Source organism: Pseudidiomarina halophila, from assembly GCF_003987215.1.
Lineage (GTDB): Bacteria > Pseudomonadota > Gammaproteobacteria > Enterobacterales > Alteromonadaceae > Pseudidiomarina > Pseudidiomarina halophila.
Map to the genome: position 1 here is coordinate 1 of NZ_PIPW01000003.1, position 57084 is coordinate 57084.

53 protein-coding genes, 1 rRNA gene and 1 riboswitch are annotated in these 57084 nt (G+C 52.7%); of the genes, 34 read left to right on the forward strand and 20 right to left on the reverse strand.

Going from position 1 to position 57084, the window contains the following annotated elements:
• The 3 genes from rrf to CWI69_RS09130 form a co-directional block, all read left to right on the forward strand.
• Nucleotides 1–75, forward strand: a 5S ribosomal RNA gene (rrf, locus tag CWI69_RS12410); the annotation flags it as partial.
• Nucleotides 76–421: 346 nt separating this feature from the next.
• On the forward strand, nucleotides 422–3112 hold the full coding sequence (locus CWI69_RS09125) for an Ig-like domain-containing protein (protein WP_198678934.1): 2691 nt from the start codon (nucleotides 422–424) through the stop codon (nucleotides 3110–3112).
• 35 nt (nucleotides 3113–3147) lie between these two features.
• Complete coding sequence (locus tag CWI69_RS09130; protein WP_126763911.1) at nucleotides 3148–4602, forward strand: OmpA family protein; 1455 nt, start codon at nucleotides 3148–3150, stop codon at nucleotides 4600–4602.
• A 51-nt stretch (nucleotides 4603–4653) separates the two neighbouring features.
• Here the strand turns inward: CWI69_RS09130 and CWI69_RS09135 are convergent, their stop codons facing one another.
• Complete coding sequence (locus CWI69_RS09135; RefSeq protein WP_126763912.1) at nucleotides 4654–5322, reverse strand: Crp/Fnr family transcriptional regulator; 669 nt, start codon at nucleotides 5320–5322, stop codon at nucleotides 4654–4656.
• A gap of 325 nt (nucleotides 5323–5647) precedes the next feature.
• Between CWI69_RS09135 and CWI69_RS09140 the strand changes: the two genes are divergently transcribed.
• Nucleotides 5648–6190 carry a cytochrome b gene (locus tag CWI69_RS09140; protein ID WP_126763913.1) on the forward strand — a complete coding sequence of 181 codons (543 nt, stop codon included), beginning with the start codon at nucleotides 5648–5650 and terminating at the stop codon, nucleotides 6188–6190.
• 19 nt (nucleotides 6191–6209) lie between these two features.
• Nucleotides 6210–6788 carry a YceI family protein gene (locus tag CWI69_RS09145; RefSeq protein ID WP_126763914.1) on the forward strand — a complete coding sequence of 193 codons (579 nt, stop codon included), beginning with the start codon at nucleotides 6210–6212 and terminating at the stop codon, nucleotides 6786–6788.
• Between the two features lie 28 nt (nucleotides 6789–6816).
• On the opposite strand, the gene CWI69_RS09150 is transcribed toward CWI69_RS09145, so the two are convergent.
• From CWI69_RS09150 to cyaY, 5 genes are read right to left on the reverse strand one after another with little or no spacing between them, the layout of a single operon-like run.
• The gene (locus CWI69_RS09150) at nucleotides 6817–7971 is read right to left on the reverse strand and encodes a heme biosynthesis HemY N-terminal domain-containing protein (RefSeq protein ID WP_126763915.1); all 1155 of its coding nucleotides are present in this window, start codon (nucleotides 7969–7971) and stop codon (nucleotides 6817–6819) included.
• The gene (locus CWI69_RS09155) at nucleotides 7968–9110 is read right to left on the reverse strand and encodes a uroporphyrinogen-III C-methyltransferase (RefSeq protein ID WP_126763916.1); all 1143 of its coding nucleotides are present in this window, start codon (nucleotides 9108–9110) and stop codon (nucleotides 7968–7970) included. The genes CWI69_RS09150 and CWI69_RS09155 overlap by 4 nt, the downstream gene beginning before the upstream one ends.
• Before the next feature lie 3 nt (nucleotides 9111–9113).
• Entirely contained in the window at nucleotides 9114–9893 is a 780-nt protein-coding gene (locus tag CWI69_RS09160; RefSeq protein WP_126763917.1) for a uroporphyrinogen-III synthase, read from the reverse strand.
• Nucleotides 9890–10831 (reverse strand): hydroxymethylbilane synthase, encoded by a 942-nt coding sequence (gene hemC / locus CWI69_RS09165; RefSeq protein ID WP_126763918.1) that lies wholly within the window; start codon nucleotides 10829–10831, stop codon nucleotides 9890–9892. Before hemC ends, CWI69_RS09160 begins: the two co-directional genes overlap by 4 nt.
• 2 nt (nucleotides 10832–10833) lie before the next feature.
• Nucleotides 10834–11154 (reverse strand): iron donor protein CyaY, encoded by a 321-nt coding sequence (gene cyaY / locus CWI69_RS09170; protein ID WP_126763919.1) that lies wholly within the window; start codon nucleotides 11152–11154, stop codon nucleotides 10834–10836.
• Nucleotides 11155–11258: 104 nt separating this feature from the next.
• On the opposite strand from cyaY, the gene lptM reads away from it, so the two are divergent.
• The 7 genes from lptM (at nucleotide 11259) to uvrD (ending at nucleotide 18099) form a co-directional block, all read left to right on the forward strand.
• Entirely contained in the window at nucleotides 11259–11396 is a 138-nt protein-coding gene (gene lptM / locus CWI69_RS09175) for an LPS translocon maturation chaperone LptM (protein WP_198678935.1), read from the forward strand.
• 5 nt (nucleotides 11397–11401) lie between these two features.
• Nucleotides 11402–12655, forward strand: coding sequence for a diaminopimelate decarboxylase (gene lysA, locus CWI69_RS09180; RefSeq protein WP_377094615.1), 1254 nt, complete (start codon nucleotides 11402–11404; stop codon nucleotides 12653–12655).
• Between the two features lie 11 nt (nucleotides 12656–12666).
• The gene (gene dapF / locus CWI69_RS09185) at nucleotides 12667–13473 is read left to right on the forward strand and encodes a diaminopimelate epimerase (RefSeq protein ID WP_126764234.1); all 807 of its coding nucleotides are present in this window, start codon (nucleotides 12667–12669) and stop codon (nucleotides 13471–13473) included.
• The gene (locus CWI69_RS09190; RefSeq protein ID WP_126763922.1) at nucleotides 13470–14168 is read left to right on the forward strand and encodes a DUF484 family protein; all 699 of its coding nucleotides are present in this window, start codon (nucleotides 13470–13472) and stop codon (nucleotides 14166–14168) included. The genes dapF and CWI69_RS09190 overlap by 4 nt, the downstream gene beginning before the upstream one ends.
• Complete coding sequence (locus CWI69_RS09195; RefSeq protein ID WP_126763923.1) at nucleotides 14155–15054, forward strand: tyrosine recombinase XerC; 900 nt, start codon at nucleotides 14155–14157, stop codon at nucleotides 15052–15054. The genes CWI69_RS09190 and CWI69_RS09195 overlap by 14 nt, the downstream gene beginning before the upstream one ends.
• 32 nt (nucleotides 15055–15086) lie before the next feature.
• Nucleotides 15087–15803: an HAD-IA family hydrolase gene (locus CWI69_RS09200; RefSeq protein ID WP_126763924.1), complete on the forward strand. Its 717-nt coding sequence runs from the start codon at nucleotides 15087–15089 to the stop codon at nucleotides 15801–15803.
• A gap of 88 nt (nucleotides 15804–15891) precedes the next feature.
• On the forward strand, nucleotides 15892–18099 hold the full coding sequence (gene uvrD, locus CWI69_RS09205; protein WP_126763925.1) for a DNA helicase II: 2208 nt from the start codon (nucleotides 15892–15894) through the stop codon (nucleotides 18097–18099).
• On the opposite strand, the gene rarD is transcribed toward uvrD, so the two are convergent.
• Nucleotides 18075–18974 (reverse strand): EamA family transporter RarD, encoded by a 900-nt coding sequence (rarD, locus tag CWI69_RS09210; RefSeq protein WP_126763926.1) that lies wholly within the window; start codon nucleotides 18972–18974, stop codon nucleotides 18075–18077. The two genes, uvrD and rarD, sit on opposite strands and share 25 nt — an antisense overlap.
• Nucleotides 18975–19142: 168 nt before the next feature.
• Between rarD and recQ the strand changes: the two genes are divergently transcribed.
• Nucleotides 19143–20960, forward strand: coding sequence for a DNA helicase RecQ (gene recQ / locus CWI69_RS09215; RefSeq protein WP_126763927.1), 1818 nt, complete (start codon nucleotides 19143–19145; stop codon nucleotides 20958–20960).
• Here the strand turns inward: recQ and CWI69_RS09220 are convergent.
• Nucleotides 20957–21580: a LysE family translocator gene (locus CWI69_RS09220; protein ID WP_126763928.1), complete on the reverse strand. Its 624-nt coding sequence runs from the start codon at nucleotides 21578–21580 to the stop codon at nucleotides 20957–20959. The genes recQ and CWI69_RS09220 overlap by 4 nt on opposite strands.
• A 77-nt stretch (nucleotides 21581–21657) precedes the next feature.
• Between CWI69_RS09220 and CWI69_RS09225 the strand changes: the two genes are divergently transcribed.
• Nucleotides 21658–22746 (forward strand): transporter substrate-binding domain-containing protein, encoded by a 1089-nt coding sequence (locus tag CWI69_RS09225; protein ID WP_126763929.1) that lies wholly within the window; start codon nucleotides 21658–21660, stop codon nucleotides 22744–22746.
• Nucleotides 22747–22775: 29 nt separating this feature from the next.
• Complete coding sequence (locus CWI69_RS09230) at nucleotides 22776–23750, forward strand: Vgb family protein (protein WP_126763930.1); 975 nt, start codon at nucleotides 22776–22778, stop codon at nucleotides 23748–23750.
• On the opposite strand, the gene CWI69_RS09235 is transcribed toward CWI69_RS09230, so the two are convergent.
• Entirely contained in the window at nucleotides 23747–24106 is a 360-nt protein-coding gene (locus CWI69_RS09235) for a diacylglycerol kinase (RefSeq protein ID WP_126763931.1), read from the reverse strand. The genes CWI69_RS09230 and CWI69_RS09235 overlap by 4 nt on opposite strands.
• Nucleotides 24107–24178: 72 nt before the next feature.
• Here CWI69_RS09235 and CWI69_RS09240 point away from each other — a divergent pair, with 72 nt between their 5' ends.
• Both CWI69_RS09240 and CWI69_RS09245 read left to right on the forward strand, forming a co-directional pair.
• Nucleotides 24179–25159, forward strand: a complete 981-nt coding sequence (locus CWI69_RS09240; RefSeq protein WP_126763932.1) for a hypothetical protein — start codon at nucleotides 24179–24181, stop codon at nucleotides 25157–25159.
• A 12-nt stretch (nucleotides 25160–25171) separates the two neighbouring features.
• Nucleotides 25172–25990, forward strand: a complete 819-nt coding sequence (locus CWI69_RS09245) for a mechanosensitive ion channel family protein (RefSeq protein WP_126763933.1) — start codon at nucleotides 25172–25174, stop codon at nucleotides 25988–25990.
• On the opposite strand, the gene CWI69_RS09250 is transcribed toward CWI69_RS09245, so the two are convergent.
• Genes CWI69_RS09250 through CWI69_RS09260 form a run of 3 tightly spaced genes read right to left on the reverse strand, consistent with a single transcriptional unit; the run spans nucleotide 25938 to nucleotide 30409 of the window.
• Nucleotides 25938–26996: a malonyl CoA-ACP transacylase gene (locus tag CWI69_RS09250; RefSeq protein WP_126763934.1), complete on the reverse strand. Its 1059-nt coding sequence runs from the start codon at nucleotides 26994–26996 to the stop codon at nucleotides 25938–25940. The genes CWI69_RS09245 and CWI69_RS09250 overlap by 53 nt on opposite strands.
• Nucleotides 26993–29197, reverse strand: coding sequence for a thiamine pyrophosphate-dependent enzyme (locus CWI69_RS09255; RefSeq protein ID WP_126763935.1), 2205 nt, complete (start codon nucleotides 29195–29197; stop codon nucleotides 26993–26995). The genes CWI69_RS09250 and CWI69_RS09255 overlap by 4 nt, the downstream gene beginning before the upstream one ends.
• Before the next feature lie 33 nt (nucleotides 29198–29230).
• The gene (locus CWI69_RS09260; RefSeq protein ID WP_126763936.1) at nucleotides 29231–30409 is read right to left on the reverse strand and encodes an acyl-CoA dehydrogenase; all 1179 of its coding nucleotides are present in this window, start codon (nucleotides 30407–30409) and stop codon (nucleotides 29231–29233) included.
• A gap of 193 nt (nucleotides 30410–30602) precedes the next feature.
• Here CWI69_RS09260 and CWI69_RS09265 point away from each other — a divergent pair, with 193 nt between their 5' ends.
• Complete coding sequence (locus tag CWI69_RS09265) at nucleotides 30603–31454, forward strand: LysR family transcriptional regulator (protein ID WP_126763937.1); 852 nt, start codon at nucleotides 30603–30605, stop codon at nucleotides 31452–31454.
• Here the strand turns inward: CWI69_RS09265 and CWI69_RS09270 are convergent.
• Together CWI69_RS09270 and trhP are read right to left on the reverse strand one after the other, a co-directional pair.
• Complete coding sequence (locus tag CWI69_RS09270; protein ID WP_126763938.1) at nucleotides 31451–31654, reverse strand: 4Fe-4S binding protein; 204 nt, start codon at nucleotides 31652–31654, stop codon at nucleotides 31451–31453. The genes CWI69_RS09265 and CWI69_RS09270 overlap by 4 nt on opposite strands.
• A complete protein-coding gene (gene trhP, locus CWI69_RS09275; protein WP_126763939.1) occupies nucleotides 31638–32978 on the reverse strand; it encodes a prephenate-dependent tRNA uridine(34) hydroxylase TrhP in 1341 nt (446 codons plus the stop codon). The genes CWI69_RS09270 and trhP overlap by 17 nt, the downstream gene beginning before the upstream one ends.
• A gap of 181 nt (nucleotides 32979–33159) precedes the next feature.
• A riboswitch (molybdenum cofactor riboswitch) is annotated at nucleotides 33160–33298 on the forward strand.
• On the opposite strand from trhP, the gene moaA reads away from it, so the two are divergent.
• From moaA to modC, 9 genes are all read left to right on the forward strand, one after another.
• Complete coding sequence (moaA, locus tag CWI69_RS09280; RefSeq protein ID WP_126763940.1) at nucleotides 33288–34259, forward strand: GTP 3',8-cyclase MoaA; 972 nt, start codon at nucleotides 33288–33290, stop codon at nucleotides 34257–34259. It overlaps the preceding riboswitch by 11 nt.
• A gap of 4 nt (nucleotides 34260–34263) precedes the next feature.
• On the forward strand, nucleotides 34264–34803 hold the full coding sequence (gene mobA, locus CWI69_RS09285) for a molybdenum cofactor guanylyltransferase (RefSeq protein WP_126763941.1): 540 nt from the start codon (nucleotides 34264–34266) through the stop codon (nucleotides 34801–34803).
• A complete protein-coding gene (locus CWI69_RS09290; RefSeq protein WP_241971082.1) occupies nucleotides 34800–35315 on the forward strand; it encodes a molybdenum cofactor synthesis domain-containing protein in 516 nt (171 codons plus the stop codon). The genes mobA and CWI69_RS09290 overlap by 4 nt, the downstream gene beginning before the upstream one ends.
• A 14-nt stretch (nucleotides 35316–35329) precedes the next feature.
• Nucleotides 35330–35827, forward strand: a complete 498-nt coding sequence (gene moaC / locus CWI69_RS09295; RefSeq protein ID WP_126763942.1) for a cyclic pyranopterin monophosphate synthase MoaC — start codon at nucleotides 35330–35332, stop codon at nucleotides 35825–35827.
• Nucleotides 35820–36068 carry a MoaD/ThiS family protein gene (locus tag CWI69_RS09300; RefSeq protein ID WP_126763943.1) on the forward strand — a complete coding sequence of 83 codons (249 nt, stop codon included), beginning with the start codon at nucleotides 35820–35822 and terminating at the stop codon, nucleotides 36066–36068. The genes moaC and CWI69_RS09300 overlap by 8 nt, the downstream gene beginning before the upstream one ends.
• Nucleotide 36069: 1 nt before the next feature.
• Entirely contained in the window at nucleotides 36070–36528 is a 459-nt protein-coding gene (moaE, locus tag CWI69_RS09305; RefSeq protein WP_126763944.1) for a molybdopterin synthase catalytic subunit MoaE, read from the forward strand.
• Entirely contained in the window at nucleotides 36525–37271 is a 747-nt protein-coding gene (gene modA / locus CWI69_RS09310; protein ID WP_126763945.1) for a molybdate ABC transporter substrate-binding protein, read from the forward strand. Before moaE ends, modA begins: the two co-directional genes overlap by 4 nt.
• Complete coding sequence (gene modB / locus CWI69_RS09315) at nucleotides 37240–37902, forward strand: molybdate ABC transporter permease subunit (protein WP_241971083.1); 663 nt, start codon at nucleotides 37240–37242, stop codon at nucleotides 37900–37902. Before modA ends, modB begins: the two co-directional genes overlap by 32 nt.
• Entirely contained in the window at nucleotides 37899–38984 is a 1086-nt protein-coding gene (modC, locus tag CWI69_RS09320; protein WP_126763946.1) for a molybdenum ABC transporter ATP-binding protein, read from the forward strand. Before modB ends, modC begins: the two co-directional genes overlap by 4 nt.
• Here modC and CWI69_RS09325 read toward each other — a convergent pair.
• The 3 genes from CWI69_RS09325 to narL form a co-directional block, all read right to left on the reverse strand.
• Nucleotides 38904–40580 carry a thiamine pyrophosphate-binding protein gene (locus tag CWI69_RS09325; RefSeq protein WP_126763947.1) on the reverse strand — a complete coding sequence of 559 codons (1677 nt, stop codon included), beginning with the start codon at nucleotides 40578–40580 and terminating at the stop codon, nucleotides 38904–38906. The two genes, modC and CWI69_RS09325, sit on opposite strands and share 81 nt — an antisense overlap.
• Before the next feature lie 68 nt (nucleotides 40581–40648).
• Nucleotides 40649–41869, reverse strand: coding sequence for a molybdopterin molybdotransferase MoeA (gene moeA / locus CWI69_RS09330; RefSeq protein WP_126763948.1), 1221 nt, complete (start codon nucleotides 41867–41869; stop codon nucleotides 40649–40651).
• On the reverse strand, nucleotides 41862–42518 hold the full coding sequence (gene narL, locus CWI69_RS09335) for a two-component system response regulator NarL (RefSeq protein ID WP_126763949.1): 657 nt from the start codon (nucleotides 42516–42518) through the stop codon (nucleotides 41862–41864). Before narL ends, moeA begins: the two co-directional genes overlap by 8 nt.
• A 272-nt stretch (nucleotides 42519–42790) precedes the next feature.
• Between narL and CWI69_RS09340 the strand changes: the two genes are divergently transcribed.
• Complete coding sequence (locus tag CWI69_RS09340) at nucleotides 42791–44140, forward strand: MFS transporter (RefSeq protein ID WP_126763950.1); 1350 nt, start codon at nucleotides 42791–42793, stop codon at nucleotides 44138–44140.
• Here the strand turns inward: CWI69_RS09340 and CWI69_RS09345 are convergent.
• Entirely contained in the window at nucleotides 44137–45951 is a 1815-nt protein-coding gene (locus tag CWI69_RS09345) for an ATP-binding protein (protein ID WP_126763951.1), read from the reverse strand. The genes CWI69_RS09340 and CWI69_RS09345 overlap by 4 nt on opposite strands.
• Before the next feature lie 263 nt (nucleotides 45952–46214).
• On the opposite strand from CWI69_RS09345, the gene CWI69_RS09350 reads away from it, so the two are divergent.
• Genes CWI69_RS09350 through CWI69_RS09375 form a run of 6 tightly spaced genes read left to right on the forward strand, consistent with a single transcriptional unit; the run spans nucleotide 46215 to nucleotide 54387 of the window.
• The gene (locus CWI69_RS09350; RefSeq protein WP_126763952.1) at nucleotides 46215–49934 is read left to right on the forward strand and encodes a nitrate reductase subunit alpha; all 3720 of its coding nucleotides are present in this window, start codon (nucleotides 46215–46217) and stop codon (nucleotides 49932–49934) included.
• Nucleotides 49935–49955: 21 nt separating this feature from the next.
• Nucleotides 49956–51491, forward strand: coding sequence for a nitrate reductase subunit beta (gene narH, locus CWI69_RS09355; protein ID WP_126763953.1), 1536 nt, complete (start codon nucleotides 49956–49958; stop codon nucleotides 51489–51491).
• A gap of 4 nt (nucleotides 51492–51495) precedes the next feature.
• Complete coding sequence (narJ, locus tag CWI69_RS09360) at nucleotides 51496–52224, forward strand: nitrate reductase molybdenum cofactor assembly chaperone (protein WP_126763954.1); 729 nt, start codon at nucleotides 51496–51498, stop codon at nucleotides 52222–52224.
• A gap of 11 nt (nucleotides 52225–52235) precedes the next feature.
• Complete coding sequence (gene narI, locus CWI69_RS09365) at nucleotides 52236–52925, forward strand: respiratory nitrate reductase subunit gamma (protein ID WP_126763955.1); 690 nt, start codon at nucleotides 52236–52238, stop codon at nucleotides 52923–52925.
• A 10-nt stretch (nucleotides 52926–52935) separates the two neighbouring features.
• Entirely contained in the window at nucleotides 52936–53703 is a 768-nt protein-coding gene (locus CWI69_RS09370; protein WP_126763956.1) for a peptidylprolyl isomerase, read from the forward strand.
• A gap of 45 nt (nucleotides 53704–53748) precedes the next feature.
• Nucleotides 53749–54387, forward strand: coding sequence for a thiopurine S-methyltransferase (locus CWI69_RS09375; protein WP_126763957.1), 639 nt, complete (start codon nucleotides 53749–53751; stop codon nucleotides 54385–54387).
• On the opposite strand, the gene CWI69_RS09380 is transcribed toward CWI69_RS09375, so the two are convergent.
• Both CWI69_RS09380 and CWI69_RS09385 read right to left on the reverse strand, forming a co-directional pair.
• The gene (locus CWI69_RS09380; RefSeq protein ID WP_126763958.1) at nucleotides 54384–54683 is read right to left on the reverse strand and encodes a hypothetical protein; all 300 of its coding nucleotides are present in this window, start codon (nucleotides 54681–54683) and stop codon (nucleotides 54384–54386) included. The two genes, CWI69_RS09375 and CWI69_RS09380, sit on opposite strands and share 4 nt — an antisense overlap.
• A 60-nt stretch (nucleotides 54684–54743) precedes the next feature.
• Complete coding sequence (locus CWI69_RS09385; RefSeq protein WP_126763959.1) at nucleotides 54744–57014, reverse strand: nitric-oxide reductase large subunit; 2271 nt, start codon at nucleotides 57012–57014, stop codon at nucleotides 54744–54746.
• Nucleotides 57015–57084: the final 70 nt, after the last annotated feature.

Sequence of the window (57084 nt, forward strand, 5' to 3'; positions counted from 1 at the left end):
GAACTCAGTAGTGAAACGCTTCAGCGCCGATGGTAGTGTGGGGTTTCCCCATGTGAGAGTAGGACACCGCCAGGCTTTAATTAAGAAGAGACCCCGAGCTAACGCTCGGGGTTTTTTTATGTCTGCAAAACAAACAGCAAAAGCGTTGTTCGTTGCTCGTACGTTCGGCGTTGCCTCACTGCTCGTACGCTACGCTGCTCGTTTGTAATTCGAACAGCGTAGCGCACGAACAACGAACAGCGCAGCGCACGAGCAACGCTCTCGCTCTTAGCTCTATAAGTGCGGTAACGCACAGACGGAACTCCCGAAGAAGTTGATACTTACGGTCGAACCGAATCCCAGGTCACAAAGATCTGATCGGATACGCCTGTAAACTTCACCGAGGGACTTATCCATGTCTTCCAACTCATCTAGATTCTCAATGATCAGAAATTGGCTCGCGCTGATTTTGGTCAGCACTTTTTTGGCTGCCTGTGGCGATGGCGGTCGTGACCCGATCCTCGGAAACGAAGGTAATGTAGCGTTGTCACCAACTGTTACGGCAGTCACTCCTCTAAACAATGCAACTGACGTCATGGTCAGCGGAGCTTCAATTACGGCCCAATTCAGCGTACCAGTTGATCCGTTAACTACCAGCGACTTTACGCTGACGTGTGCGGGCGCGTGTACCAGTCCTATTGGCACCGTCTCCATGAATGATGCGGGCACCGTTGCGACATTTACGCCAACGAACCCGGCCGTGTTGAATCCATCGACCCTTTACACGGCGACTATTCATGATGCACAAAGTCAGGAACATGGCCTTGCACTTAAAAGCCCTTACACCTGGTCGTTCACTACCGGACTATCTCCAGATACAACGCGACCACAGGTTGTCGCGACGGACCCGGTAACAACAACGCCTGGACCGACAACTGGTGTCGCTATAGCGACTGAGGTTTCAGCTGAGTTTAGCGAAGCCATGCAAGCCTCAACGATTTCCTCATCAAGCTTTACCCTGTCTTGCGAATCGCCTTGCGTTGCGCCAAGTGGCACGGTCTCGTACGACGCAGAAAGCATGACAGCGACTTTCTTGCCAGCGCAAGATCTGGAGTGGGAAACCACTTATACTGCAACTGTAAATGATACTGTCACCGACCTGGCCGGCAACCGACTTGCAGGGAACCAGGGCGCAGCGACAGTGGCAAGCGATTATATCTGGCAGTTCACTACTGTAATGGAACCAGATACCACGCGACCACAGGTCACCCTGACTCAGCCGGATACAAGCTCTCCCCGTCCGACTGAAGATGTGCCGGTAAATACTTCGATTCTGGCAGTCTTCAGTGAAGATATGGCAGCGGCCACCTTCTCAGAAACCACGTTCACGTTAACCTGTGAAACCCCTTGTATAGCACCAGTAGGTACTATTTCGTACGACGCTGATTCTAAAACAGCAGTCTTTATGCCGGCACAGGACTTAGAGTGGGAAACCCTCTATACCGCAACGATCAGTCAAACAGTAACGGATCTTGCCGGCAACGAACTGGCCGGGAATCAGGGGCCAGCCACCGAAGCTAGTGACTACGTCTGGCAGTTCGTAACGGGCTTAACTCCGGATACCACACGTCCTCGTGTGACCTTGACCGAGCCAGTAACGACTAATCCGGGACCCACACCTAATGTTCCCGTCAATACCAGCATCAGTGCGATCTTCAGTGAAGTCATGCTGCCAACAACTATTGATGGCGCGAGCTTTACCCTGACCTGTGAAACACCCTGTGTCTCTCCTGTGGGTGAAGTGTCTTACGTCGTTGCCTCACGGAGTGCGGTATTTACACCGGACCAGAATCTTGAAGAAGGCACCACCTACACCGCAACCTTACTGAGTAGCATCACCGATGTTGCTGGTAATGAACTGGCCGGTAATCAAGGCCCGGTTGCTGATGCAAGCGATTATGTCTGGACCTTTACCACAGTCGCGCCAGTGGCGATGAATAACATTTCGGTGACAAGCACTGATCCGATGAATGCCGGAATGCTTGAGGTATGCCCGAACGCCAGCGTTAACGCCAGCTTCGAGATCCCCTCAGGTTCACGTCTTGACCCCACCACAGTTAACAATATGACATTTCTGTTGGTCGAAGATGCGAACCCGATGAACAGTGTGTTAGCAGAGTCCATCGAAGTGGATGTCGATACCGGCACCGTGGTGACCTTAATTCCAAAAGACCAGTTACCAGAAGATGTTACCTATCGTGCCACCTTAGTAGCCGGTGCGGATGGGGTGAAAGACTTAATGGTCCCTGGTAATGAAATGCTCGAAGACTACGTCTGGACGTTCACTACTGTCCCGGCTGTGGAAAGCTGTTTAGAGCCAGTTAACCTGCAATCTGCTGCACCTTTTGGTACCTTTGGCGGCACTGCCGGTGTCACCAATGAAGGCCTGCTCACTATTATTAACGGTGATCTGGGTACTACCGGCGCCTCGACCTTAGTGACAGGATTTGTCTCAGAGCCCGGTTGTGAGTACACCATCACTACCCTTAATGAAGGTCAGGTCAACGGTAAAATCTATACCGCACCACCACCTCCAACCGTTGCTTGTCCGCAGGATGGCACGGCCGTGACCGAAGCCATTGCAATTCAGGCCCGACTTGATGCCGAAGAAGCTTATATCGCGCTCACCCCTGCAAACATGCCGGGTGGACAGAATCCTGGTAATGAAAATCTTGGTGGCCTCACTCTGGCCCCTGGTATTTACCAGGCACAAAGCGGTGCATTTCGCATTCAAGGTGGCGATCTGACTCTAGACGCACAAGGCAATCAGAATGCAGTGTGGGTCTTCCAGATGGCGACGACCCTGACCGTGGGTGGACCCGGTGCAGACTTCCCGCAAAGCGTGATCCTCACCAATGGTGCACAAGCGAAGAATATCTTCTGGCAAGTAGGTAGCGCCGCAACCATTAACGCTGCCGGCGGTGGCACCATGAAAGGTACCATCATCGCGCAGGACGGGGTCAGCATCTCTACCGCAGGAAACGTCAACATCGTCACCTTGGACGGTCGGGCGTTGTCTCTGGGCGCATCCGTTACGGTTGTTAATACCGTAATCAATGTACCGGCAGAGTAATCGACAACACCTACAAGGTTTCAGTGGAGAACACCATGAAAACGAATAAAATTACACAAGCAATGACGGTACTGTTTCTGGCGGGTGTGGCACTACCAGCAGTCGCACAGGAGCAGGATGGTTGGTATCTCGGAGTGGGTGGCGGTGCGACCCGCGCCACTATCGCTGAAGATGAAATTACCGCAGATCTGATGAATTCAGGTTATCAGGTGACGGAATTTGACGCTGCCGAAAACGACTCTGGTTATAAGATCTTTGCCGGCTATCAATTTAACCAGAACTTCGCCCTTGAAGCGGGTTACTTTGATTTAGGAAACTTTTCCTACGACGCGACCACCAGTCCTGCGGGCATGAAGTCCGGACAGCTGGATTTAAACGGCTGGAACATGGATTTTATTGGCTTGCTACCTGTATCTGAAAGCGGCTCACTGTTCGCCTTGGTTGGCGCCCATAAAAGCGAAGCTGAGGTTCATTTTGCCGGCACCGGAGCGGTCAATGTGCTCACCCCAAATTACGCGAAAACGACCACCGATTATAAGTTCGGTGTTGGCTACCAATACCAGCTGGGCGAACATTTCGGTCTTCGCTTAGCGGCTGAGCGTTATCGGATGGATGATGCCGTAGGAAATGACGGCGACATCGACCTGTATTCGGTAAGTCTGGTGTTTCGTTTGGGTGGTGGCGGTCATGCACCAGGTCCGGCAACACAAGCGGCGGCGCCGGCAGCTCAGGCGCCGGTTGTGGCTCCGGCACCAGTGGCGGCGACAGAACAGTACTGCAGTAGCTTGGAAATTGAGTTTGAAATCGCAAATAATGATATTCAACGCGTCAATCAGGAACGTATGCGCGTACTGGCGACGTTCTTAGAGAGCTATCCGGAGACCAACGCGGTGATCGAAGGCCATACGGACAATGTGGGTACGGAAGCGGATAACCTGAAGCTGTCGCAACAACGCGCACAGGCTGCGGTTGATTATCTGGTCCGTGAACACGCTATCGACCGCGATCGACTCACTGCAGTAGGATTTGGTGAGACTCAGCCGGTGGCGGATAACAGCACCACCGCCGGCAAGCAGAAGAACCGCCGTATTCATGCGGTGATTGGTTGTGCGACAGGTATTGAAGGTCTTGAGCCGCTGCCAGCACGGGTAACTCTGGCCATGGAACTCGAGTTTGATACCAACGACGCAACTATTGCGCCTAAGTATTATGATGAGCTCGACTCCATCGGTGAATACCTGCAAACCAACCCGGAACTCAGCGCAACCCTGGAAGGACATACGGATAATGCCAGCCCGGAAGTTGCCCAGCAAATCTCACGGGCCCGTGCACAAAGTGTTGCCGATTATCTGGTCAGCCACTTTGCTATCGACCGTTCACGTCTGAACGTTCAGGGGTATGGCTCGACACGCCGTGACACCTACAACGCAACCGCTTCAGAGCGGCAGGACAATCGTCGGGTAAATATTATTATTAGTTATCCGAAGTAAGGATGTGTCATCCCTGGAGTGTGCCTGGCGTAATCGCCCGGCACACTTTTTTTATTTAGCGTCGTAGGTGTCCGGAAGGTAATGAAGCAAACGCTCGCATTCTTTTCTGACCACTTCGTAGCACTCGCAACTTAACGTCTCCAGTTTTGGCCGATCGATTACAGTCACAACTCCACGATGGTATTCAATAACATGCAGCTTCTGCAGTTTTCCGGCAGCGGCGGAAACCCCTTCGCGGCGCACGCCAAGCATGTCAGCGATAAGCTCCTGCGTCATAGTTAGAACATTGGACGGGATGCGATCCAACGAAAGAAGTATCCAGCGGCATAACTGTTGCTCGATGCTGTGATGACGATTGCATACCGCAGTTTGAGCCATCTGCGTCATTAACGACTGGGTGTAGCGCAGCAACAAGTCATGCAACTTCTCGTGACGCTTGAATTCTTCGCGCAACAGTCGGGCCGAGAGCCGATACGCATTTCCTGCACTTTGCACGACAGCACGGTTTGGCGTACTGCCGCCGCCCATAAATAATGGAATACCAAGTAATCCCTCGTTACCGACCACGGATATCTCCGCAGAATCACCGTTTTCCATTACAGAAACCAATGAAATAATTGAGTTTGTTGGAAAATAGACATGCTTCAGCTCGTCGCCGGACTCATATAAAGATTTACCGAGTGGCAGGACGACAAGCTGCAGGTGGGGCTTGAGCCGCATTCTTACCTCGTCGGGTAAGGCGTGCAGTAAGTAGTTTTGTTCCAATGACGGCGCGGGGTAGAGGCCGCTAGCTTGTCGCTTTATGGTATCCAAATAGAATCAGTCCTTATTTCTTTGGAGGCAACTAAACAGCATAGCCGATCTGTACAAAAATGTATTGGCAGCAGCACTTTTATCGCTGCTTTTCCCAATAACTAATATCCACTATCTCATAACGCTTTCGCCCTTATGTTTCTATTTTTTCGAATGAAACCACCTAATTATCGCACTATTCATTTCATTTGATTCATCTAAAATGGCCCATGTTACGTACAAGGAAAGGCTTATGCTGAAAAATTCACAGCACAGTTACGGTTGGATCGCCATCGCCATTCATTGGCTTTCAGCAATCGCGGTTATTGGTCTCTTTGCTTTAGGTTATTGGATGCTGACCCTTAGCTATTATGACCCCTGGTACCGCTTAGGCCCATGGTGGCACAAGTCGATTGGCCTGAGCTTGTTAGCGCTGACCATCATCCGACTGGTGTGGCGTTGGGTGACGGTGCGGCCCGAATTGATAGGCAGCCGTTACGAGAAGTTTGGGGCAAGAGTGGGACACGCCCTGCTCTATGCACTGTTGCTGGTGACTATGGTGAGCGGTTACCTGATTTCGACCGCGGATGGCAGCAGTATTTCGGTGTTCGATTGGTTTGAAATACCGGCGCTGATCACCACGATTCCCGAACAAGAGGAACTCGCCGGCGACATCCATTGGTATACAGCACTGAGCCTGATTATTTTAGCTGGCGTTCATGCGCTGGCGGCATTACGACATCATTTCTGGGATAAGGATGCGACCTTAAAACGCATGCTTAAACCGCAAAAGTAAAACCTTAAAGGAGGTTAACATGAAAAAATTATTACTCGCAGCTGCCGTTGGCGCAGCATTAAGCGGTGGTCTTAGCCAGGCACAGGCAGCGGATTACGTGATTGACATGGAAGGGCAGCATGCTTTCATCCAGTTCAAGATCAGTCATCTGGGCTATAGCTGGTTGCTAGGTGAATTCACCGACTTCGAAGGTACCTTCAGCTACGATGAAGCCAACCCAGGTGCTGCGACAGTGAATGTCACCATCGATACCGCAAGTATCGACAGTAATCATGCCGAGCGCGATAAGCACTTACGTGGCGACGATTTCCTGGCCGTGGATGACTATCCGGAAGCGCGATTTGTTTCGACCAGCTACACCGAAAGCAGTGACGGCAAAGGTGTCTTAGCCGGAGATTTGACCCTGCATGGTGTGACTAAGCCGATTGAAATTGCAGTAAACGAGGTTGGCGCAGGTCCTGATCCATGGGGTGGCTTCCGCCGTGGTTTTGAAGGCAAAGTGACTTTGACCTTAGCGGACTTTGGTATTGATTATGACCTTGGTCCAGCCGCGAAAACCGTCGATATGTACTTATCGATTGAAGGTATTCGCCAGTAAGTTTCTTATGAAACGGTTGACGCTGCGGTTAATCCCGCAGCGCTTTTTCGTAGGCTTCAAGTGCCGCCTGAGAATTGCCTTGTGCCGCATAGACATGAGCTAAATCAAGCCAGACTCGCCGTGATGGCACTAATTCTGCGGAACGTCGCAATGCGCGTTCGGCTAATGACCATTCTTTCGTCATTAAAGCGATCTGACCCATAGCCTGCAACAATAAGCCGTCTTCAGGCTGCTTTTTCAGCTGACTCTGCAGGTAATCCCGCAATTCCGGTCCGGCAACTAATAATTGCTTCTCCAACAAATGCGCAAGCTTCAAGTCGCCACGTTTTAAGCCGCGGGCTGCAACTTTATCGGCCGCGTCCTGTTGTTGGTAAATCTTAAGTACCGCCAGGTAGGCGCGACGGATAGGTGCCTTGCGACGTGAGTCACGCGACAGGTTGCGCCATTTGGTCGCCAGACCCGCCTGACCCTCACGCCCTGCTGCGAGGAAGTGTTCGCGATACGCTTTTTCCGTAAGCTCGCTGATTTCCGTGTCATTCAGTAACTGCAGACGTTCTGCGTCAGCTAAACAGGCGATGACGTCATCCCAGCGATGTAAATTCTGGTAAGCGGTTAGTGCTAATCTAAGTAACTGCGGATGCCGCGGGTAGTCGCGGCGGAGTTGCTGAATTTCAGCGATACGGTTGGCCGCTTGTTCAGGGTCTTGTTGCAGAGTGAACAAGGTTTCCGCTAAGGCCAGTTCGCCCGGCTGTGGCGCATGCTGCAACCAGTCCCGTGCTTGACTGTAATCTTCGTTACGGGCCGCTGCGTAGCTGGCAAACAGCGCGACGGTACCGTCGTGACGCAACTGCCAGCTGCGGTTAAACGCGCTCGACGCCGCGTGAGAGTCGCCATTGACCAGTGCTTTAGCGCCTTCGGTCAGCGCGTTTTTGGCTTTGGTCGTACGTCGTTCACCAAACCATTTCAGGCCCCATGAGGTACCACGGATGATGCGCATAATGAAGCCAAGCACGACGCGCAGTACTATCACCGCCAGTACCAGGATAATGATCGCAGCGACTAAGCTGGTTTCGACGGTGTAGTTGCCGACGGCAATTAACATGTAACCCGTATTACCGTCCCATAACGGACCGATAAACAGGCCGGCAATTAGCAGTAAGACGATGATCCAGGCGTATTTCATGGGTTCGCTCCCGCCGTAATTGAACGTGCCAATCGATTTAATACAGGTGGGCTGCGAAGTTGTGCCGGTAAATCCGGTTGCAAGCGTTGTTCAGCCAGAGCGTCAAGTTCAGCATCGAGCGCATTAAGCTCAAGCTCGCTTTGCGCCTGAATTTCCGTCACTAACCGGCGAGCCTCGGTTAGGCTCGCCTGATAGAGTTCATCGGACTGACTTAAAGCAGCCAGCTGTGCCAGTTGCAGCTGCAGCAGCACCCGCTGTTTGGTCAACTCGACAAAGGCCATCGACAATTGTGGCTCAATTGGCTGTTCACGGTGCTGTACCCGCACCAGCTGATTAAATAAGGTTTTCGCACTCGCCTGCAAGCGAGTGTACCAGGCTGCATCGTCAGGCACTTGGGTGTCGGTCAGGGTGCGGCCTGGCGCAGTAATTGACCACTCTTGGTCGGTAAGCTGGGTGCGCAAACTGCTGAGCGCCATGGCCACGTCAATATGAGCATCTGTGGTCACCGACTGTAGAGCGACTTTGTCGTCGTTGATGGCCTGGCGCGCGGTCTGATAGGCCGGATTATTGAGCGCTGCCAAGTGCGAGTCAGCGAGATCCAGCAGTTGCAGCGCCAATTCTGGCTGTTGATCAAGGTAAAGTTTGTTACTGGCTTGTTCGGCGAGGTGGCGCGCTTCAAGCAGTCGCCATGCGGTGGCTTGTGAGACATCCAGCGAGGCAAATTCAGCTTGCACAGATTGCACACTGCGCTGTAAGTCACCCAGTTCCTGCGCTTGATCGCTCACATTCCGCCGCAGGTTTTGTGCTACCTCGTCAACCTGTTTTGCGACCTGTTGCGGCAGGCGCTGTTGCTGTTGTTCGATTTCTTCCAGATTCGTGCGAACGCGCTCAAGCTGCTGTTGTTGCTCAGTAGTTTGTTGCTGTAGCTGCTGATTTGTCGCCAAAAGTTCCTGGTACACGTAGCGATAACCTAACCAGCCGGCGACACCGATAAGTACCAACAAAATAAGTACCAGCAACCAGGGCAGCAGGCTTTTGCGCGGTTTACCCGCACCCGCCTCGTCCTTACCAGCTTCAACCTCTGCCGCATCCGCTTCTGCTTGGTCGGTCTCGGTTTCCTGCTTCAATTCGTTCGACATGGTTCACACTTCCTTCGTTAGTTGTAGCGCTCGCTGCCATGCATCTACCATAGCAAAACTTGCAGCACTATCGGCAACTGCGACGCGTTTACTTAACGCCACGGGTAATAATTGCTGGAGCCGGCTACTCGCCACAATCCAGGTACAGTCGGCCAGCCAGGCTTTTGTCTCGTTGGGTATCGCGGCCAGAAAAGCACCCAACTGCTCGGCGCTGCTGACCATGATGGTATCGATCTGATCACGCCACTCAGCCAGAGTCGCTGCTGCTGGGGGCTGCGGCTGGCGTTGATAAACCTCAAGGTAGGTCACTTCGGCACCGCGGGCGCGCAAGGTATCAGCAAAGAGTTCCCGGCCATTGTGACCGCGGATCAATAGCCATTGTTGTCCTTCAACCTGCTGCAGCTCAGGTAGAGCCAGTAAGGCGTCGCTGTTATGCTCGCGCCAGGGACAACTGACGGGACGCTGCACCACGTCAGAAATTGCCCGCGCACTGACCGGGCCGACCGCGTACCAGCGACACCTTGGCATTGCCGCGTCAGGTGCCCAGTCGCGGGCCTGCTGGGCAAAATAATGGGCGGCATTGACGCTGACCATCATTGCGGCATCCCATTTTCGATCCAGAATTTCCGCCAAACTATGGCAAGGGTCATCATAACCACTGATCTTCAACATACTGGCGCTTTGCACCCTGGCAGGCTCGTTAAGTTGCGCTGCGCGTTGGCTCAGCAGCTGCTTGAGTTCTGCTGCTTGCTCAGTGGGTCGAAGGATCAGAATAGTGCTCATGAATGCAGCTCGTTCTCCGCATAAACATCTTGAAGAATTTTGCCAGCACCACGGCTGAGTAGGTATTCAGCTAATTCGGTGCCTAGTGCTTCGGCGTGATCGCGATGACCTTTTATGTCGCCTTCAATGATTTCGCTGCCATCCGGGCGACCGACCAAACCGCGTAAATGCAGTTGCTCGCCGTCGAGCTCCGCGTAGGCACCGATAGGCACCTGACAGCCGCCCTGCAAGCGACGGTTCATGGCACGCTCAGCGAGTACACAACTACTGGTATCGGGACAAGTCAGGGGTGCGAGCAGCGCTTTGGTCGCGGTGTCATCGGTACGGCACTCAATGCCTAACACACCCTGGCCATTGGCAGGCAGACAAGTTTCTGCCGGCAGTCGCTGGCGAATGCGTTCGCCTAAATCTAAGCGAATTAAACCTGATGCCGCTAAAATAATGGCATCAAACTGGCCATCATCGAGTTTTCCTAAACGGGTTTGCACATTACCGCGCAAGTCGCGGATCTGCAGGTGCGGGTAATGCGCCAGAATCTGGCACTTACGGCGTAAACTGCAGGTGCCGACGATAGCACCTTCGGGTAACTCGTCCAGCGTATGATAATTATTGGAAACAAAGGCATCACGTGGGTCTTCGCGTTCACAGATACCGAACAGTTCGAGTCCCGGCGGAAACTCCACCGGCAAATCTTTCATCGAGTGCACCGCCAGATCAGCGCGTTCTTCAAGCATCGCGACTTCAAGCTCTTTAACGAATAAGCCCTTACCGCCAATTTTTGCCAGCGGCGTATCTAAAATGATATCGCCTCTGGTGCTCATCGGCACCAGTTCCACCGTTAATCCGTCGTGCAGCGCTTCGAGTCGGGCTTTGATGTGCTCGGCCTGCCACAGAGCCAGTAAACTTTTACGTGTTGCGATGCGTAATATCGTCGCCATGCTTACTCCGCTTTTAGCGTGATCGGTTGTTCAGCTTGTTTGCTTCCCGCTTCGGTGAGCAAGCTCCAGAGCTCGGCACCGGTGCGATTATCGATCCACTTACCGTCCCGGTACTCGAAATGATGCCCGTTGAATTTGGTTGCCACCCAAAGTTGCTGCAAAGGTGGTTGTTTATTGATGACCATCTTGGTGTCGTTCGGGAAGGTCATCTCCAGAATGTCGCCGCCAGACTCGCAATCGATGTCGATACCGGTCTTTTCAAACGCTTCTTCAATTGCCAAAATCGTCGCTTCGGCCAACTCATGATAATCGTGGTCTTGCATGTCAACTCCTGATAATGACATTTGCGCGCTGCAATGCGATGATAAGCGCACGGTTAATTTGCAATTCACAAGGGTACAGTTTACCGATGTTTAAGCTGAAAGTAATGCGTCCAATCATTGTAGCAGCAACCTTGGCCTTGGTCGCCTGTGGTCAGAAAGGACCATTGGAAATGCCGCCACCTGCGGAAAAGAACCAACCATCGGCAAACGTGGCCCCTGAGCCAGTACAGGAAACTAAATAAGTATTATGAGCTTCACCTATAAAGGAAACCAGTTTTTCGCGGAAGAATGTGCCGTTGCGGACCTTGCAAAGGCCCATGGGACGCCATTATTTGTCTATTCTAAGGCAGCTATCGAGGCGAACTGGCAACAGTTTGCTCAGCACTGGCCAGCTCCGCACAAGCTTTGCTACGCCGTGAAGGCCAACTCTAATCTGGCAGTGCTCAACCTGCTTGCGCGTCTGGGCGCCGGTTTTGACATTGTTTCCGGCGGCGAATTGGCCCGGGTTTTGGCTGCTGGCGGCAAAGCACAGGATGTGGTTTTTTCCGGCGTCGGCAAAAGTCATGACGAAATCGCCTACGCGCTGGATCAGAACATCGGTTGTTTTAACGTCGAATCAGCGGCAGAACTTGAGCGTATTCAGAACATCGCCAGTGAAAAAGGCGTGGTGGCACCGATCTCAATACGGGTTAATCCGGATGTCGACGCGCAAACCCACCCGTACATCGCTACTGGCTTAAAAGCCAATAAATTCGGTATCGCCATGACCGAAGCGCTGGACGTATTTCGGCGCGGCGCGACGCTGGCGAATCTCGACATGCGCGGTGTGGATTGTCATATCGGCTCACAGATCCTGTCGCCAAAACCGTTTTTGGATGCCGCTGAGCGGATGTTCGATTTGATTACCAAGCTGCGTGGCGAAGGTATTCAGATCACCCATTTAGATATGGGTGGTGGTTTTGGTATTCCTTATCAACAGGAAGAAAAACTCGAAGTAAGTGGTTACTTACAGACGCTACAGGAAAAGGCCGAAAAACTCGGTAACCTGAAGCTAATGCTGGAGCCTGGTCGGGCGATTGTCGGTAATGCCGGCATCATGGTGACCAAAGTTGAATATTATAAGCCGGGCAGCGAAAAGAACTTCCTGTTAGTTGACGCGGGTATGAATGATTTGCTGCGGCCTTCGCTGTACAACGCTTATCATGCCATTGTGCCAGTTGAGCGTCATGACGGTGTCGATGAGCAGTTGGTCGATGTGGTGGGTCCGGTTTGTGAAACCGGCGACTTCTTCGGGCACGCCCGCCATTTGGCCGCGCAAGAAGGCGATATGCTGGCGGTTATGAATGCTGGCGCCTATGGTTTTACCATGGCCTCGAATTACAATACGCGGCCGCGTGCCGCAGAAGTTATGGTGCACGGTAACACTGCGACGCTGGTGCGCGAACGTGAACCTTTGGCAAGCTTGTGGCAGGGTGAACACTTGCTCGGAGACGATGCGTGAACTTCAGTAAGATGCACGGTTTAGGTAACGATTTCATGGTGATCGATAACGTTACTCAAACGATTTTTGTGAACCCGGAACAGATCCGTCAATGGGCGGATCGGCATCGTGGCATTGGCTTCGATCAGCTGTTGCTGGTTGAACCCCCATATGACCCGGATCTTGATTTTCATTATCGCATTTTCAATGCCGATGGCACTGAAGTCGCCCAGTGTGGCAATGGCGCGCGCTGCTTTGCTTTATTTGTAAAACAGCGCGGACTGAGTAACAAAAATCACCTGCGGGTCAGCACCAAAGCTGGCAATATGGTCTTGCATCATGAACGTGATGGGCGTATCACAGTAGAGATGGGTGAACCCAGGTTTGCCCCCAGCGCGGTACCTTTTAAAGCAAATAAAGAAGAATTGACCTATGTTTTAAGGGTGCAGGAACAGACTGTACTTTGTGGTGTTATGGGCTTAGGCAATCCGCATTGTGTGACCGAGGTTGACGATGTCGCGCAGGCACCGGTAGCAACTTTAGGCAAAGCATTAGCGACCCATGAGCGTTTTCCGGAAGGGGTCAACGCTGGTTTTATGCAGATCATTGATCGCAATCATATCAAGCTACGCGTTTATGAGCGTGGTGCAGCGGAAACCCAGGCGTGCGGTAGTGGTGCTTGTGCGGCCGCCGTTATTGGTATGCGTTTAGGTAAATTAAATGACACCGTGTTGGTTGAGCTACCCGGCGGGCAGTTAACCATTCGCTGGCAACCCGGGCAAACGGTGCGGATGACCGGACCCGCCGAACATGTTTATGATGGACACATGAAATTATGAGCAACGAAGCAAAAAAACAAGCTCAACAGACGGTTGTTGATGACACATTAATTGCCGCTTATCTTGAAGAAAATCCAGACTTTTTTGATCGCCATCCAGATTTATTGCAACAGCTTAGTGTGCGGCATCAGGCGAAAGGCGCGGTATCCTTAGTCGAGCGGCAGCAACAAGTTTTGCGGCAGCGGGTGCAGCATCTGGAAGAAGAAATTACTGAATTGATGGTCACTGCCCGGCGCAACGAAGAATTGTTTCGTTATTTCAGCGAACTGTCGGTGAAACTGCTGCAGAGTCAGAGCCTTGATGAGGTGATGGACAGCTTACAGCAGACCTTCTCGGAACAACTGCAAATGCCGGCACTTACCCTTAAGTTCTTTGATAGTCCGCTGGAACTTGAAACCCAGTTCACTTTTGCTGCGGATACCCATAAGCAGTTGCTCAGCAAGCGCTTCCGCGATGATACGATTTACCTGGGCAGACTCACTACCGACGAGCAGAAACTATTGTTCCCAAGCGAAGCGATCGCCTCCGTGGTGCTGTTGTTGTTAGGTGAAGAGGGTGAGCTTGGCATGCTGGCCATTGGTAATCATGATGCCGGCCACTTCGAGCCAGCTATGGATACCCTGCTGGTTAAGCAATTACAGATCTTGCTGAGCCAGATCCTGCCACCGCTGTTACACCATCATGAAGCTCGTTGAGGTCAGACAGAAGTTTCTTAACCATCTGGCCGGCGAGCGTGGTCTCGCCGAGCACACACTCGCCAATTATGGTCGTGTACTAAAGCACGACATCGCCTTTTTTGCTGAACAGGGCCTTGATGAAATCGCGGCAGTTGGCGTTACCCAATTCGAACGGTTATTCATAAATTGGCGTCGTCAGGGCTTAGGCGATGCGTCTTTGGCGTTGCGTCTGGCTGCGTGGCGGACCTGCTTCGATTATTGTATTCGGCAGGGCTGGCGGCATGACAATCCGGCGCGGCAAACCAAAGCGCCAAAAACAGCCAAGCGACTACCGAAAAACCTTGATGTCGACAGCATCAGCCAACTCCTGAACTTACCCGCAGACGACGACTTAGCGATTCGTGATGCTGCCATCATGGAACTGCTGTATGGCAGTGGCTTACGCTTAGCTGAATTAGTCGCGCTGGATATTGACGGTATCAACCCACGCCACCAGGAATTGCGGGTGCTGGGTAAAGGTGGCAAAACACGCATCGTGCCCTATGGTCGTTGCGCCGCCGAGGCATTGAAAAAATGGCTGCCTGTACGGAATAAGTGGTTGCATGGGAACCTCAACGAAGTTGCCCTTTTTATCAGTCAGCGACAGCGCCGCATAAGCCCGCGGACGGTACAGCAACGGCTGAACCACTGGGGCCGGCAACAGGGGCTAAATGGTAGCTTACATCCGCACAAACTCCGCCATTCCTTTGCCTCGCATATGTTAGAATCAAGCGGTGATTTACGTGCGGTGCAGGAATTACTCGGGCATGCTAATTTAAGCACTACTCAGGTTTACACCCACCTGGATTTCCAGCACCTGGCCAAGGTTTATGACGCCGCCCACCCGCGTGCGCGCAAAAAGTAACTTAGACAAAAAGTAACTTAGAAAAGGACGCTATGCAGTTTTTTCGTCGCCTCCAACCGATTCAAGCCATCAGCTTCGACCTCGATGACACTTTGTACGATAACGTGCCGGTGATGCAAAAGGCTGAAGCAGAGAGTTACAAAGCACTTTGTGAATCATTTCCGGAAGCCGGCAAGTGGACGCGGCAGGAATGGGCCGCGCGCCGTTGGCAGCTGATGCAATCGGAACCGCAACTTGCCAGTGACATGACCGCATTGCGACTGGCAACTCTGGAGCGCGGCTTGCGCGAACTGGGGGTTGCCACTAAGGCTGCGCAGCAAGGCGCTGAGCAGCTCTTTGAAACCTTTTTACATTACCGCAATCAAGTTCAGGTCGCGGCGGGCACGCACGAATTATTGCGTACCCTTGGCGAGCGCTACCCGCTGGTTGCCCTGAGTAACGGTAACGTCGACACCGGGCTCATAGGCCTGCGTGACTACTTCGCCGCGGTGGTGCAACCTGGCAAAGGGATGCGGGGCAAGCCGCATCCGGATATGTTTGCGCGGGCCACCGAACACTTCCCCCACCTTTCTGCTTCCGCATGGCTACACGTAGGGGATAGTCCGTTTGCCGACATTCTTGGCGCCCACCGCATGGGTTGGCAGACGGCATGGTTTCGGGGCGGAATTTATGTGGCTGACGACCTGCAGGTACTACCTACTTTCGCTTTTGATCAGCTGCCCCAGTTACAGCAATTGCTAAGTAACTAAGCTCCGCCTGCTCGCCCCCAAGTAACTGGTTGCATATACAGTAGTCGACCTTTAAACTGACCACAGCTTTCAACGAATGGATTTTGCTATGACCTCGCATCCCTTGCTCGAGCAACTGAATGATAAGCAATGTGCCGCAGTCGGCGCACCAGAGCGGCATATGCTGGTGCTCGCGGGTGCCGGCAGTGGCAAAACGCGGGTGCTGGTGCATCGCATCGCCTGGCTGATGCAGGAGCTGCATTTGTCGCCGTACAGCATTATGGCGGTGACCTTCACCAATAAAGCTGCGGCGGAGATGCGGGGACGGGTCGAAGATCTGGTCGGTAGCTCAACCCGGGCGATGTGGATTGGCACCTTCCACGGGCTGGCGCATCGCTTACTGCGCGCTCACTATATGGATGTCGGTTTACCGCAGAATTTTCAGATTTTAGATAGTGATGATCAGCAGCGCATGCTGAAGCGCATTATGCGCAGCCTCAATCTTGATGAAAAGCGCTGGTCGCCGAAGCAGGCACAGTGGTTTATTAATGCGAAAAAAGACGAAGGCTTGCGACCCCATCATCTCGATGGCTACGACTTTAATGAACGTACTTACAAAGAGATTTATGATGCCTATCAGGTTGCCTGTGACCGCGCTGGTTTAGTCGATTTTGCTGAGCTGTTACTACGTGCCCACGAATTGCTCCGCGATAACCGCATCGTGCGTGAACATTATCAGCGTCGCTTCCGTCACCTGTTGGTCGATGAGTTCCAGGATACCAACTCGATTCAGTACGCCTGGATCAAACTGCTGTCCGGCGCCGGAGAAGAAAAGAAAGAGCACCAGAATTTCGTCACCATAGTTGGCGATGACGATCAGTCGATCTATGGCTGGCGCGGAGCGAAGATAGAGAATATTCACCAGTTTAACCGTGACTTCCCAAATGTCGAAACCATCCGTCTGGAGCAAAACTACCGGTCGACCAATACTATTTTGAGCGCTGCCAATAGCGTTATCGCCAACAACAGCGACCGGCTTGGCAAAGAGCTCTGGACCGAAGGCAGTACCGGTGACCCAATCGATTTGTACGCCGCTTACAATGAAATTGATGAAGCACGCTATATCTCCAGCCAGATAGAAGCCTGGCATGAACAGGGGAATGCGTTGCAGGATGTCGCCTTGCTGTACCGCAGTAATGCCCAGTCGCGGGTACTGGAAGAAGCATTATTGCACGCGCGCATCCCCTATCGTATCTATGGCGGCCTGCGCTTCTTTGACCGTCAGGAAGTTAAAGACGCATTGGCTTACCTGCGCTTGCTGGCGAATCGCGATGATGATGCGGCGCTTGAACGGGTCATCAATACCCCGACCCGCGGCATTGGTGCCCGCACCCTTGATATTGTCCGCGAAGGTGCGCGCCAGCGCGGCACATCGCTGTGGCTGGCGGCGAAACAGCTGGCAACGGAAAAGGTGCTGACCGGTCGTGCCGCCAACGCAGTACTGGCCTTTGTTGATTTGATCGAGCAGCTGGAAGATGAAACTGGCGATTACAGCCTTGGCCGGCAAGTGGATACGGTCATCAAAAGCAGTGGCCTGATGGCCATGTACCAGGCAGAAAAAGGCGAGAAAGCCGAGACCCGGGTCGAAAACTTAAAAGAGCTGGTGAACGCCTGTGATAACTTTGATCAGCTTGACAGGCCCGGTGAAGAAGAAGAGCTGTCACCGCTGAACGGCTTCCTCGCCCACGCTGCGCTCGAGTCCGGAGATGAGCAGGCTGATGAACATCAGGACGCGGTACAGTTAATGACGCTGCATAGTGCCAAAGGTCTGGAATTTCCCCTGGTGTTTATGTGTGGCGTTGAGGAAGGCCTGTTCCCCTCCCAGCAATCGTTGGATGAAGCTGGACGCCTCGCGGAAGAACGGCGCTTGTGCTACGTGGGTATGACCCGGGCAATGCAGAAGCTGGTGATTAGCTATGCCGAGAACCGGCGCGTTTATGGCCAGGAAAAACTCCATACCGCCAGCCGCTTTATTGCCGAAATTCCGTCCGAAAACCTCCATCATGTACGAATGCAGAGTCGCCGTAGCTTCAGTACCGACACCCCGAGTTACGGGCGCTTCCACACCGGTGCCAGCCATGAAGCCTTTGAAGAAACTGGTTTCCAGCTGGGCCAGCGGGTGCGGCATGTGAAATTCGGTGAAGGTACGGTGCTGAACTACGAAGGCTCCGGACCCCAGAGCCGTATTCAGGTGAATTTTGATGACCTTGGCAGCAAATGGCTGGTGGTAGCCTACGCTCGTTTAGAACGCTGTTGATGCACCAGGGTATCGATACTATAGAGCGCCAGAGCTAGCCAGATCATAGCAAAGGTAACCAGCTTGTCGGTGGCTAGCGGCTCACCGTAGACCCAGACCGCCAGGATAAACATCAGGCTGGGCCCGATGTACTGGAAAAAGCCCAGGGTGGCGTAACGAATGCGCTGCGCCGCGGCGGTGAAGCATAACAATGGAGCAGTCGTGACAATTCCCGCAGCCATTAACAGCAGGTTGAGCTGCCAGGTGTTTTGAGTCATGTCGCTGGCGGCCGAATCAGCAAAAAAGAACAGATAAATCAGCATAAACGGCAATAAAATCGTGGTTTCCAGCCACAAGCCGGTCATCGAATCGACCGGCAGGCGCTTACGAATGGCACCGTAAGTTGCGAAACTGCAGGCCAGAGCCAGTGCCACCCAGGGCACAGAGCCGAAGGATATCACCTGAATCAAAACCCCCGTGACCGCTAACGCTATGGCAATCAACTGAAAGCGGCGCATGCGTTCGGCAAAAAACAGCATACCAATGGCGACATTCAGCAGTGGGTTAATGTAGTAGCCGAGACTGGCATCAAGAATATGATTATTGTTGATGGCCCAGATAAACAAAAACCAATTGCCGCCCAGCAAAAACGTCGCCACGGTCAAACGCAGCATCTGTTTACGGTTTTTCACCACCGGCTTAATGCGATGCAGCCGACCCAAACCAACAATCAGCACTAAAACCAGGACAAACGACCAGACAATACGGTGGCCAAGAATTTCCAGTGCGGGTACCTGCTGCAACCACTTAAAATAAATCGGCGCAACGCCCCACATGGTGTAGGCGGCAATGGCATAAATAACGCCATGGCGACTGCGGGTTGCATCATCGGTCATAGGTTCGGCTCTCGGGTTTAGATGTTCTGACTGCGGTACAGGCGTCGTACGAAAACTATGCAATTACCACGCGGTTTCGTCGCAAATGATCGTTTGGCGGTGGTGATGCGCGCTTGGGATGCATACAATAGAGCCTAATCCCTATGAGCGTCAATCGGAGCTTTCAAAATGACTGCGCAACCGCTGTCAAAAGTCCTTGCCGAAGTTTTTGGTTATGCTGCTTTCCGGCAGGGCCAGGAGCAAGTGATCGAGGCGGTACAACAAAATCGTGACGCGTTGGTGCTGATGCCAACGGGCGGCGGTAAATCATTGTGTTATCAGCTGCCAGCAATTATGGGTGCAGGCGTCACGCTGGTCATCTCACCGTTAATTTCGCTGATGCAGGATCAGGTCGAGAGCCTGCAAGCCATGGGCGTTGCTGCCGGTGCGCTGCACAATGGTCTCGATCAGGAAGAGCAGCAAAGTTTGTTGCTGCGAGCGGCAAGTGGCGATTTGCGCTTGCTGTACGTGAGTCCGGAACGTGCCATGCAGGGCTATTTTATTCGCCAGCTTCAGCAGTGGCAGGTCACGCTTGTTGCCATCGACGAAGCGCACTGTATCTCGCAGTGGGGACATGATTTCCGGCCTGAATATGGACAACTCGGACAACTGCGGGAAGCGCTGCCACAACTGCCTTTTATGGCGCTCACTGCGACCGCTGATGCGGCGACCGAAGCCGATATTGTGCAGCGATTGCACCTGCAACAACCGGTTATCTACAAGAGCTCCTTCGATCGACCTAATATCCGCTACATCGTTGAAGATAAATTCAAGCCACAAAAGCAATTGCGTGACTATATTGCCAAGCAAAAGGGCGCATCGGGGATTGTTTACTGCGGCAGCCGTAAGCGTGTGGATGAACTTGCCGAGCGTTTACGCCAGGATGGTATTCGCGCGGCTGGCTATCACGCGGGCATGGCCCATGATGAGCGTAACTATGTGTTGCGGGGCTTTGTCCGTGATGACATTGACGTGGTGGTGGCGACGGTGGCTTTTGGTATGGGGATCAACAAGCCTAATGTGCGCTTTGTGGTGCACTTTGATGTGCCGCGCAGTATCGAGGCCTACTACCAGGAAACGGGCCGTGCGGGGCGCGACGGACTGCCTGCAGAAGCTGTGCTGCTGTATGACCCGGGTGACGCCGGCTGGATTCGCAGCATGATCAATGACCATCCGGACGAGCAACGCCGCCAGGTGGAACTGCACAAATTTACCGCTATGCAGGCACTGGGCGAAGCGCAAACCTGCCGCCGGCTGGTATTGCTGAATTACTTCAATGAGTTCCGTGAAAAAGCCTGCGGCAACTGTGATATCTGTCTTGATCCGCCGCAGCAATACGATGGTACCGTCGATGCTCAGAAAGTGCTCAGCTGCATTTACCGGGTGGGTCAGCGCTTCGGCGCCAATCACGTAATTGATGTGTTGCGGGGCAGTCAGTCACAGCGCTTAACCGCCCTTGGCCATGAGCAACTATCCACCTTCGGGCTAGGCGCAGACAAGAGTCAGGCACACTGGCTGGGGGTGATTCGGCAACTGATCCACCGTGGTCTGGTGATCCAGAATATTCAGCATTATGGCACCTTACAACTGACCGCAGCGGCACGGCCGGTGTTACGTGGTGAAATAGCCTTGTCTTTGGCGGAACCGCGGATGAATCTTGCGGTAAGTAAGCCTAAGGTCACCGACCGTGGTGATTACGATAAGCTGCTGTTCCGGCGCTTACGCGCATTGCGCAAACGTATTGCCGATGCCGAAGAGAAGCCACCCTTTGTGGTGTTCAACGACAGTACGCTGGTCGAAATGGCGGTGCATTATCCGACGGACGAAGCCAGCATGTTGACGATCTCCGGCGTGGGTCAAACCAAACTGGAGCGCTATGGCGCCGTATTTATTGACGCCATTACCGCTTATCTCGACGCTGAGAACGAACCCCTACTGCACAGTTAGCCATTTGGCATAAAGTAGAAGGTCCAGAGATCTTGCAGCACCGGAATGATTGAGGCGACCAATATCAGGCCCATGGTGACGTTAAAGATCCGCTGGAAGACAGAATTGGCCAGAAACTTGCGCAGCAAGGAGCCGAACAACAACCAGGTGCCGACACAGGGAAACGCCATCAGCAAGAACGCTGAGGTAATGGCAAGCACCTCAGTGACCGGGTTACCATTTACCGTGGTGTAGGCGGCTACCGCGCCCGATGCCATCATCCAGGCTTTCGCATTCACCCACTGAAAGAGTGCCGCCTGCCAGAAGTTAAAGGGCTTCTTATCGCCTTTTTTAATGGCTTTTGGTTCCGCGCTGGCAATGTGCCAGGCCAGCCACAGCAAATAAATCACACCAATGACCTTAATCAACTGATGCAGGTTGGGGAAGCGCTCAAACACCACGCCGAAACCAAAACCAACCAACAGCACCATCAACGGAAAGCCCAGACAGATACCCAGGAAGTGCGGCATGCTGGCGCGTATTCCGTAATTGACCGCGGATGACATGATCATCACATTATTGGGCCCGGGCGTAATTGTGGTGGAAAACGCGAAGAACAGTACTGCGATGAAAATTTCCATAGCCATCCATTTTTGTGTCAGGTCTGTATACTTAGTTTAGTGTGCCTTGAGCGAGTAGACAAAAACAAGGAATTCCAATGAAAACTCAGTTACAGATACTTTTTGCCGTGTTGCTTATGCTTTGGCCTGCTATGACGCTGGCTCAGACACCGTCAGACGGTGCTTCGGCAGAGCCTATGCAGGTGGCGGTCAGAATCAGTCCGCCGTTTGTCATGCAAGATGATAACGGTGACTATTACGGACTGACCATCGAATTGTGGGAATACATTGCTGAGGTCAATAATTATCAGTTTAACTATCAGGAAGCCGGTTTAGAGCAATTGTTCGATGGTGTCGCTGGCGGCGATTACGCAGTTGGTTTAGGTGCCATTTCCGTGACTGCTGATCGTGAACGGCGGATTGATTTCACTCTGCCCTTTTATAACGCGGGGCTTGGTATTGCCGTGCCTGCAACAGCTGAATCGGGCTGGTGGACGGTAACCAAACGCTTTTTCAGTCTGGAATTTTTGACTGTGCTACTGGCGCTGATTGCCATTCTTCTCATTGCCGGCATTTTAGTGTGGCTGGCAGAGCGGCGGCATAATCGTGAAGAATTCAGCTCGGGCAGGATGAGGGGCATAGGGGCCGGATTCTGGTGGGCCGCAGTGACCATGACCACGGTCGGTTACGGAGACAAATCGCCGCGCTCGAATGCCGGTCGCGTGGTGGCCTTTATCTGGATGTTTACCAGCGTCATTATTATTTCCAGCTTCACCGCCTCGATCACCTCTGCGCTAACGGTAAACCGGTTGTCGACGCTCATTGAGGGTAAAGATGATTTGGCTAGAGTCCGTGTCGCCAGTGTACCGGGATCCTACAGCGCGTTCTGGCTGGATCGCGAGAACATAGGTTATCAGCACTACAACGATTTAGCGGATGCGTTGCAAAGTGTTCAGGCAGGTAAAGCAGATGCGGCGGTTTACGATGCACCGCTTTTGAAATATCAGCTGCGCAAAGACTATTCAGGATTAACTGTTCTTAAAGATGTATTTGCGCCGCAGGACTATGCCTTAGTGCTGCCACCGAAAGCGGGTGAGCGCGAGGAAATTAATCGTGTATTGCTCCGCTACATCCGTAGTGCGGAGTGGCGTCAGTCGGTGAGTCGGTATTTAGGCGATGAGCTATAATCAGCTAACACTGTAGCAAAGGAGGTCTTATGTTAGGTCTTACGTTTAGCTTGTTATTAACGGCTAGCGGTGCCACAGCACCAGCGACGGTGACAATCAATGAGTGGCAGGTGCCCTGGCCCGATTCGCGGCCTCGCGACCCCTATGTGCAAGCCGACGATCGGGTCTGGTTTGTCGGGCAGCGCGCGGATTATGCCGCCATTTTAAATCCTCAAACGGGCAACTTTGAGCGTATTGATTTACCAGACGGTGCCGGCCCGCATAACATCATTGTTGATGAACGTGGTGCCTGGTATGCCGGCAATAAAGCCGCACATATTGGCAAGATTGCCCATGACGATTTCTCGATTACCCAATATGAATTGCCCGGTGACGGGCGTCGCGATGTGCATACCATGCAATTTACCAGTGACGGTGACATCTGGTTTACCGCTCAGGGCGCCAATAAATTCGGTTACTTCGATGTCGATAACAACAGGATTGAGTTATTCGATATCGAAACGCCACGGGCACGTCCATACGGTCTGATTGTGGTGGATGATCAGCCGTGGCTCACCTTATTTGGGTCCAACAAGCTCGTTACCTATGAAGACGGCGAAGTTAAAGAAATTGAATTACCCCGCCCCGCGGCGAATCGGCCACGGCGCATCGCCCTGGGGGATGACGGTGGTATCTGGTATGTGGATTATGCCGGAGGCTATCTGGGCCGCTATGACCGTGACAGCGGGCACGTCGATGAGTGGGTGATGCCAGCTGGCGCGAGTTCATTACCCTACGCCATGGCTGCAGACGACCAGGGCTACGTCTGGTTTGCAGAAACTGGGCCACAACCGAATCGCATCGTTGGCTTTCATATCGAATCTGAGCGCTTCACCGACCCGGTTGCGGTGCCAAGTGGTGGCGGGACGGTACGCCACATGGTGTTTGATGAAGCCAGCGAGAGCCTGTGGTTCGGCACCGATGCCAACACCGTAGGGCAGGCGAAGATCAGTTACGGCGACTAGGGAAGTAATACCAATAACCAGGTCGCAGCGATGCTTATCAGCGAGAACATGACAGCGGTGGAAGCGATATCTTTCGCTTTGCCGCTGAGCTCGTGCAGCTCCGGGCTGATTCTATCCACCGTAGCTTCAATGGCGGAATTTAAGAACTCGACAATCAGTAACACTAGCACCGGCAGTATAAGTACTGCCCGTTCAACACCACTATCGCCAAGCCAGAGCGCTAAAGGAATAAGCACAACGGCAAGCAGGCAGTCTTGTCGTACCGCTGCTTCGGACTGAAGTGCGACACGGAGCCCGCGCAGCGAGTTGCCGGTTGCGCGGACAATACGCATTAATCCCTTTTGTGATGGTTTCATAAGTTCTCTTTTGGTTTCAGCCAGATGGTGTACAGTGTAATACAAGATCAGACTTAAGGATGGCTTAACTTTATGGCCGAGAGTAATCATTGGCAACTGATTCCACTGGGTGAATTCGAACGCCCGGACGCTCCGGCGAGCACGGTGATTCAGCGAACATGGTCGCATATACGAAAACTCTTTATTGCCGAAGCGGATGATAATGCTAATCCCGATGAGCAGGACTTCCCGCACTATCGGGAGTTTGAATTAGAACCTGCTGTTGCAGCGGTCAACGCTGCCTGGCAGGACAATGATGATCCGCCAGCAGTGCGTTTTGTGGTCAGCCCGCCATTTAGTGGTAGCGGGGCGATTTTACGGGAATGGGCTAAGCAAAACGACTATCAGCAACTCACTCCACCAACCGTTGAACAACTGGAAACTGCCGATACCGACGTCTGGTGGCAAGCGCAGGAGTGTGAGCGCTGGTTGCTGGATGAGTTTTCATCGTTCTGGCTGCGCACCACCGACCACATGCAGTTTATGCGTGCTTTACTGCCCCGGCTGTTGCGTGGTGAGCTAGGTTCAGGTGTGGTGGTCATTGATAGTTGGACCTTTGCGTTTTTAAAGCGCGCCTGGCCATTAAGTCTACCCCATTGCTATTGCTTTGCCGCTGCTACCCCGGAGCTACTTAAACAGAGTGGCATCGTTGGCAGTGAGAAAAGGCTGAAAAACCTTGCGGCCCGGTCGCGAGGCAACCTTGGTGTCGCGCTGGCATTATGGGCAATTCAACAGGACGAGCAGCGCAGTTTGCCCCACTTACCAAGTGAGGCCGGAGATGCAACCGCGTTTATTTTGTACAGCCTGTTATTGCATCACGGTTTACGTGGCGAAGATTTACAACGGGTACTGCCGATGCTGGCGCCTGATCAACTTGACGTGCAATTATTGCGCTTACAGCAAAACGCGGTGATCGAACTGGATGATGACAGGGTCTGGCGCATAACTGTGTACGCCTATGTTGAAGTGCGTGAGTTTTTGGCTGCGCGGGGTTACTGGCTTGACGAGTTTTAGCGAGGTCTGAACATGGATACGGATAAAATTCTCGGTCTGTTTAGAGAAATCACCACTGCGGTGTTAATTGAGATCGGTCTGGTCTTCGCTGTGGCAACAGCGATTGTGGTCTCCAGCCAGCGTGTATTGCCATGGCTCGCTGAACATTTACATGGTAAGCAGCGCTTGTTTGCCCTGGCGATGGTGCCGACGATTCGCGTCATCGTGTTCATTATTGCGTTTTTGTGGGTCGTGCCACTGGTCATTGAACCCAGTATGCAAAACATGGTGGCGATTCTGGGTGCCGCGGGCTTAGCCATCGGTTTCGCATTAAAAGATTATGTGAGCAGTTTAATCGCGGGAATAGTAGCTGTTTATGAACTGCCTTACCGGCCCGGCGACTGGATTGAAGTCGAAGGAACCTACGGTGAGGTCAAACATATCGGCATGCGGGCTATCGAAATTGTAACGCCTGACGATACCGTGGTCTTTGTTCCGCACCTGAAGTTATGGTCGACGCTGATTTTCAATGCCAACAATGGCGGGCCGAGCCTGATGTGTGTGGTCGATTTTTACCTGCACCCGGAACATGATGCTAACCGTGTGAAACATTTACTGGAAGACGTTGCGCTGACCAGTCCCTATGTACAGCTGGCCAAACCGATCCTGGTAATCGCCAAAGAAGAACCCTGGGGCACGCACTACCGGCTCAAAGCTTATCCCATTGACCCGCGCCAGCAATTTCAGTTCATGACCGATTTAACCGCGCGCGGCAAAGACTGCCTGCGCGCGTTGCCAGTCAGGTTTGCCCAGCTGTCACCAGAGCACGCTGTTCAGACAGGCCCATACTGAGTACGTAAGGTTGCTCCGTCTTTTGCTGGGCCGTAAAGCTGGTTTTATCCGTTAAACCCTGCCAACCGATGGCGATCAATGCTTGTGCGACAGCGCCACCGAGCCCGCTGCCCGGGCCCAACAATATGATATGGTCAGGCGCGTGCTCTTTCACCGCAACTTGCACCGCTTTGCTGAAATCATAGGTCTGGGTCACTTGGTGGCCTAAGGTATAGCGCTGTAGTGCGGGCATATCCGTAGTCGGCGTTAACCACTGATAGCCGCGACCATCCACCAAAGGAGTTTGCGGTGGTTGAAACGCTGCAACCGGCCAGGTTTCCTGCGCGTCGGCTGCTGCATCCGCCATGATGTGGGTATGAAATGCAGCATGGCCCGGCAGTACCATAGGAAAGCGTTCATCTGCGGTAGGTAAAGCTTTTACCGCCGCACTGCAGGCCGCTTCAGTACCGGCTAACACCGCATAGCCGCCATAATTTATTGAGCGCATAAGCTCGCCAGGATGGGCGGCGATTTGCTCGTCCACCAGGGCGATGCGTTCTGCGTCAGGACGCCACTCACTATCGACGATAGGGTAGATAAACTGTGCACCAGCGCCGCCTGCGGTTAACTGCGCCATGCTGGTGACCAAACGTGTGCTGGTACTGAGTGACCAGGCTTCGGCACAAGCCATTGCGGTGTACCAACCCATTGAGTTGCCAGTGATGGCAACCACATCATACTGTTCGCGGTCGATACTCAAAAAGTCCAGATAACCTGCCGCATAAATCAGCGCGGCGGCATTTTCTGGCCGTTGATGCAATGACGTTTTAAACAGTTTTGCCTGATCAAGTTCGCTGACTGTAGGAAGCCCGAGCCGCGTGCGCTCGGCATCGATGGCATCCAGTGTCGCCTGTAAATGTTCGCGCAATTTCGGCGAAGATGCGGCTATATTCGCGGAAATAGAGCCTAATTCAGGTTTGTTGTAGGTGCCTCGGCCGGGGCAAATCACCACTGCGGTTTTCTTCATGATTGACCTCCATTGAGCATAGTCAGCGCTTTTTCGGTAATGCCGTTAAACGATGGTAAAACCGTGTAGGCGGCTTTGCCCAAAGGAATGAAGCTATCTTCAGCGGTCAGGCGTTGAATGGTGAAACGGCCACTGTAGTCCTCGTGCAAACAGGTAATAAGCTCCTCGCTCAGCGAGCCCCGGCGGCGGCATTCATCAACTACAAGTAGGTTTTTGCATTGACCCAGGGCCTCGACGATTTTATCGACATGCAGGGGTACCAGGCAGCGAATATCAATGACGCGCACCTTGTGCCCGGCAGCGGCGAGTTGCTTTTCGGCCTGGCGGCTCAGGTAGTAACCGTTGCCGTACGAAATAATCGCTAATTCGTCGCCATCACCATGCACTGCTGGCTCGCCAAGCTCAGGAAGTGGCGCATCAACGTCCGGATAATGTGACAACCAGCCGCCGTCACCTTCCTGATGCAGGTCGCGCGCCATGTAGAGGGCAATAGGTTCAAGCATAATCACTACGCGTTGCTCGACGGCTGCCAAACGCACGGCCTGGCGCATCAATAGCGCGCCATCGGCACCATTTGAGGGGCAGAGCACAATAACGCCGGGGATGTCGCGGAACACGGCGAACGAATTGTCGTTATGAAAATGACCGCCAAAGCCGCGCTGATAGGCCAGACCAGCAATCCGGATGACCATTGGATTGGTGTACTGGCCATTCGAGAAGAACGAGAGTGTCGCCGCTTCGCCGCGGATCTGGTCTTCGGCATTGTGAACATAAGCCAGGAACTGGATTTCCGGCATGGCAATGAAACCTTGCTGGGCCATACCAATGGCCAGACCAAGTATGCTCTGTTCATCGAGTACGGTGTTGAGTACCCGGTTCGGGCCAAAGGCTTCCATTAAATGCTGAGTCACGTGATAAACACCACCTTTTTTGGCGATATCTTCACCGCACATGACGATGTTGCCGTATTGCGCCATCAGATCATGTAGCGACCAGTTGATTAACTTGGCCAGATGCTGAGGTTTGCCGACATTATGCTTGTCCCATTTAAACAGTTGCTGGCGCTGGGAATCGTCAGCACGCGCAGGTAAGGTCGTTGGATCCTTTGCTGGTGGCACGATGGAACGCATCACATCAGTTGCATTGGTCAGCTTAGGTTGGCGTGCGGCATGCTCGGCGATACGCGCCATGCGCTGCTGTTGCTGGCGAATATGAGCGACCAGTGTATCGTGCTCAAACAGCCCGCGCGCGATCAGTGCGGCGCAACAGTGCAGTAGTGGATCCCGTTCGGCGTCACGGCTGATTTCCTGCTTGTTGCGATAGGCCACCTCGGCATCTGCACCAGCGTGACCAAATAAGCGGATAGTGCGTAAGTGCAGCACTGCTGGCTTGCGCTTCTGACGCACGTAATCAGCCGCCTGCTGCGCGACCAGATAGGTTTCCGCCAGGTTGCTACCATCGGCCGAGAAGTACTTGAGCGCCGCCCGTTGACTTAGCTGCTGCTGGATCCAGCCTTGTGGGGTATGGGTGGAAATACCCAGACCATTGTCTTCACAAACCAGTAAGAGTGGCATCGGGATCTGCTGGTACGCGGCCCAGCTGGCTGAGTTAATGGCACCTAAGGCGGTCGAGTGGTTGGCCGAAGCATCGCCGAAACTGCACATGGCAATGGCATCGTGAGGCCAGGTTCCTTTATGGTGCAAGCGCTTGGAAAGACCAATCGCAAATGCGGTACCCATGGCTTTGGGCACGTGGGACGCAATAGTGCTGGTCTGCGGCGGTATGTTCAGTTCAAGGCTGCCAAGAACTTTATGGCGACCACCAGAGATGGGATCGTCACTGGAGGCAGCAAAGCTTAGCAGCATCTCGTACAAAGGCGTGGTGCCGGGTTTTTGCTTAGCACGCTGCAAGAAAAACGCGCCGCTGCGATAATGCAAAAATGCCGGATCCGTTACCCGCAGAGCTTTGGCCACCGCAGCGTTGGATTCATGACCTGAGCTGCCGATGGTGTAGAAGCTCTGGCCGGCGGCCTGCATCAGCCGCGATTGTAAGTCGAGTAAGCGACTGGCGAGTTGTGAGTCGAATAGTTCGACCAAATCGGCATCGTTAAGTACACCGCCCGCGGCTTGCGCGTGCGGCAGTTCTTGTCGTTCAATACGCTGGATAAATTCGCCCAGCCATGGGTGCATTGCTGCAGCCATAAACGCCTCCGTAGATTTGCGTTGCTGGAAAAATTAACAGCTAAAAGCCTGGATGCCCGTTTGCGCGCGACCCAAAATCAGGGCGTGCACATCGTGCGTACCTTCATAGGTATTCACCGCTTCAAGGTTCATCACGTGACGAATCACATGGTACTCGTCGGCAATACCGTTACCGCCATGCATGTCACGGGCAACGCGGGCAATATCGAGGGCCTTGCCACATGAGTTACGCTTGATCAGGGAAATGGTTTCCGGCGGTAGTTGACCGGCATCCATCAGACGACCTGCCTGCAGACACGCAAGTAAGCCAATACTGATTTCCGTTTGCATATCTGCCAGCTTCTTCTGGACTAATTGCGTCGCGGCGAGCGGACGGTTAAATTGCTTACGATCAAGGGTGTACTGGCGGGCCGCATGCCAACAGAACTCGGCAGCACCAAGGGCGCCCCAACCAATACCGTAACGCGCTTTATTCAAGCAGCCGAACGGACCTTTCAGGCCACTGACGTTAGGTAACAGAGCGGTTTCTGGAACTTCGACGTTATCCATGACGATTTCACCGGTAATCGACGCACGGAGCGAGAACTTACCGTCAATTTTGGGTGCCGAAAGACCTTTCATACCTTTTTCTAAAATAAAGCCGCGGATCTCTCCGTCGAGCTTACCCCAGACCACAAACACATCGGCGATAGGTGAGTTGGTGATCCACATTTTTGTGCCTTTGATGACATAGCCGCCATCGACTTTCCTGGCGGTGGTACGCATGCCCGCTGGATCAGAACCGGCATCGGGTTCGGTCAAACCGAAGCAGCCGACCCATTCGCCACTGGCCAGCTTAGGCAGGTACTTTTGCCGCTGCTCTTCACTGCCGTAGGCATGAATAGGATGCATCACGAGAGACGACTGCACACTCATGGCGCTGCGGTATCCGCTATCGACCCGTTCCACTTCGCGCGCAATCAGTCCGTAGCAGACATGATTAACTTCTGAACAACCGTATTTCTCCGGCAAGGTCGCACCCAGTAAGCCCAGCTCACCAAGTTCAGTCATGATCTCGCGGTCAAAGCGTTCTTCGCGGTTGGCGGTTAACACGCGCGGCATCAGTTTTTCCTGACAGTATTGATGGGCGGTATCGCGAATCATGCGCTCTTCTTCAGTGAGCATGTCGTTAAGTTGAAAAGGGTCTTGCCAGTCAAAAGGAAAACGTGCCATTAAAAAACCTCGAAATCGTTATTAGATACTAGATAGTAGTTATTGGTTGAAAGCATTAAGAGCCAAATCAAGTGACCCAATAACCGATATCCAATAACCACTAACGCATTTGTGTTTTACTGTTTTTCCACTTTACGCTGAAATGACATAAAGTTAAATTATATTAAAATTAGAACAGGTATAGCTTTTAACTATGGATTTACGCCAGCTTCAATATTTTGTCGCCGTTTACGAGCAGGGCAGTATTAGTGCCGCGGCCCGAGCCTGTGCTGTGGCGCAGCCGAGCTTATCGAAGGCGTTGCAGCAACTCGAAGATGAGTTGCGGGTGAAGCTTTTTATCCGCCAGTCCAGAGGGGTTACCCCAACAGAGGATGGCGAGCGTTTATACGGCCACGCCGGGCGCATGTTGAGTCAGATGCAGTCGCTGAAAGCTTCATTCCGGCATAGTGTCACGCGGGTGCAGTTCCGGCTTGGTCTGGTGCGCGCTTTGGGGGTCGAGCGCATGAGTCAGTTACTGCGAGACTTTACTGCGGGCGTGGATGGTCTCGAACTGCACCTGGTGGAGCCCGACGAAGAAGCTGACGCACGTATCATTTCGCCGCGGATGCTCAAGGCGGGCGAACAGTTTTTACCCATCTGGCACGATCGCTTTGTGCTGGCGCTGCCTGCCGGTCACCCGCTGGCGTTGCAAAGCGAGCTTTCCTTGACGCAGATGCAGGGTGAAGCCTTGATCAAGCGTACTCCCTGTGAGGCCTGGTCGAGCTTTTATCCGGAGTTGATTCGGCAAGGTATTCAACCGGATATTCGTGCGGATATTCATACCATCGAGTACGCGCTGGGGTTGGTGTCAGCCGGAGTGGGCTGTGCTTTGGTGCCGGATCTCGAATCCCTGCATGAACGTCAGGATGTGGTTCTGCGGCCGCTTGCTGAGCTCACGCTGGAGCGGACCATCGGCATGGCTTACCCACGCAGCCATGGCGACAATGCACCGCTGCGCTGGTTGCAGCAGGTGTGCCGGCAAACCGCCGCGCAGGATGCCAGCTAAGCGCTGGCGTCTGTTACTAAGGTCATGCAATCAACGGGACACACCGGAATGCAGGCGGGTGCATCGTAGAAGCCTTCACACTCGGTGCACTTTTCGAGGTCGACCACATAATGGGCTGCACCCATGATAATGGCTTCGTTCGGACATTCTGGCACACACATATCACAGTTGATGCAATCACTATCAATTACAACTGGCATAACCAACCTCCTTTACGGCAATAGTTGCCGGAGCCGGTGGTAACTCTTTAATGAGCATGGCGTAGGCCTGATCACGCGAAGACAGTGAACAGGGCAGTTGCAGGCGAACCTGATGACCGGATCCAGGTGCCCTGGCGATGGCTTCGCCGGCCTGGTTGACGAGCTGGCCTGCGGTGAAACGTACATTACCGGATGGCTTCATCAAGACTAAGGTATCGCCGCTGGAGAACGAATTTTTCACATCAATTAAAGCGTGATCCGCTTCACAGCCAATGACCGCGCCAACCAACAGCTGTTCGCCCTGACTATGACTGGTTTGGTAGTTCTGCGTTTCACTTGGCACGTGACGGCGTAAGAATCCCTCGGTAAAACCGCGGTTGGCCATGCCGTCGAGGTCATTCAGCAACTGCGGGTTAAAGGGGCGGCCGGCGATCGCATCATCAATGGCCTGGCGGTACACCTGGGCCGTGCGGGCAACGTAATAGGGCGACTTGGTGCGGCCCTCAATTTTTAACGAATGGATACCCATTTCCGCTAAAGCTGCGACGTGCTGTACGCCGCGCAAATCTTTTGAATTCATGATGTAGGTGCCATGAATATCCTCATCCATCAGCATCAGTTCACCCGGGCGTTGCGGTTCTTCCAGTAACACCGGGCGATCAATTGGCTGAAACTGGCCCACTGCGTCTTCCTCAGCATCCTGCACCTGATACGGCCAACGGCAGGCGTTGGTGCAGGCGCCCTGGTTAGGGTCGCGTTTGTTGATATAGCCTGATAACAAACAGCGACCCGAATACGCCATACAGAGCGCACCATGAATAAAGACTTCAAGCTCCATATCCGGACAGTGTTGGCGGATCTCCGCAATTTCTTTGACTTCGAGTTCACGCGATAAAATGACCCGGCTGATGCCCTGCTGTTGCCAGAACTTAACTGCCGCCCAATTAATGGTGTTGGCTTGCACCGACAGGTGCAGGGCTTGCGCCGGGAAATGTTCGCGTAACAACATTACAATGCCGGGATCGGAAACAATCAGCGCATCAGGTTTAAGCGCAATCACTGGTGCCATGTCGGCAATGAAGGTTTTTAACTTGGCGTTATGCGGTGCAATATTGACCACCACATAAAACCTCTTATTCTGCGCATGAGCTTCATTAATGCCAAAGGCCAGGTTAGCTAAATCAAAACTGTTGTTGCGCACCCGCAGGCTGTAGCGCGGCTGGCCGGCATAAACCGCATCAGCGCCATAGGCGAAGGCCATGCGCATGGCGTCTAAACTGCCCGCAGGCGAGAGTAATTCTGGAGCGAAGGTCGTGTTTGACATAGGTGATGTACTAAACTTGATAGAGCGCAAGAAAGGCCAAGAATTTTACCCGTGTGAGCGCAAAAAACACTGATCCCGATCAATAAATGGAAGCACTCCAGGCTACAAAACTAACCCTTTAGGGGTACCCTCCCCCTCTCTTCATGGCAATTACAATACTGCCCGCCGACCACTAGTATTATCAGCACATTCACGCCGAGCGACTGGCTCTAAAGCATGCCTGCATGCCATGACCAGTGTGCCGTGGTTATTAACCACCGGGTTGTTTTGGAAACGAGACAACCTCCCGTACCTGGAAAGGTGTTGACCATGCTAATGGATAGATTTGCCCGCCGCTTCACTTATTTGCGGCTGTCCGTAACGGAAAATTGTAATTTCCGTTGTGACTACTGCCTCCCTGATGGCCCGGATTGTAGCTCGCGACAAGCCGAGTTAACTGTACCTGAAATTCGCCGGTTGGTGACTGCTTTCGCTGAATTGGGCACACGCAAAGTGCGTATCACCGGCGGCGAGCCTTGCTTACGTAAAGACCTGCTGGAAGTCATAAAAACCGTCAAAGCGGTGCCTGGCATCGAAGAAGTCGCCATCACGACCAATGGTTACCGTCTGCAGCGTGACTTGCCGGCATGGCGCGAAGCCGGCGTTGATGCGATCAATGTGAGTGTCGATAGCCTCGACCCTGCCACCTTTCATCTGGTGACCGGGCAGAATCGCTTGCCGGCCATCCTCGAAGGAATTGATCAAGCCGTTGCCCTCGGCATCCCCAAAGTGAAGATCAATACCGTATTACTGCGCGGCTACAACGGCGGTGCCCTGCCGGAGTTTCTGGAATTTATCCGCCAGCGGCCAGTAAGCCTGCGTTTTATCGAATTAATGCGCACGAATGACAATGTGGCCTACTACCAACGGCATCATATCAGTGGCCAGAGTATTAAAGACCAGTTGTTAAGTGACACATGGAATTTGTGTGAAAAGAGCAAGACAGCAGGACCAGCCCAGGAATTTGAGCATCCTGACTACCAGGGCAAGCTTGGTTTGATCATGCCCTACAGCCGCGACTTTTGTGATGATTGTAACCGCTTGCGGGTGTCGAGCCTGGGCCAGCTATTCCTCTGTTTGTTCACGGAAAATCATCAGGATCTGAGATCTTACCTGCAGAATGATGACGTAGCGCCATTAAAAGCCGCGCTACAAAGTCTGGTGCTGGAGAAAAAGGCTACGCACGCATTACTTGAAAACACCAGCGGGTCGACCCGTCATTTGGCAATGATCGGAGGATAACAGCATGGCAGTTAGCGGAATTATTATTGCTGGTGGTGCATCACGGCGAATGGGACAGGATAAAGCGCTGCTGCAAGTCGCAGGAAAAACGCAGCTGGACCGTACGCAAGCCATATTGCGCGAGGCCGGGTGTGAACAAGTTATTGTCAGCCGCAACGCTGAGGGTTTTATCGTTGATAAAATCGCCGGACGGGGACCGCTGGGCGGCCTGCTTAGCGTGTTGCCCCATTGCGTACATGACACCCTTATGCTGGTACCCGTGGATATGCCATTGCTAAGCAGTGCGGCATTACAATTTCTCCTTGGGTACGAAGGCGCGGGTTATTTTGCTTCGAGTTCCTTGCCCTGTGTACTGCCGAATGTCCCTGAACTGGGTGATTACCTGACCCGGCAACTTTGTGATGATGGCGGTGATCGCTCCGTACGTGGGATGCTGAACTGGTTGGGCGCTCACGCCCATGAATGGCCTTACAGTTACCAATTGCAAAATACCAACACACCGCAGCAATGGCAGCGGGCGTTAACACTTTTAGGAGAGCAATGATGAGTACCAGTAACCGTCAGGCATTGCATATTGCCCTGGCTACTGTTTCAGACCGGCACACGCCGACCAGTGACGCCACCGGCGACTGGCTTGGTGATGCGATTGTTAAAGCGGGTCATCACATGTATCAGCGGCAAATTTTAGCGACCGATAAGTACCTTGTACGGGCGGTTGTGTCGCGTTGGATAGCCGAGCCGAAATTAAGTGTTGTACTGCTAAACGGTAGTACAGGCTTTGCCGAACACAATGCAGTTCCAGAAGCTATTGCCCCATTATTGGATCAAACTATTGATGGTTTTGGTGAGCTGTTCCGGCAACTAAGCTGGCAGCAAATAGGCAGCTCGGCGATGCAATCCCGGGCTTTTGCCGGACTGGCAAACAACACCTTAGTGATCGCTATACCAGGCTCGGAATCAGCCGCGCAGTTGGCGTGGGAACAGCTGATTCAACCGCAACTTGATAGCGAACAGGGTCCTTGTAATTTTGTCGGGCGACTGATCCGGCACCGCTAAGTAGAGAACTTAATATGGCAAATAAAGAATTTACTCATTTAGATGCCACTGGCGCAGCACATATGGTTGATGTCGGTGGGAAATCGACCACAACTCGTCAGGCGACCGCTGTGGCAGTGGTACAAACCACCCCTGAGGTGGTCAGCCAGATTAGCGCGCAGTTGATAAAAAAAGGTGATGTGCTCGCGGTAGCGCGGGTTGCCGGCATTATGGCTGCGAAGAAAACCAGTGATCTGGTGCCGCTTTGTCACCCACTGGCATTAACCAAAGTGACTATTGATTTTGCGTTAGCACCTGAGCAGGGTCAGATCGAAATAAGCGCAACCTGCGCAGTGCAGGGTGTCACCGGGGTAGAAATGGAAGCCCTCACGGCGGTGAGCGTTGCAGCGTTGACCATTCATGACATGTGCAAGGCCGTTGATCCGCGTTTGCAAATCAATGGCATCCAGTTACAGGAAAAGACCGGCGGTAAACAGGGCCACTGGCAGCGGGAGCATGCGCAACATGGTTAAAGTTAAATTCTTCGCAGCATTGCGCGAACGTTTGCAGTGCGCCGAGCACTCGGTGCCGGTGCATGCTGGTGAGAGCGTTGCAGCGGTGCGCGCGTGGCTTATCGAACAGCACCCGGGCTGGCGCCATGAATTGCTGGAAAAGGATGTTCTATGTGCGAAGAATTTTGTCTTCGTCGACTTACAGGAACCTGTCAGCAGTGGTGATGAATTAGCCTTTTTTCCACCGGTGACCGGGGGCTGATATGAAGCCTGTTATACGTGTACAGCAGCACGACTTTTCTGTCGCCGAAGAATATCAGCGCCTGACTCAAGCGAGTAATTGTGGCGCGGTGGTCACCTTCTCAGGGTTGGTGCGCGAGTTAGCCGATACTGAACTTGAAGCCATGACCCTTGAACATTATCCGGGCATGACCGAGCAAGTGCTAGCCGGTTTGGTGGAGCAAGCGCGGCAGCGCTGGCAATTGGGCGATGTGACGCTTATTCATCGGGTTGGACGACTGACGCTGAATGAGCAGATTGTCTTTGTTGGCGTAGCAGCACCTCATCGTAAAGCGGCGTTTGCCGCCGCCATGTTCATTATGGATTACCTGAAAACTCAGGCGCCGTTCTGGAAACAGGAGCACACCGCGGAAGGAAGCTACTGGGTCGCCGCCAAAGACTCAGACCAGCAGGCGGCGCAAAACTGGCAGGAGGATCTATGATGTATCGCCTCGCCGCCTTGGTGTTTGCCCTTCTTGCCTTGTTTGCGAATAGCTCAGCACTGGCAAAAGAAACTGTGCATATCGCCGCAGCTTCGTCATTGCGTGGTCCGCTTGAAATTATTGTTGGCAACTTTGAAACTCAGCACCCTGAGTATGAGGTCCACATCAGTTATGCCGCGTCGGGTAAACTTGTCGCCCAGGTTCAGCATGGCGCGCCTTATGGGCTGGTGCTTGCGGCCGAACCCGATTATCTGGAGGAGCTGCACGCGCGGCAATTGACCTTATCTGCGCCGCAGCACTTTAGTTATGGCCAGCTGGTGCTCTGGCATCCGCAGCAGCATGGGGATGCGCTTGATATCCTGCGTGACGCTAAACGTATTGCGCTGGCGCAACCGCGGCATGCACCCTATGGCAAAATCGCCATGCGCTACTTAGAGCAAGAGTTTCCGGATACCGATTTTACCGGCCGCTTAGTTTATGGCGAGAATGTCGCACAAGCTGCTCACCGGGTCTATGCCGGCGCAGTTCCGCTCGGTTTTGTCGCGCTTAGCCAAATGCTGCAACTCAAAATTCCGGAATCCGACTATAGCGTACTGACCTCTGTTGAACCGCTACCCCAGGCTATGGCGTTAACCAAGCAAGCGCAATCCGGAGCCAGGCTGTTGTATTCAGCTCTACTCGAAGACGCAGCGCAGCAGGTATTAACCGACTATGGGTACATTCGCTATGTTGCAGCCGAGTGATTGGCAAGCCATTGGCCTGACCCTGCAGTTGGCGGGCGTCACTACTCTGGTACTTTTGCTGTTGGCGACGCCCATCGCCTGGTGGCTGGCATTCAGTTCCTCACGCTGGCGCGCCATAGTGCAGGCGATCGTAGCTATGCCGTTGGTGTTGCCACCGACGGTGCTTGGCTTTTACTTATTGTTGTTGCTGAGTAATAGTTTTGCGTTCACTTTTACTGGCATTGTCATTGGCAGCGTTATCTATTCCCTGCCGTTTGCTGTGCAGCCGTTGCACGAGTCGTTTCGCACGATGGGGCGGCGGCCGTTACAAATTGCCGCAAGTCTCGGTGCCGGGCGCTGGGATCAGTTTCGTACCATTGTTCTTCCCTTGTGTCGCGGCGGCTTTGTGGTTGCGGCAACCCTGGTTTTTGCCCATACCCTCGGTGAGTTCGGTGTCATTTTAATGATTGGCGGCAGCATTCCGGGCGAAACCCAGGTGTTATCGGTACTGATTTACGACCACACCGAAGCGCTCAACTACCGTGCCGCGCATACCTTGTCATTAGGCATGATCGCTGTGGCTATGCTGGTGCTGATCATTGTCTATGGGCGCTGGTCAAAATCGCCTCTGCAACTGGGGTCAGAGCGATGAGCTTAAAGGTGAAATGTCATTTGCCCTTGCAACACTTCGCGCTGGATGTCGCCGTTTCGATTCCGACGCAGGGGATCACAGCGATAGTTGGCCCCTCGGGGAGTGGCAAGACAACCTTTCTGGAAGTTTTTTCCGGGGTGCGACAGGTGGCAAATGCTGAGGTCAGCTTTAACCAGACCCTATGGCAGCAGCGGGAGTTCCTGCCGTTGAACCAACGTCGGGTGGGATTGGTGTTGCAACATCCAAGTTTATTTCCGCACTTAAACGTTGCTGATAATTTGCGCTACGGCTGGCAACGCGCGCGGGGTCGTAAAGAGCTGGGATGGGATGAGGTGATCGCTGCCTGTGACCTGAACGCGTTACTGCAACAGTTTCCGGCGCAGTTGTCAGGGGGGCAGCAACAACGCGTGGCATTTGCCCGGGCACTGCTGGCACAACCCCAGTTGCTGGTTCTTGATGAACCTTTTTCGGCGCTTGATGATGACGCGCGCCAGTATTTCGTCAGTTATTTACGCCAGTTAAGCGAACAGCATCAGTTGCCGATCATTTGGGTCAGCCACCAGCTTAGTGATGTAGCTCAGGTAAGTGATACCCTGGTGCAGTTCAGTCAGGGCAAGGTTGTGAGTCACGGCCCGATTGTCAGTGAATTACAGCGCGAACCGCTACGCTCAAAGCTGGCACTTTCCGTGCTTGATACCCACTACGATGCAACGCAACAGGGTCAGGAAGAGTGCTGGCGGCTCGAGCTTGCCGGACAAGACCTGGTATTACCAAAACCACAATGGCAGCAACAACAGCCAGGCGCATCTGTCAGATTGCGCGTGTTTGCCCGCGATGTCAGTTTGACCCGTGAATTCGTAACAGAATCGAGTGTGCAGAACCAGCTTGCTGCAGAGGTGGTCGACAGCTTTACCGCCCGTCACCCCGCTGAGCTGGTGGTGCAACTGCGGGTTGGCGAGCAATATTTGCTCGCGCTGATCACAAAAGCCTCGTGGCAGCGCTTAGACCTCCGCCCTGGCACGCGTGTGGTCGCTCATCTTAAGGCTGCTGCCCTGCACGAAACGTTGCGCGAAGCTTTGTAACCTTGGGCTTCGCTGGCGTTCCAAGCGCACCTCGATAACATGCATCTCCGAGGGATGTTGCCATGCCTGCTGAAAGGCATCCATAAAGTTTTCTGCCGAGGTTGCGACCTTTGTACGTGCGCCTTGGGCACTTGCTATTGCGAGCAAGTCACAAGGCGGTAGGTCGACACAGTTCAGGCCTGGCGAGAATGCATCTATCATGTCCCAGCGGCGATTATTCAGAACCACGACGATGGGCTTAGCGCCATGTTGTTTGAGCTGACACAACTCCAGACCTGTCATCAGAAAAGCACCGTCGCCGACCAGCACAACGGAGCGCAAGCCGGAGCTGACATGGACACCTAAAGCGGCCGGAATGCTAAATCCCATGGAAGCATAGTAGGCCGGTGCCAGCACGTGACTCGCCTGGGCGTGGAGTGAGGCAAATAAGCAATCGCCGACATCACTGATAATTGGCACAATGTCCGATTGGTTGGCGAGCTCTGCGTCAATCAGCTCGACCAGAGTGGTCGCATCCCAACTCTCGGTGCGCCAGGAGTCGCCAATGACATGGTGCAGCGCAGGTTGGCTGGAGCACCAACTTTCGTGGCGAGGTAAATGCGCGTAGAGCAAGGCTTCACAAAGCGTTCCGAGCTGGACGTTCTGGAACCGCTGGGGCCCAAGGCAGGTGTTGCCCTGATGCAACTGAACGACCTTCTCACCGTTGGCGAAACTGGGATAACTGGCAAAGTTGGTGTCGTTGACAATCACCCCAAAGTGAATGATCAGGTCGCTCTCGCTCAGCAACTGGTAGGGATGTGCCTGAGCTTCATCGCCGGAGCTGCCGTCATCGACAAAGGTGCCGTGAAAGCAGGGATGATCGGGCGCAATGGCTGCCCGCGCCAGAAACGTCGTGAGAATAGGTATATTCAATTGCAAGGCAAGATGTTCGAGTGCTTCTGCGGCACCGAAGCGTTGCACCTCTATACCGGCTAAAAAGACCGGGCGTTTAGCCTTACGCAAACGCGCTGCGATGGCATCCTGTAATTGCTGTTGCTCAGATAAGGGCATCACCGCCGGTGTGTAGGGGGGTAGTTGCCCGCATTCGAACTCGACAGCATCGCGTGGTACCTCAATTAATACCGGACGCGATTGTTCGCGGCAACATTGTAATGCGGCACGTAATTTTTCCGGGGCATGGGCAGGATCATCAAGACGAACCTGTAACTCAGTAACTTCGGCAAAGACACGTCGCTGCGAGTCAATACCTTTAGCCTGATGATGAATAGCAATGTTGCGTGCCAGTTCACGTTGACCAGGAAAGCCAGCGATAATGACCAGCGGGACGCGCTCGACGTAAGCTTGGGCCACGGCGTTGACAGCGTTAAGTGCACCGGCGCCGTAAGTTAATATGGCCACACTTGGTGTGCGTGAAAACCGCGCTGCCGCATCAGCTGCATAGACCGCACTGGGCTCATGATTCAGGCAATAAAAGGGTAATTGTTCAGTGCTTTGCAATTCCTGCAATAACGGCAGAATAAAATCGCCTGGAATGCCAAACATGGCGTTGCAGCCAAACTGTTTTAGTTCTGCCGTTAATAAATCAACAAATCGCATCGGAATGACTCCACACCAGGGTTGCGAAAAACGCTAGTGTGAAGTAGCCCGAAGGAATCTACATTGATCTAGGTCAGCAGGCTGTCAAATGGTTGAATCGTGATGATTTCTCCGGTTTCAATTGTGTCCCGGTCTTGTTCAAGCAGCAGAAAACAATTTGCCTTGGCAACGGAAGTTAACACCGCGGAGCTTTGACTGCCGGCGGGTTCAGCCCACAGCTCACCATCACGCTGGGTAAAGCGGCCACGCTGGAAATCCATTCTTCCGGGCTTTTTCCTGATACTGGTGCTGGCTCTTGCCTGAAATTGCAAAGGCTGCGCAGAATGCTCACCCGCTAACCGTCTTAGCATGGGTTGCACGATTTGATCCATAGTGACCAGCGCAGCCACCGGATTACCGGGCAGGCCGCAAAACCACGATTCATCAAGACGCCCAAACGCAAAAGGTTTGCCGGGCTTCATCGCGATTTTCCAGAAACCGATTTGACCCAGTTTGGCCATGATCTCTTTGGTGTAATCGGCATCGCCGACGGACACGCCAGCGCTACTTATTATAACGTCGGCACTGCGCATGGCTTGTTGGAAGGCATGTTCGAGGGCGTCACGGTCATCGGCAATTAACCCAAGGTCGAGAACTTCGACCCCAAGACGTTGCAGCATGGCGTGCAGGGTAAAACGATTGCTGTCATAGAGCTGACTTTCCGCCTGCAGTTCTTCACCGGGCAGCACCAGCTCGTCACCATTTGAGAATAACGCCACGCGTAGACGTCGGAACACCTCTACTTCTGCTTTGCCGAGCGAGGCCAGCAGGCCGATATGGATCGGTGTTAAGCGTTGACCCCGGCTCAGAATGACCGCACCCTCACGGATATCGCTACCCTGTAAGCGCACATTATCATTAGGGCGCACAGTGCTCTGGCAGTAGATGGTGCTATCGGTGCGCTGAACCTGTTCCTGCATGATCACAGCATCGCAACCGGCCGGCATTTTTGCACCCGTAGTAATACGCACACAGCTTTGCGGCGGTAGATCACCGGTATACGGGTGGCCGGCAAGTGCTGAACCGACGACCTTGAGTGGGGTGTCAGTTGTGGCTTCCGCAGCGCGCAGAGCATAGCCATCCATCGCAGAATTGTCATACCCGGGAACATCAATCCCGGCGTGTACTGGCGTCGCAATAATGCGATCGAGCGCATCGTGCAGAGCCACAGTTTCGGTTTCGTGCAGAGGTTCAATCTGGCGCTGTATCGTAGCTAACGCATCGGCAACAGGCAGCCATTGATCACTCATGCTTACCTCCTTGTTGATTGACCATCCATACCGCCGCTTCCACACGTGAACGCAAACCTAACTTTTTCAGCAGGTGTTTAACATGCACCTTCACAGTGCCGTCAGAAATAGCGAGCTCGCGGGCAATGACTTTATTGCTCATACCTTTAGCGATGTGTTTTAAGATTTCCAGTTCGCGGTTGGTCAGACTATCAAGCTTGCCTGTGCCCTGGGGAGCGGGACGTCGCAAGGCGGTCGCTAACACTTCGGTAATGACCTCACTTAACACCATCTTGCCTTCAATTGAACGTTTGATTTGCTCAATAAGTTGTTCAGGTTCCATGTCTTTTAACAGGTAACCATCAGCCCCGTTGGTAATCGCCGCCACGACATCTTCATCGGCGTCGGATACCGTAAGCATGACAATGCGCGACGTAACGCCTTCATCGCGCATGTGTTTCAGCGTCTCCAGACCGTCCATGCCCTGCATGTTCAAGTCCAGAATAATCAGATCCGGGTCAAGTTCTACTGCTTTAGGGATGGCTTCTTTGCCATTGTTAAACTCGGCTACTACTTCCAGATCGTCCTCAAGTGAAATCAATTGCTTGAGACCTTTGCGAAGCAGCGGGTGGTCGTCGACCAGCATGATACTAGAGCGCAATTCAGACATAAAAAATCTCCTCATTCGATAGTTGGTTATTTTTACACACTTCTTGCGCTATCGCATGACTTGGGTACCTGACAACGCGTAAACTTAGTGCTTGCTAATTTGCCTCGAAACGACAAAAAGCAATAAAAAACAGACAGATAGAACATAACAATACCTAATAGGTGATAGTTTGGCTATCTCTTAATAACTGCTGGTTAACTCTTCCGTAAACTTGCCGACAGGTAGTGCCATCAAGGATTCTATAGCTATTGTAGTCGAGACCAGGGCTTATTGTGTCGAATGCCTTAGCCAGTGAAACAGTTGATAAAGTCACAGCACTACACGTGATCGCCAGTACTGCCATTTGGATGTGCTGGAGCGTGTTGGTGGTGTTGCTCTATGCTCTGGATCTTGGTTTTACCATTGCTGAATTATTTGGCTTGCTGGCGTTGACGGGGTTTTCCGCAGCAGCATTTCAATTGCTCTGGTTCGGCCTCGGTGAACGCGCTTTGCAGCCGCAGTTCATCCGAACCACGACCCCGCTGTTATTGTTGCCGGCATTAGGCTTCATTTATTGTTTTTCCACAGCAAATTATTCACTTTTTTACCTGCAGGTACTGGCCGTGGGTTGTGGGTTGGGTGGTGCCCAGCTCTATGTCCGCCGCTATCAGCACTTCGTGGCGAATCAAACTATGGGGTGGGATCTGGCGGTCACCGCAAGTATCGGTGGCATTGGTATTGTTTTGGCCCAAATCGGAACGCCTTTGATTGCGCTGTGGCGCGGTCCTTTTCCCACTTCCGCGGCGCCGGCAGAGACCAGCATCAGTATCGGTACCTTACTCGGTAGCGTGCGGCCAGAACAAAGCATCTGGTTGAGCAATCTGGGTTGGTTCACCGCGCTGGTGGTGGTAACCCTGCTGATAATGAACTGGCGTCGACGGCCACAAGCCCAGCGGTGGCGCTCGGAAAAATCAACGCGCCGCCACTTATTACGTAATCCCCATACCTGGTTTATGACCTTGCTGTACTGCATGGCCTTTGGCTCCTTCATCGGTTTTGCCTTAGCCTTTCCTCTCATCCTGCAGTTTCTGTTTGGCTTGAGCCGTGAATGGCAAGCTGGAGAATTGGTCAGCGTGATGAGCAACGATTATGCGCCACAAGCACTGACCTATGCCTGGTTGGGGCCGCTTATTGGGGTGGTTTCGCGACCTTTAGGGGGGTGGCTGGCGGACCAGTATGGTGGCGCCAGAGTAACTATGGTGTGTGCGTTGATGCTGGCACTGACAAGTCTGGTGGCCTCGGTGCTGACGGATAAGGCGTACCACAGTGGCGCACCAGAGCAGTATTTCCTGCCCTTTTTACTTACTTTCTTCGTATTGTTTGCGGTTTCTGCGTTGGCAAGTAGTGCCATTTATCGTTCTGCCAGCGTGTTGTTCCCCGCTAATCAGCTTGGTATTGCGCTACGCTGGTTGGCCGCGTGTGCCACAGCCGGTGCGGGGTATATACCGCTGATGTGGGGCGTACAGAGTTACACCGCCACGCCGGCAATGGCGTTGGTCGCCTTTGCATTATTTTACGCATTCTGCGCGGCGGTCGTAGCGGTGGTTTATCTGCGCCGGCATAGTGTTTATTTCAATCCCTAAGCGTCGTTTGATGCCATCGGCTGGCGTTCTTTCAGATACTCCGGCTGGAAGTGGAAATACACACCGGTTCCTCCCTCAGGGCGACGCTTAATGGTGATCTCACCGCCTAAGTGCTTGCTGCGCTCCTGCATAATCGCCAAACCATAGTGATTGAGCTTCTCGGCTTGCTCCGGAATACCAACGCCATCATCCTCGATGTTCATGCCGATCGCATGATCAATAGTCTCATGCAGACGTATGGTGACTTCTGAGCCCTGACTGTGATGGATAGCGTTCTGACAGGCCTCACGAATGATCTGCAATAAATGAATTTCTTCGTGCGGTGCCAGCGGTGCATTCGCTAACTGGTAGTCCAGGCGAAACTTCAGCTCAGACTGTTCTTCAAATTGTTTTAACGTGGTTTGCAGGGCATTTAGCAACCCTGCGCCATCTACTTTAAGGCGGAACGTGGTTAGCAGCTCTCGCAGCTGTCGGTACGCTGAGCTCAAGCCTTCACGCAGTTCGTGCGAGACGTCTTCAATAACCTCTTTATTATCCTTGGCAATGCCCTTGTCGAGACGGGTTACCTGGATTTTCAGGTAGGACAAAGCTTGCGCCAACGAGTCATGAAGCTCACGGGCAATAACCGTACGCTCCTGAATTAACGCCAGGCGACGCACTTGCTCTTCTTCTTGCTTCAAACTCAGGGCAATTGCGAGCTGGTCGGTTACCGATTGCAGCAGCTGTTGCTGCCATTCATCAAGCTGCGCAGTGCGGGGGCAACGCGCTACAAGAACACCATAGTAGTGATTATCACGCTCAAGCGGATAGCGGTAGACCCGCATGCCTTCCATGACACTAACGCCACCACCAGCGGTGACACACTCGGCACAATCCACTCCTGCGCAGGGGTCCTCGGCGGTATCTGCGGGTTGCACCTGCAGGTAAGGCTTATCGCCTGCAGGTGTGATAAGGCAAAGTTCAATGTCATCCACCTGCGAGGCATGTTTGAGGCCGTCAATGATGTCGGTGAAATCCTGATACCCGGGCGAGCGCTCAATTATACTCCGCGCCATATTGTAGAGAAATTCAAGCTTTGCGTTACTGCGTTGCAGAGCGCGGGTTTGTTCGTCTACACGTTTCTCAAGATTGCCATACATGTAGCCAATGGCATCGTTCATCTTATTCAGCGTCGTTGCAAGTACACCAAGTTCATCAGCTAGCGGATGTTTTACGCGCGCGGTGAAATCGCCCTGGCCGATGCGGCGGGCGGTTTGGGTAAGTAGCTGCAATGGTTGCCGCACGCGTGTGCGTAGCCAGTAAGCAATGAAGCCAGCGAGAGCAATAGTGCTGAACAAGGATAGCACCTGAATTAGTCGAATTGCCCGAATGCGTGCTTCCGCTTCGTGCTGTAGAGCACTGACTAAATTATCAAGCTCGGTAATCAGCGGAGCAAGAGCTTGTTCAAGTTGCGCCGGCGCTACGGCTCCACTGTCCAGACGGGCCATGACCGTCTGCCAGCTTTGTTGTGCTGCCCTGAACTGCGCGCTTAACTCTGAATCGCCATTATTAAGGCGGTTAAAAACCGGATGTTGCCAGGTTGCCTGCAAGGTCTCCGCCAGCCGCTGGGCCGATTCATCCGCTGGATTGACAAGGTGGTGCCAGGCGTAGCGGTAGCTCTGCATACGTAACGAGCCAGCCTTGTTAATCGCCAGCGCATCCTGATCCGCGCGCTCGGACAACCAATACGACGCGAGCAGGGTGCCGACAGTAAGGGCAACCATTAAACTTAGGGCGATCCCGATACGGGTAACGATGGAAAACTGACGCATAGCAACTCAAGTTAAAAAATGTACAGGGTATAGTTTAACGGCAATTGGGTTTAATGGGCTACCTCCTTTGTATCCTACTCATCGCGCTAAAAATAGCCAAAAACATCAAGTCTAATAAAATCAGCTAGTTAACCATAATTAGCTCTACCTATTTGGTAGTAAAAAAGCCTCTCCCCCCTGGTTTTCACCCCCGCGCAGCCTATGGCAAAAGCCTCTGGACTTCGCCACACTTAGCGCGTTCGACATCGACCAGGAGTTTGAGGATGAGTCACCTACTCGAAAAATTGCGTTTCTTCAAAACGCGTAAAGAACCCTTTGCAGATGGGCATGGGGTAACAACAGATCAAAATCGTTCATGGGAAAGCGGCTATCGCCAGCGTTGGCAGCACGACAAAGTAGTGCGTTCAACCCATGGGGTGAACTGTACTGGCTCATGCAGCTGGAAAATTTATGTTAAAGATGGCCTGGTAACCTGGGAAACCCAACAAACGGATTACCCGCGTACCCGCCCGGACCTGCCGAATCACGAACCACGTGGTTGCCCACGCGGGGCGAGCTACTCTTGGTATATCTACAGCGCGAACCGGCTGAAATATCCAAAAATGCGTCAGCAGCTGATGAAACTTTGGCGTGAAGCCAAAGAGCAGCATAGCGATCCGGTCGCCGCCTGGGAGTCTATCGTCAGCGATCCTGTGAAGGCGAAAAGCTACAAAGAGCGCCGTGGTCTGGGTGGTTTTGTCCGCGCCAGCTGGGATGAGGTCAACGAGTTAATCGCTGCAAGTAACGTTTATACAGCGAAGACTTACGGCCCTGACCGTATCAACGGCTTCTCGCCTATTCCGGCGATGTCTATGGTTTCGTATGCTGCAGGTTCGCGTTACCTGTCGCTGATCGGTGGTAACTGTCTAAGTTTCTACGACTGGTACTGTGACTTACCGCCAGCGTCACCACAGGTGTGGGGTGAGCAAACAGACGTGCCGGAATCGGCCGACTGGTATAACTCCAATTACATTATCGTTTGGGGCTCCAACGTTCCGCAGACGCGTACGCCAGATGCGCACTTTTTGACCGAAGTCCGCTACAAAGGCACTAAGACCTGTGTCATTACCTCGGATTATTCAGAAGCTTCGAAGTTTGGTGACACCTGGTTGTCACCGCGTCAGGGCACGGATTCCGCGTTAGCGATGGCGTTTGGTCACGTCATTCTGAAAGAATTCTACGTCAATACGCCAAGCAGCTATTTCAATGATTACGTGCGTCGCTACACCGACATGCCTATGTTAGTCATGCTCGAGCCGGGCGAGAAAGTACTTAATCAGGGCCGCTTCCTGCGCGCGGCTGATCTGGTCGACAATCTGGGCGAAGATAACAATCCAGACTGGAAAACCATTGCCTTCAATGAAGAAGATCAGCGTTTAACCAGCCCGAATGGTGCCATTGGTTATCGTTGGGGCCAGAAAGGCAAATGGAACCTTGAGCAGAAAGATGCAAAAGGTGATCTGAAGCTGGCGTTAACGCTGAAAGACAGCCACGACGAAATCGTCGAAGTTGGCTTCCCGTACTTTGGTTCTGCACCACACGAGTATGACTACTTCCAGCACACTCACCATGATGAAGTGCAAGTTCGCAAAATTCCGGCGAAACGTATTGAGCTTGCCAATGGTGAAACAGCACTGGTCGCTACCGTGTTTGATTTGATGCTGGCGCAGTATGGTGTCGATAACGGTATTAATGACGAAAACCGTGCGCAAAGCTACGAAGACGACGTACCTTATACTCCTGCGTGGCAAGAGCAAATCACCGGCGTTAAGCCTGCGGATGTGATTCGCATCGCCACTGAATTTGGCCGCAACGCGGACAAAACCAAAGGTCGTTCGATGATTATCGTTGGTGCCGCGATTAACCACTGGTATCACATGGACATGAGCTACCGCGGCTTGATCAACATGCTGATGATGTGTGGCTGTATCGGTCAAAGCGGTGGCGGCTGGGCGCACTACGTTGGACAGGAAAAACTGCGTCCGCAAACCGGCTGGCAACCGCTGGCATTTGGTTTGGACTGGCAGCGTCCACCGCGTCAGATGAACGGTACCTCATTCTTCTATAATCATTCCAGCCAATGGCGTTATGAAAAACTGGATATGAGCGAAGTGGTATCGCCACTGGCTGATAAAAACAAATGGCAAAGCTCGATTATTGACTACAACACCCGCGCTGAGCGCATGGGTTGGTTACCCTCTGCCCCGCAGCTGGGCGTTAACCCGCTGACGGTTGCCGAAAAAGCCAAAGCGGCAGGAAAAGAAGTCAAAGAGTACCTGGTTGAACAGCTGAAAAGCGGAGATATCCCGTTTGCCTGTACGCAACCGGATGATCCAAAGAACTTCCCGCGAAACATGTTTATCTGGCGTTCGAACCTGCTTGGCTCCTCAGGTAAAGGCCATGAGTACATGCTCAAGCACTTCCTGGGCACGACCCATAAAACCTTCGGCGAAAACCTTGGTGAAATGGGTGGCAAAAAACCAGAAGACGTTGAGTGGGTTGACGATGGTGCTGAAGGCAAGGTTGACCTGTGGGTAACCCTTGATTTCCGTATGTCGACCACCTGTCTGTACTCAGACATCGTGTTACCAACTGCGACCTGGTATGAAAAAGACGACATGAATACGTCTGACATGCATCCCTTCATTCACCCGCTGACAGCGGCAGTGGATCCGGTCTGGGAAGCGCGCAGTGACTGGGAAATCTTTAAAGGCATTGCGAAAGAATTTTCCAAGGTCTGTAAAGGTCACCTGGGTGTTGAACAGGACGTGGTTACCACGCCAATCATGCACGATTCCGCTGGCGAAATGGCGCAGCCATACGGCGTTAAAGCCTGGTGGAAAGGTGAGTGTGAAGCTATTCCAGGCGTCACTATGCCAAATATCACTGTCGTCGAGCGCGATTACCCGAATACCTACCATCGCTTTACCTCCCTTGGTCCGTTAATGGATAAGTTAGGCAATGGCGGTAAAGGTATTAACTGGGATACGAAAGAGGAAGTTGATTTTCTCGGCAAGTTGAACCGTGTTCATTATGAAGAAGGTGCTAACAAAGGCCGGCCGATTATTGAAAGTGCTATCGATGCTTGCGAAGTCATCCTGTCGCTGGCACCGGAAACGAACGGTCATGTTGCAGTGAAAGCATGGGCGGCATTAGGCGAGCAGACCGGGCGTGATCACACCCACCTGGCGAAGCCAAAAGAGGAAGAGAAAATCCGCTTCCGCGATATCGTTGCGCAACCACGGAAAATTATCTCATCACCTACCTGGTCTGGCCTGGAAGATGAGCATGTCTCCTACAACGCGGGTTACACCAACGTTCATGAGTTGATTCCATGGCGGACAATAACTGGCCGGCAACAGTTCTATCAGGACCACGAATGGATGCGTGATTTCGGTGAAACCTTATGTGCTTATAAGCCACCGATTAACCTGAAGACCGTGCAGCCGGTGCTGAACAAAAACCAGAACGGCAACAAAGAGATCGTGCTGAACTGGATTACTCCGCACCAGAAGTGGGGTATTCACAGTACCTACTCAGAAAACCTGTTGATGCTGACCCTGTCACGCGGCGGCCCGATTGTCTGGATGAGTGAAATCGATGCTAAGGCGGCCGGAATTGAAGATAACGATTGGATTGAAATCTTCAACGTTAACGGTTCGATTAATGCGCGGGCAGTTGTCTCCCAGCGGGTTCCGGAAGGCATGAGCATGATGTATCACGCTCAGGAACGTCTGGTAAATATTCCGGGCTCTGAACTGACCGGTACCCGTGGCGGTATCCACAACTCAGTCACACGGGCGGTGATGAAGCCGACTCACATGATTGGTGGATACGCACAACAAGCCTATGGCTTTAACTATTACGGCACAGTTGGCTGCAACCGCGATGAATTCGTGGTTATCCGCAAGATGGATAAAGTCGACTGGCTGGATACTGAATAACGTTGGAGTGAGGACAATACGATGAAAGTAAGAGCTCAAATTGGCATGGTGCTGAATTTGGACAAGTGTATTGGTTGTCATACCTGCTCCATCACTTGTAAAAATGTCTGGACCTCACGTGAAGGCGTGGAGTACGCATGGTTCAACAACGTTGAAACCAAACCCGGTATCGGCTTCCCGAAAGAATGGGAAAACCAAGACAAGTGGAACGGTGGCTGGGTACGCAATAAAAAAGGCAAGCTGGAACTGAAGATCGGTACCAAGCGGCGCGTGTTGGCGAATATTTTCGCCAACCCGGATCTGCCTGAAATCGACGACTACTATGAGCCGTTTGATTTTGATTACCAACACTTGCACACGGCAAAAGACACCAAGCATCAGCCGATTGCCCGTCCGCGTTCACTGATCAGTGGTCAGCGCATGGAGAAAATCGAATGGGGTCCGAACTGGGAAGAAATTCTCGGTACGGAATTCGCCAAACGGAAGAAAGACAAAAACTTCGACGAAGTCGTGCAAAAAGATATCTACGGTCAATTTGAAAAGACCTTCATGATGTATTTGCCGCGTTTGTGCGAGCACTGTCTGAACCCGGCTTGTGTTGCTGCGTGCCCGTCAGGTGCAATTTATAAGCGCGAAGAAGACGGTATCGTGCTTATCGATCAGGATAAGTGCCGCGGCTGGCGCATGTGTGTTTCTGGCTGCCCGTACAAGAAGATTTACTACAACTGGAAAACCGGTAAATCAGAGAAATGTACCTTCTGTTACCCACGCATTGAAGCTGGGCAACCGACCACCTGCTCTGAGACCTGTGTAGGACGTATCCGTTATCTGGGCGTACTGCTTTATGATGCTGACCGCATCGAAGAAGCAGCGAATACCCCGAACGAGCAAGATCTTTATCAGGCACAGCTTGATATCTTCCTGGATCCGCATGATCCGGAAGTGCAGGCAGCTGCGCGCAAAGAAGGTATTGCAGATAACTGGATTCAGGCGGCACAACGCTCACCGGTGTATATGATGGCAATGCAATGGAAAGTTGCGTTACCACTGCATCCGGAATACCGCACCCTGCCGATGGTTTGGTACGTGCCACCACTGTCGCCAATTCAAAGTGCAGTCGAGGCAGGTCATGTCGGTATGAACGGTGAGATTCCAGACCTGAAATCGCTGCGTATTCCATTGCGTTATCTGGCAAACATGCTCACCGCCGGCGACGAATTTCCAATTGTCCGGGCGCTGGAACGCATGATTGCGATGCGAGCTTACAAACGCAGTCAGCACGTTGATGGTGTCGAAGATCTTGACGTGCTCAAGCAGGTCGGCCTGACCCAGCATCAAGTTGAAGAAATGTACCGTTATATGGCGTTGGCCAATTACGAAGATCGTTTCGTGATACCAACCAGCCACCGTGCCTATGCTGAAAATGCTTACGACCTGAAAGGTAGCTGCGGCTTCACTTTCGGTAATGGTTGTAGTGACGGCAACAACGATGTGAACCTGTTTGGTGCGAAGAAGCAAAGCGTGCGCCAGGTCATTCCGGTCACGGTGAAGGAGTAATCTGATGCAAGTTTTACAAGTAATTTCGTTATTACTCGACTACCCGAAAGTAGAGCTGCTCGAAGTAGTGCCCGAATTACGTGCCACGGTACGTAACTCGGCACTGAGCAGTGCCCAACAGCAAGCTTTGGATGGGTTTATTGTGCGCCGCACCAGCGGTGACTTTATGGACTGGCAATCAGAATACGATCGCTTGTTCGAACGTGGCCGCGCACTGTCATTACTGTTGTTTGAACACGTTCATGGTGAATCCCGCGATCGTGGTCAGGCAATGGTCGATTTAATGCAGCAATATCAGCAGGCCGGCTTAGATATCGGCGTCAAGGAACTGCCTGACTACATTCCATTGTATCTGGAGTTTCTCGCTACCCAGGGAGAAGAAAATGCTCGCGAAGGTTTGGCGGAAGTCGGCCATATCCTTGCGGTCCTGGCAGTACGCCTGGAACAACGTGAGTGTGATTACGCCGAGCTGTTCCGAAGCTTGCTGGAATTGTCGCAAGTCCAGGTCGACCTGAATGATGTTCGCGCTCAGGTTGAAAAAGAAAAACGCGATGACACCCCAAAAGAACTGGATAAAGTTTGGGAAGAAGAAATGGTGACCTTCACCGGAAATGATGCGACCAGCACTTGCCCGACGGCGCAAAACCGTCCTGGCGAAGGGCAGCGGCGGGATCAGTATATTCCGCTGAATCTTGACCAATTAAGTAACGTGAAAAACGCTGCGGATGCCTAAGGAGCATGACCATGAATTATTTAAATACGTTTTTCTTTGGTATCTACCCTTACATTGCGCTGGCGGTAATGGTGATCGGTACCTGGATCCGCTATGACCGCGAGCAATTTACCTGGAAGACCAGTTCCAGTCAGATGCTTGAAAAAAAGCAGCTACGTCGCGGTAGCATCGCTTTCCATATTGGTATCTTAGCGATTTTTGTCGGCCACTTTGTCGGTTTGTTGACGCCTTCTGAAGTCTGGCACGTTTTAGGCATCAGCACGTCAGCTAAGCAAATTATTGCGATCGTGGCGGGCGGTATAGCTGGGGTGATTTGTTTTTACGGCCTGACGATCTTGATCGTGCGTCGTTTGAAAAATCCGCGCATTCGCGCCAATAGCAGTACCATGGATATCGCGATTTTGTTGTTGCTTTACGCGCAACTGATTCTGGGTTTACTGTCGATTTTTGTTTCCCTCGACCACCTCGATGGATCAACCATGGTGTTGTTGATGAGTTGGGCACAGAATACGCTGACCTTCGATGCAACGGCTGCTGCGGCAGCAATGACCGATGTGCACTGGATTTTTAAATTGCACGTTACCCTTGGTTTAACGATCTTTTTGGTGTTCCCATTCACCCGCCTGGTGCACATGCTCAGCGTACCTATGCAGTATCTGCGCCGTCAGCACCAGGTCGTGCGTCAGAAAGCGCCGCGCTAAGGAGTAAAGTATGATTCACGTGAATGAAATTGCCATCGACGAAAAAACGATTCTCGCGGAAATGCAGTACCATCCCGCCGATAGTCAGCAAGCCGCGATGCTAAAAGCCGCTGAGTCGTTGGTGATCGGTGAGTTATTCCGGCAGCGTGCCGCCGAACTTGGGCTGCACGTTAAGGATGAACTGAATGACGCCAGTGATGATGACTTCCTGGCCGCGCTCATCGACCGCGAAGTTGCTATCCCTGAAGCTGACGAAGCAGCGTGTGCGACATACTACCAACAGAACCCGGAGCGTTTTACTACCTCGCCATTGTTGGAAGTACGGCATATTTTGCTGGCGGCCGCACCCGATGACGAATTGGACCGGGTGAATGGCAAGATGATGGCTGAGCAGATCATCAAGCAGTTGCATGAAGGCGATGACTTTGGCCGTCTGGCGCAGAAGCATTCAGCATGTCCTTCAAGTGCAACGGCAGGTAGTCTTGGTCAAATTAGCCGTGGCCAGACAGTGGCAGAATTTGAACGTCAGGTATTTACCGCCGAGGTTGGCTTAATGCCGCATCCGGTAGAGACGCGTTATGGTTTGCATGTGGTTTGGGTCGATCGCAAAATCGAAGGCAAACAATTGCCGTTTGATGCTGTGAAAGAGAAAATTGCTGCCTACTTGAACGAAAAAGTAGAACGCAAAGCTGTCGCACAGTACATCCATACTTTGATTCAGGATGCCGAGATCAAAGGCTTTGACTTCGCCGTGTCCGATTCTCCATTGTTGCAATAGGTAGAATTGCAGTAAGCTAAAGCCTCCACCACGGAGGCTTTTTTTATGGACCACAACTTCTGGCATCAACGCTGGCAGAACCAGCAGATTGGCTTTCACCGCGACGTTTTTCACGAACTGTTAACTACTTACTTTCCCAAAGCATTATCTAGCGGACGCGTTTTAGTACCCTTGTGCGGCAAGTCGAGAGATATGCTCTGGTTGCTTGATCAAGGCTACAAAGTTTTTGGCATTGAGCTGAGCGAACTTGCTGTGCAGGCTTTCTTTCAGGAGAACCAGCTGAAGCCAGAGATTCAGCAGCGCGGCAAGTTTAAAGAGTACGCTATAGATGAGCTGGTGATTTGGGTCGGCGATGTATTCGACCTCGCTGTTGAAGATCTTGCTGATGTCGACGGCTGGTACGATCGGGCTGCACTTGTGGCACTGCCTGAGAGTTTACGATCGGATTATGTGAAGTTACTAAAACACAAGCTGCCGCGGGGCAGTAAAGGACTGCTGATAACAGTGGAGTACCCGCAGGGGTTTCGCCAGGGACCGCCTTTTTCGATCGCTGAAGATGAGGTAGTTGCTGGCTTTGAGAGTCGTTTCAGGATCAAACCTTTGGCGCGGATACCGGGCATGGTAAATAATGAAGTACCAGCCGACAACCCGGTTACGGAGCAAGCCTATCTCCTCTATGATTAATCATCTGTAATCAGGTCATTGCGTTTTAAAACTTTGAGGGTGCGGCGCGCGAGCTTTTCCAGAAAAGCTAAATCGGAAAGGGTTGGAACTGCAGTTTCGTTATCCAGATCGACCTGCCATTGGCTGACTTCAGTGTCGAGCATTTCCATCATTTTTTTGGAACAGCCCCGGCAGATGCCCTGACACATATCGGCCTCTTTAAGACCGAAGGGAATGTTGCTGCGGATGGTATCCAGCAGCTGCTGCATGGCGACTATAGTGTTGGGCTTGCGTTGACCGGTAGTTACTTCAGACATGCTCACCTCCACAAAAAAAGGAGGGCACCTGGGGAAGATGCACCTCCTAAACGAGAAACCTTAGTTTTGTTCTGCGGTAATCCCCGCGGTTTGTCCTTGTTTACCCCACAGACCAGAAACGACCTGCCAGCTAATCGCAAACGCACCTATGATGAAAACCACATCGCCAACGGTACGGACCCAGCGCAGTCCTTCCAGCAACGGCTGTTGCATGAAAGCTTCACTGCGGGCATACCAAAGTCCTTCTGAAGCTGCCGCATGGAACTGAATGAAACCAATCGGCAACAAGCTGGTGAACAGCATTAAGCCAAGACCGATATTCATCCACCAGAACGAGGTGCTCATCAGTTTATCGTTGAACGCCAGATGTGGGCGAATGTAGCGCAGGATGAGCAGTACAAAACCCAGTGCCAGGAAACCATAGACACCAAACAAGGCCGCGTGTGCGTGGGTTGGTGTGGTGTTCAAGCCCTGCACATAGTACAGCGAGATTGGCGGGTTGATCATGAAGCCAAGTACGCCGGCGCCGAGCATATTCCAGAATGCGACGGCAACGAAGCACATGAGCGGCCACTTGATACGTTGCATCCACACGGCTTTCTTCTGCAGGCTCCAGTTCTCCCAGGCTTCATAGCCAAGCACGATAAGCGGAACAACTTCTAACGCGCTAAAGGTCGCACCTACCGCCATAACGGGTGTGGTGGTGCCTGAGAAGTACAAGTGATGGAAGGTTCCTGGTACACCGCCGAGCATAAACAGTGAGGCTGACGCCAGCGCGGCAACGGTCGCCATACGGCGCGATACCAGGCCCATGCTATGGAAAATGAACGCCAATGCGGCGGTGGCAAATACTTCAAAGAAGCCTTCTACCCACAGGTGGACAATCCACCAGCGCCAGAACTCCATGATAGAGATATGAGTGCGTTCGCCGTAGAAGAAGCCAGCCCCGTAGAATAAGCCAATAGCGACGACTGAAGCGGTAAACAACGCCAGCAGGTTCTTATCACCTTTCTGTCTGAACGCACCAATGACGCCGCGCATCATCAATACCAGCCAGAATACGATGCCAACGAATTTACCAATCTGCCAGAGCCGGCCAAGGTCGACGTATTCGTAGCCTTGATGGCCAAGCCAGAAGTTAAGGTGTTCAGGCATGATTTGCGCGATGGCAAGGTAGTTACCAATGAAGGTACCGGCGACCACAACCACCAGCGCCCAGAACAAGATATCAACGCCGAGCTTCTGGTATTTAGGATCTTTTCCGCCGTTGATAATCGGCGCTAAGAATAAACCAGCTGCTAAGAAGCCCGTTGCTATCCAGAATAGCGCAGCTTGGATATGCCAGGTACGAACCAGGCTGTAGGGGAACCATTGTGAAATCTCAATGCCGTAAAACTCTTGTCCTTCAACGGTGTAGTGGGCAGTAAGACCGCCGAGTAAAACCTGGAAGGAAAATAGTGCCACGACAATAAACAGGTATTTTCCTAACGATTTCTGTGACGGTGTCAGTTTTACCAGACTGATGGGATCCTGGGTTGGAATTTCAACCTCTTCTTCGTCATGTTGACGTAAGAATGCCCAGGCCCAGATCAGGAAACCGACGCCGGCGATAAGCAGGATAACACTGACAATAGACCAGATGATGTTTTCCGCGCTGGGGGTATTGTCAATCAACGGCTCATGGGGCCAGTTGTTGGTATAGGTGACGTCTGCGTCAGGACGCTCGGTTGCGGCAGCCCATGCGGTCCAGAAGAAAAACTCTGCCATACGTTCGCGCCGTTCCAGGCTTGGCAGGGTGTTTTCTTTCATCGCATAGCTTTCGCGTGTGCTTTGCAATGCAGCGTCGTCGCTAAATAACCGCACATAATAATCAGCAGTTTCTTCAATGGCTTTTACCCGACGTGCATCGAGTACCACCTCGTCAGTCAACGCATCATAGGTGTTTGTGCGATATGCTTGCTTAAGTTCGAACTGCAGCTGATTTTGCTGCGCCGGGGTTAGGTCCTCATACTCTGCTGCAAAGACTTCAGCCGCGGCAATGTTAAGCCAGGCCACAAGCTCACGGTGTAACCAGTCTGCAGTCCAGTCGGGCGCCTGATAGGCACCATGGCCCCAAATCGAGCCAAGTTGCATGCCTCCGACAGATTGCCAGGCCGTTTGCCCATCAAGAATCGACTCGCCCGTCATGAGTGTCTGTCCGTTTACCGAAACAAACTTTTCAGGAATGGGCGGTGCCTCACGATATACCTCTTTACCGAAGTACCCCAAAATACCAAACGTAATGGCAAGAACCGCAATGAGCGTCCACCATAATTTTTTGTAACCAGCCATACATCACCTATTTGTTATTGAGTCCTCATCGGTTGTATTGCAATTACCTGGCCAACTTTTAAGTGTCTGT

Bases quoted from the DNA above. Each gene is read 5' to 3' on its own strand.
- CWI69_RS09125 (WP_198678934.1), top strand. From the start codon at position 422: ATGATCAGAAATTGGCTCGCGCTGATTTTGGTCAGCACTTTTTTGGCT.
- CWI69_RS09130 (WP_126763911.1), top strand. From the start codon at position 3,148: ATGAAAACGAATAAAATTACACAAGCAATGACGGTACTGTTTCTGGCG.
- CWI69_RS09135 (WP_126763912.1), bottom strand. From the start codon at position 5,322: ATGCGGCTCAAGCCCCACCTGCAGCTTGTCGTCCTGCCACTCGGTAAA.
- CWI69_RS09140 (WP_126763913.1), top strand. From the start codon at position 5,648: ATGCTGAAAAATTCACAGCACAGTTACGGTTGGATCGCCATCGCCATT.
- CWI69_RS09145 (WP_126763914.1), top strand. From the start codon at position 6,210: ATGAAAAAATTATTACTCGCAGCTGCCGTTGGCGCAGCATTAAGCGGT.
- CWI69_RS09150 (WP_126763915.1), bottom strand. From the start codon at position 7,971: ATGAAATACGCCTGGATCATCGTCTTACTGCTAATTGCCGGCCTGTTT.
- CWI69_RS09155 (WP_126763916.1), bottom strand. From the start codon at position 9,110: ATGTCGAACGAATTGAAGCAGGAAACCGAGACCGACCAAGCAGAAGCG.
- CWI69_RS09160 (WP_126763917.1), bottom strand. From the start codon at position 9,893: ATGAGCACTATTCTGATCCTTCGACCCACTGAGCAAGCAGCAGAACTC.
- hemC (WP_126763918.1), bottom strand. From the start codon at position 10,831: ATGGCGACGATATTACGCATCGCAACACGTAAAAGTTTACTGGCTCTG.
- cyaY (WP_126763919.1), bottom strand. From the start codon at position 11,154: ATGCAAGACCACGATTATCATGAGTTGGCCGAAGCGACGATTTTGGCA.
- lptM (WP_198678935.1), top strand. From the start codon at position 11,259: ATGCGTCCAATCATTGTAGCAGCAACCTTGGCCTTGGTCGCCTGTGGT.
- lysA (WP_377094615.1), top strand. From the start codon at position 11,402: ATGAGCTTCACCTATAAAGGAAACCAGTTTTTCGCGGAAGAATGTGCC.
- dapF (WP_126764234.1), top strand. From the start codon at position 12,667: ATGCACGGTTTAGGTAACGATTTCATGGTGATCGATAACGTTACTCAA.
- CWI69_RS09190 (WP_126763922.1), top strand. From the start codon at position 13,470: ATGAGCAACGAAGCAAAAAAACAAGCTCAACAGACGGTTGTTGATGAC.
- CWI69_RS09195 (WP_126763923.1), top strand. From the start codon at position 14,155: ATGAAGCTCGTTGAGGTCAGACAGAAGTTTCTTAACCATCTGGCCGGC.
- CWI69_RS09200 (WP_126763924.1), top strand. From the start codon at position 15,087: ATGCAGTTTTTTCGTCGCCTCCAACCGATTCAAGCCATCAGCTTCGAC.
- uvrD (WP_126763925.1), top strand. From the start codon at position 15,892: ATGACCTCGCATCCCTTGCTCGAGCAACTGAATGATAAGCAATGTGCC.
- rarD (WP_126763926.1), bottom strand. From the start codon at position 18,974: ATGACCGATGATGCAACCCGCAGTCGCCATGGCGTTATTTATGCCATT.
- recQ (WP_126763927.1), top strand. From the start codon at position 19,143: ATGACTGCGCAACCGCTGTCAAAAGTCCTTGCCGAAGTTTTTGGTTAT.
- CWI69_RS09220 (WP_126763928.1), bottom strand. From the start codon at position 21,580: ATGGAAATTTTCATCGCAGTACTGTTCTTCGCGTTTTCCACCACAATT.
- CWI69_RS09225 (WP_126763929.1), top strand. From the start codon at position 21,658: ATGAAAACTCAGTTACAGATACTTTTTGCCGTGTTGCTTATGCTTTGG.
- CWI69_RS09230 (WP_126763930.1), top strand. From the start codon at position 22,776: ATGTTAGGTCTTACGTTTAGCTTGTTATTAACGGCTAGCGGTGCCACA.
- CWI69_RS09235 (WP_126763931.1), bottom strand. From the start codon at position 24,106: ATGAAACCATCACAAAAGGGATTAATGCGTATTGTCCGCGCAACCGGC.
- CWI69_RS09240 (WP_126763932.1), top strand. From the start codon at position 24,179: ATGGCCGAGAGTAATCATTGGCAACTGATTCCACTGGGTGAATTCGAA.
- CWI69_RS09245 (WP_126763933.1), top strand. From the start codon at position 25,172: ATGGATACGGATAAAATTCTCGGTCTGTTTAGAGAAATCACCACTGCG.
- CWI69_RS09250 (WP_126763934.1), bottom strand. From the start codon at position 26,996: ATGAAGAAAACCGCAGTGGTGATTTGCCCCGGCCGAGGCACCTACAAC.
- CWI69_RS09255 (WP_126763935.1), bottom strand. From the start codon at position 29,197: ATGGCTGCAGCAATGCACCCATGGCTGGGCGAATTTATCCAGCGTATT.
- CWI69_RS09260 (WP_126763936.1), bottom strand. From the start codon at position 30,409: ATGGCACGTTTTCCTTTTGACTGGCAAGACCCTTTTCAACTTAACGAC.
- CWI69_RS09265 (WP_126763937.1), top strand. From the start codon at position 30,603: ATGGATTTACGCCAGCTTCAATATTTTGTCGCCGTTTACGAGCAGGGC.
- CWI69_RS09270 (WP_126763938.1), bottom strand. From the start codon at position 31,654: ATGCCAGTTGTAATTGATAGTGATTGCATCAACTGTGATATGTGTGTG.
- trhP (WP_126763939.1), bottom strand. From the start codon at position 32,978: ATGTCAAACACGACCTTCGCTCCAGAATTACTCTCGCCTGCGGGCAGT.
- moaA (WP_126763940.1), top strand. From the start codon at position 33,288: ATGCTAATGGATAGATTTGCCCGCCGCTTCACTTATTTGCGGCTGTCC.
- mobA (WP_126763941.1), top strand. From the start codon at position 34,264: ATGGCAGTTAGCGGAATTATTATTGCTGGTGGTGCATCACGGCGAATG.
- CWI69_RS09290 (WP_241971082.1), top strand. From the start codon at position 34,800: ATGATGAGTACCAGTAACCGTCAGGCATTGCATATTGCCCTGGCTACT.
- moaC (WP_126763942.1), top strand. From the start codon at position 35,330: ATGGCAAATAAAGAATTTACTCATTTAGATGCCACTGGCGCAGCACAT.
- CWI69_RS09300 (WP_126763943.1), top strand. From the start codon at position 35,820: ATGGTTAAAGTTAAATTCTTCGCAGCATTGCGCGAACGTTTGCAGTGC.
- moaE (WP_126763944.1), top strand. From the start codon at position 36,070: ATGAAGCCTGTTATACGTGTACAGCAGCACGACTTTTCTGTCGCCGAA.
- modA (WP_126763945.1), top strand. From the start codon at position 36,525: ATGATGTATCGCCTCGCCGCCTTGGTGTTTGCCCTTCTTGCCTTGTTT.
- modB (WP_241971083.1), top strand. From the start codon at position 37,240: ATGGGTACATTCGCTATGTTGCAGCCGAGTGATTGGCAAGCCATTGGC.
- modC (WP_126763946.1), top strand. From the start codon at position 37,899: ATGAGCTTAAAGGTGAAATGTCATTTGCCCTTGCAACACTTCGCGCTG.
- CWI69_RS09325 (WP_126763947.1), bottom strand. From the start codon at position 40,580: ATGCGATTTGTTGATTTATTAACGGCAGAACTAAAACAGTTTGGCTGC.
- moeA (WP_126763948.1), bottom strand. From the start codon at position 41,869: ATGAGTGATCAATGGCTGCCTGTTGCCGATGCGTTAGCTACGATACAG.
- narL (WP_126763949.1), bottom strand. From the start codon at position 42,518: ATGTCTGAATTGCGCTCTAGTATCATGCTGGTCGACGACCACCCGCTG.
- CWI69_RS09345 (WP_126763951.1), bottom strand. From the start codon at position 45,951: ATGCGTCAGTTTTCCATCGTTACCCGTATCGGGATCGCCCTAAGTTTA.
- CWI69_RS09350 (WP_126763952.1), top strand. From the start codon at position 46,215: ATGAGTCACCTACTCGAAAAATTGCGTTTCTTCAAAACGCGTAAAGAA.
- narH (WP_126763953.1), top strand. From the start codon at position 49,956: ATGAAAGTAAGAGCTCAAATTGGCATGGTGCTGAATTTGGACAAGTGT.
- narJ (WP_126763954.1), top strand. From the start codon at position 51,496: ATGCAAGTTTTACAAGTAATTTCGTTATTACTCGACTACCCGAAAGTA.
- narI (WP_126763955.1), top strand. From the start codon at position 52,236: ATGAATTATTTAAATACGTTTTTCTTTGGTATCTACCCTTACATTGCG.
- CWI69_RS09370 (WP_126763956.1), top strand. From the start codon at position 52,936: ATGATTCACGTGAATGAAATTGCCATCGACGAAAAAACGATTCTCGCG.
- CWI69_RS09375 (WP_126763957.1), top strand. From the start codon at position 53,749: ATGGACCACAACTTCTGGCATCAACGCTGGCAGAACCAGCAGATTGGC.
- CWI69_RS09380 (WP_126763958.1), bottom strand. From the start codon at position 54,683: ATGTCTGAAGTAACTACCGGTCAACGCAAGCCCAACACTATAGTCGCC.
- CWI69_RS09385 (WP_126763959.1), bottom strand. From the start codon at position 57,014: ATGGCTGGTTACAAAAAATTATGGTGGACGCTCATTGCGGTTCTTGCC.